This is a genomic window from Alteromonas sp. KUL17, from assembly GCF_006538305.1.
Lineage (GTDB): Bacteria > Pseudomonadota > Gammaproteobacteria > Enterobacterales > Alteromonadaceae > Alteromonas > Alteromonas macleodii.
The window spans coordinates 1-57,671 of sequence record NZ_BJKJ01000004.1 but is presented as its reverse complement, the minus strand read 5'-3'; the positions used below and the strand labels follow the sequence as shown (position 1 = coordinate 57,671).

Below are 57,671 nucleotides of genomic sequence, written 5' to 3'. Positions count from 1 at the left end.
CACATATTCATGCGCAAGAAGCCACAGACGAACAAGCCAGTGAAACCGAAGCGCAAAATATGGAAGTCATTGAAGTATCAGGCTTTCGTGGATCACTTAATAAATCACTGATGGAAAAGCGAACATCAGTTAACAGTAAAGAATCAATTGTTGCGCAAGACATTGGTAAATTCCCGGACTTAAATATTGCTGAGTCAATTCAACGCGTACCCGGCGTAGCCATTTCTCGTGAAGGTGGCGAAGGGCGCCAAATTACTTTGCGTGGTTTGAGCCCTTCATTTACCCGCACAACACTTAATGGCATGGAAGTGCCAGCAAGTACAGATGGTACAGATTCAGGTGGCGGTGTAAACGGTGGGCGTGGCTTTGACTTTAACATTTTCGCTTCTGAATTGTTCAACCGCGTAGATATTCAAAAATCCCCTACTGCCTCTATGGAAGAAGGCGGCATTGCAGGTACGGTTGATCTGTACTCGGCAAAGCCTTTTGATTACGACGGTTTTAAATTCGTTTCATCTCTTCAAGGCGGCTATAACAGCATTACAGAAGAGACCGATCCTCGCGCCGCTTTCATGATCAGCAACCGTTTCGCTGACGACAAAGTCGGTGTGCTTTTCTCGGCAGCGTTCTCAGAGCGTACAGTAAGACAGGAAGGTTTTGGTACCGTTCGTTGGACTACACCGGTTCGCGACGGTGGTGGCATTTATGGCGACACGTCAAACACAGTTGTAAATGGTACACCTGATACCGGGCCATGTCAGATAAAAAATGACGATGATGTTTTAGTTGATGTTGATCCTATCAACTGTTTGTGGACACCTCGACTACCTAGACCTGACTACTTCGGTAATGATCAAGAGCGTGTGGGTTTCACCGGTTCAATTCAATGGGCTGCGACAGACAACTTCACGCTTACGTTAGATGGTTTAGTGTCCAAGCTTGATAACACCCGTACCATGTATAACTTCTTCCATATGTTCAGAAGTACGTTCGAAGATATCACGCCGACCTCTATTACCGTTCACCCTAATGGTAAACAGGTATTAGCGGGCACTTACGACGGCATCAAGTCGCGTATTGAAAGTCGTTTACAAGAATCAACCACAGACTTTAGCCAATTTGTGATTTCTGGTGAATGGTTTATTGGTGAAAGCTTTAAGCTCGATATTGTGGCAGGTACTGCAGAGTCTGACGCTCGTTCAGAGCAATATCGTTACAACATGACGCTACTTGAAGAAACGAGCTATGGTTTTGATTTCAGTGACAATATCAACGCTCCGCAACTTACTTACGGCTATGATGTAAACGATGCAAGCAACTATAATTTAAGCGACGGTCGCTTACGCGCCACCGATGTCTTACGTGAAAACGACACAGTTAAGTTTGATGCCACTTATCTTGGTGATGAAGTGACAATCAAGGCAGGCTTCGCCTACAACGACCGTGTTGTAACCTACAGCGAAGAGCAAATTAATGGCTTCCCAGACCAAGATTCCGCGGTCGGCTTTGTTGAAATGATGCCTGTAGATGACTTTGGTAGTGGCTTTGATGGCCCTCTTGATCCGTTCCTTGTGGCTGACTTTGACGCTATTAACAGCCAATTGCTAGACGTTGTTTGGACACCACGCTCTGCACAAAGCTGGCAAGTAGGTGAGGAAACCTCTGCTGCTTACATCGAGATGGATACAAGCTATGAGATTGGTGACATGTTGCTTCGGGCCAACTACGGTGTGCGTTACGTGAAAACAACCACGACCTCCGAAGGCTTTATTCAAGGTGAAACCGTACAAATTGAAAATGACTACAACAACTTTCTACCAGCAGTTAATTTAGCACTTGAAGCAACTGATGACGTAGTTGTTCGTCTTGGCTTAACACAGTCTATGACGCGCCCAAGCCTGAACTCATTAAACCCTGGTAACCCAAGCTTTGATTATATTAACGGCTCGGTGAGCGTGGGGAACCCATTCCTTGATCCGTTTACGTCGAATAATGTTGACTTTGGCGTGGAATGGTACTTCGATGACGAAGCGCTACTAGCAGCAACAGTGTTCTACAAAGACATTGATAACTGGATTGTTCGCGCATCAGAAGAGCGTTTAGTCGACAGTGCTTACTATGACTTTATCGACAACGATGCACAGTTTGACCCTGTAATTGCGCTAGACCCTCGCACTATTCCATACGAGCATAGCAGTCCAATTAACGCTGAAGACAGAAGTGTGAGCGGTTATGAGTTAATTTATCAGCAGCCGCTAAGTTTCTTACCAGGACTGTTCGAAAACATGGGTATCGTGTCGAACTACACTCACGTTAACGCTGACGACATCGAAGGTATGAGTGAAATATCGTACAACTTTACGGTGTATTACGAAACAGACCAATACGGTGCGCGTGTGTCAGTTAACAAACGCGACGATTACCTGACAGACTTTACTGGCAGCAATGGTAACGTTGCGCATGGTACGACAGGACCTACGCAGGTAGATTTCTCGTCATTTTATAACGTAAACGACGAGCTAACGTTGACCTTTGAAGTCATTAACCTTACCGATGAGTACGAGCGCTTGTTTACCACGGGTGATGGCTCTTTGAACTTGGTACGTGAGTACAACCACACGGGCCGTCAGTTCTTCCTTGGCGCTCGTTATACTATGTAAAAAACAGGCCGGCCAATTATGTTGGCCGGCCTGAGATAATAATTAAATGTTGTGTTCCGTGAAGACGGGTGTGTTTGGCCATCGTAATGATGGCCTTTTTTATGTGCAAAAAGTGTAGGCCGGGAGGAGTTCAGCACGCCTCTACCTCACTTTTCGAGCAATTTGCATCGCAACAATAGAAATATTGAAAAGGAGAAAAGGTGTGAAAAATTCAAGTAAACCCACCACAGGGAAAATATTCAACGCGCTGCGCTACAGTCTTGCAAGCGTTTTTGTTGTATCGAGTACTTTTGTAGTGGCAGACCAGCAAGGCACGAGTACACTTCACATTAGTTACGCGGCGCAATCTAGCGCTTATGCACTTTCCAGTTCGGGAGCCCATAGTGCTCCAATCCAAAGCGCTACTATTAAAGGCAGTGAAGAGGCTGTAAAAGCTCCACCCTACAAAAAGCCAGTTACCCTGCATCTGGTCGGCGACTCAACCATGTCAGACAAGCCTATGTTGTCATATCCAGAACGTGGGTGGGGGCAATTGCTTTCTGAATTCATGCTGCCCAATCTTAATATTAAAAACCACGCGGCTAATGGCAGAAGCACAAAGCGATTTGTAGATGAGGGACGCTGGCAGCTTCTGTTATCCGATCTGTCGGAAGGTGATTTTGTGGCTATTCAGTTTGGTCATAACGATCAAAAACAGTCGGATCCTGCTCGCTATGCCGACCCAGAAACTGCTTATCCAGCTTACTTGAATCAGTTTGTTCAGGATGTTGAAGCGAAAGGGGCATCAGTGATTATCGCGAGTAGTATTTGCAGGCGTCACTTCACTGAGGAAGGTGTGTTAAAACGGACGTTGCTGGCGTATGCCGATGCTGCGAAGAAAGTGGCAGCACAAAATAACGTGCCATTTATCCCAATGAACGCTTTAACTTGCGATTTTCTTGCTCAGGTAGGCGAGCCTAACAGCAACCATTACTTCATCAAGGTGCCCGCTGACCTATATACGCGCTACCCTGAAGGCAAAACGGACGACACTCACTTGAACGTAGTCGGCGCGGCTAAAATGGCGCAAATATTCGTGCGAGAGCTAAAAGCGACAGCGCACCCACTGGCAAAATACGTATATCGAGACACGTTGTAAACTCACATGAAAATGGAGTGGCGCGTTACTGCGGGCGTGCCGCGTTCTTTAGTGGGGTATCGCCTCTATCTTAATTAGCGTACTTGCTTATGGTTATAATGGCAGGAAATAGAAGAGAAAAGAAAGAGGAATGTCACATACCGACTATAGCGACGGTATGTGATTAGTGAAGGCATCACCTGATATAATGGCACCGGGGTAGGTAATCACAGTCGCTGCCACTTTTGCCCCATAGCTCGCGCTCTCAACAGGTTTTCTACCTGCAAGTCGAGCGGCCATATAGCCGCCATTGAATGCATCGCCAGCAGCCGTTGTATCAACCACCTGTTCCACACGCTCTACAGGCACAATACATTGTTCTTGTTGACGGAGTATATGAACGCCAACCGCTCCGTTTTTCATAACGATTTCTTCAATCTGTTTGTCGGCTAAATAGCTAAATATTTCATCAGCATTGGTGTGGCCAAACAGCATTAAATGGTCGTCTGCACCTGGGAACGCTAAATCTGCTGCAGCATAAGCCTTACTCGTCCAGTACTTGGCATCTTCTTGAGATGACCAAAGGCGAGCTCGATAATTAGGATCAAAGGCAATCTTACTGCCTTTGGCCTTGAGGGACGAAATTAGTTCGAAAAGTGTAGCGCGCTGTTCATCATCTAAAATGGCAATAGAGATACCGCTCAAATAAAACCAATCACACGCAAATTCAGCGCCCTTCATAATGTTGAGCGTCTGTGTTGCTGCAGATTGGTTACGCCAATATGCAAAGGTTCTTTCGCCTTCGTTGTCGTTACGGATCATATACAGGCCAAGGTTACGCAACGACGAGCGAAACACTAAATCAGTGTTAATTTCGTGCTCACCCATTATAAACAGCAGCTCATCGCTTAAAAAGTCTGCGCCTATAGCCGTTAAGTAACTAATGGAAGATGAAGGCAAGCAGCGTTTTAAATAAACCGCAGTGTTGTACGTGTCGCCAGCAAAGCTTTTCGCCATCAGATTATTATCTGTGTTTTCATCGCGCGTACTAACTGATGACTCACGCTGAGTGCTTCGAAGCTCTACCATGCACTCGCCAAAAATAACCATTCTTTGGTTGGTATCAACTACGCTCATGCCGCAGCCTCATCAAACAATGTTAGGCTTTGTTGGCATGCCAAAGTAATCGCTTGCCAATTTTGTGCTTCAATAGCTGCCTTCGGCATCATCCATGTACCGCCTACTGCTCGTACATTGCCAAGCGCGAGATATTCATTCGCGTTTTCGCCATTAATGCCTCCGGTAGGGCAAAAGCAAACATCGCTAAATACGCTTGAAATAGCTTTAAGAAAAGGTGTTCCGCCGCTAAGACTCGCAGGAAAGAACTTCATTTCGCGAATGCCTTTTTGGTGCGCCAAAAGAATATCGGCAGGCGTAGCGACACCTGGCAAAAAGGGTGCATTAGAAGCAATCAGTGTATCGAGCAACGTCTCTGAGCTTGTGGGCGTTATCAAAAATTGCGCGCCTGCGTCTAGCGCCTCGAACACGTTGTTGCGATTTAACAATGTGCCCATACCCACAACGAGTTCAGGAAACTGTTTTCTAATGGCTGACAGGGCTTCAAATGCTGCGTCGCTGCGTTTCACTACTTCTATGTTGCACAGGCCGCTATTTGCAATTGCTTCTGCTAGGTGAAGCCCCTCGTCAACAGATTTAGGCTGAATAATAGGGAGTAATGGGGCGCCTTTAAGCATGGAAAAGGTACTTTTCATCACGCGGTTCCTTTTAGTGAATCTAGCGAACTTTCTGTTAACGTAGTGGGAGCAGAACCTTGCTGACCTTCGTTGTTGTTTTCGTGAGATAAAATGTTAAGCAGCTGATTAACTTTTTCGAGCACTTTTTCTTTGAAAGTAGTGTTTACCGACAGTTCGGCGAACATGGTTTCAAGAGAGAGCAATTTTTTTGCAAGTTCTATTGCCTGAAAGTCTACCGATTTTGCTGTAGCCCTTAACATACTATCTAGCGGGTCGGTGATAGTTTCGTTTAAACGTGCCTTGTTATTTACAAATAGGCACCAGGCCGCAACGGCACTGCAGAGCAAATCAATATTTCGTTTTGCTTTTAGGTTATCGCGTACTGTGTCGAGAATTCGAAATGGGATTTTCTGTGACCCATCCCAAGCAATTTGCGACAACAGGTGGCGAATATGCTTATTCTCATAGCGCTTAACAATGTCTTGTGCGTAAGCGTTCAGATCGAAGTCTTGTGTTCCGCTATCGGCATTCTCGTTATCACTGGATAGAGACGGAACAATTTCTTCTTTCAACATGGTTTGAATCAGTTGCTTTATGGCTGGGGTACGCATTGCGTCGAATACGGTTTCCTTGCCAAGCAATAACCCTATGTAGGCCAGTGTTGAATGTGTGCCGTTTAGAATGCGAAGCTTCGCTTTCTCAAAGAAGCTCACATCATGAGTAAAAGTAACGCCAACTTTATCCCAAGCAGGTCGTGGGCCAGAAAAATTATCTTCAACCACCCATTGCGTAAAAGCCTCTCGCTGAATAGGCCAGTTATCAGTTAAACCCAGCTCAGCGGCAACGTTGGCTTTAAAGCTGTCTTCAGTTGCTGGCGTAATACTGTCAACCATAGTGCAGGGGAAGGCAATGTTCTCGCTGATCCATTGGCCGAGTGATTCATCCGTTTTATTGGCGAACTCGGTCACCGCTTTTTGCAGCTTTTTACCGTTGTCTGACACGTTGTCACAGCTGATAATGGTAATATCTGCATAGCCTGCCTGCTTACGTTGTGCTAGCGCTTGTACAATTAGGCCAACTGCACTTACCGGTGTTTCTGGCGTGACTAAATCAGCTTTAATATCCGGATGATCAGTATCTAGATGACCTTGCGCATTAAGGCAATAGCCCTTTTCTGTCACGGTAAGCGTCACAATTTTAGTTTGCTTGTTTACCAGTGCAGCGACAATGTCTTCACGATCATGTGCTAATGTAGAAAGGGTTTTAATTGCGCCGATAATGTGGGTTTCAGGCTCGTTATCAACAATACACAACGCATAGAGATTGTCTTGTGTACTCAACGCTTCTTTAAGAGATGCGCTGCGCATTGACACACCGTGAATGCGCCAGTCACCGCCATAAGCCAGCGCCTTTTCGGTATAATACGCTTGGTGCGCACGGTGAAAGGCACCTGGACCAATATGCACAATGCCACAACCGGTTGCTTCCAGATCGTAATTTGGTTTACTTACGCTGTCACTTAAAAGAGGTAGCGTTGAAATTGATAACGGCTTTGTCATGATTACCCCAGTTTGTACGCTTGTTTAGCAAAATCATAAGTGAGTTTTCTGGCAATGCTGGCCGCTTCTGTTTCACTGATGCGGTGCTCCACAACTAGCTGTGCAAGGAAGCGACAATCAATACGTCTGGCAACATCGTGACGTGCAGGAATAGACAAGAACGCGCGCGTATCGTCATTAAAACCAACAGTATTGAAGAAACCTGCGGTTTCTGTCACTTGATGTCTAAAGCGCAACATGCCTTCAGGGCTATCGTGGAACCACCAAGAAGGACCAAGTTTCAGGCAAGGGTAGTGGCCTGCAAGTGGTGCTAATTCACGGCTGTACGTGGTTTCATCTAATGTAAATAGAATAATGTCGAGGTTAGGCTCGTTACCGTATTTACCGAGTAACGGGCGAAGCGCTTTAACAAAATCTGTTTGCATTGGAATGTCGTGGCCTTTATCGCGACCAAACTGTGTAAAGAGCTGACTGTTGTGGTTTCTAAACGAACCAGGGTGAATTTGCATCACCATGCCGTCTTCTACACTCATTCCCGCTAATTCGGTAAGCATTTGGGCTCTAAATAGCTCTTGCTCTTCAGCGTTACTGTTTCCGCTTCTTACTTTATCGAATAAAGCAATACACTCAGCTTCACTTAAATCAGCTGTGTTCGCCGTTGGGTGTCCGTGATCTGTTGCTGTCGCACCGTGCTCTCTAAAGACGGCACGTCGTGCACGAATTGCGTTCAGGTAGCCCTGCCAGGTTGCAGTGTCTTCACCGGTGAGTTCACCAAGTTTCTCAATGTTTGAAACAATATCTTCGCGTGAAGCATCGACTACATCATCAGGTCTAAAGGTGGTGATAACCCGCTTTGCCCACGGTGTATCTTTAATCGCTGCGTGATGGGGAAGGTCATCAAGCGCGCCTTCGGTGGTAGCAATCACTTCAATATTGAAGCGGTCCATCAGCGCACGGGGTTTAAAGTCATCCCCTTGAAGCTGCGCAGTGATGTGGTCGTAATAATGCGTTGCGTTGTCGCTACACAACATCTCTCGCAAACCAAATACATCGTGAAATACAGTGTCTAACCACAAACGCGATGGTGTGGCAGCAAATAGATGATAGTTATCTGCCAGAAGTTTCCAGATTTTACGTGGATCCTTTTCCGTTTCGCCGCCGTCCCAACGTGGCACACCAATATCGGTTAATTTAATACCTTGGCTATACAGCATTCTGAACACATAGTGATCAGGGGTGATAAACAACTCGGTTGCATTGGTGAAATTATTGTTTTGTGCAAACCAACGTGGGTCAGTATGGCCATGTGGACTTATGATAGGGAGATCTCGAATTTCCTTATACAGCGCCTTTGCAACACTTCGGGTTGCTTCATCGGCAGGAAAAAGTCTATCTTCATGTAATAATATCGATTCCATAACGCTCTCTTTTAGAGGGTGACGCCACGTTTCCAAATAGCAATCTCATGGCTGCCATTCTTCTCGTTGCAGGTTTGTTGACCAGATGCCACTGCCAAACAATGTTGGAGTAGCGCTTCGGCACACTTATCGATAGAGACGCCTTCCAGAACTTGTCCAGCGTTAAAATCTATCCAATGTGGCTTCTTATTAGCGATATCTGAATTTGACGATATCTTGACTGTGGGTACAGGAAAACCAAGGGGCGTGCCTCGGCCTGTGGTGAATAAAACGATATGTGCCCCCGATGCTGCCAACGCCGTTGAACTAACGGCATCGTTACCAGGTGCTTGTAATAAACTTAAGCCTTTGTCTTGCTTTGGCTCGCCATACTGCAAGATAGACTGAATAATAGAGGTTCCACCTTTTTGAACCGCGCCGAGTGACTTTTCTTCTAGCGTGGTTAATCCGCCAGCTTTATTGCCTGGAGACGGGTTTTCGTAAATAGGTTGGTTGTGGGCGATAAAGTAGTTCTTAAACTCATCAATCAGCGAGTTAAACGCCTCAAATACGTCTTTGTTTTTAGCGCGATTCATTAAGAGCTGTTCGGCACCAAACATTTCTGGCGTTTCGGTTAAAATGACCGAGCCACCTAGATTACACATTAAATCGGTAACACGCCCTACTGTTGGGTTGGCAGTAATACCGCTAAAAGCGTCGCTACCACCACACTTCATGCCTAAGGTTAATTCGCTAGCGTCGATAGGCTCACGTTTGTCATTAGCCATTACTTTTAACAAGTCATAAACCGCATTGACGCCTTCTTCTAACTCATCTACCACTTCTTGTGCGTTGTAGAAGCGAACCCGATTTGCCGGTTTATCAACGTGAGGCAGTAAACTCTTAAGCTGATTGTTTTCGCAACCCAAGCCTACAATTAACACCGCACCAGCGTTCGGGTGAGATGCGAGAGAGGCTAAGATAGTGCGCGTGTCATCTAAATCATCGCCCAGCTGAGAACAGCCAAAAGGGTGGGTAAATGCGCGGAACCCGTCGCACTCGCTAGCGAAACGGCGATTACATTCGTTGGCAATACGGTCTGCTGTTCGATTTACGCAGCCTACGGTATTGATGATCCATACTTCATTGCGAATACCCACTTTTCCATTTTCTCTTCTGTAGCCCATGAACTGTAACCCAGAAGTAAGATGGTTTTGTTTTGAAGCGGTATTTGACGGCGCGTAAACGTATTGTTCAGTGCCTTTTAACTTGGTCTTTGCGTTATGGCTGTGAACATGTTCACCAGAATTAATTTGGCTTGTTGCAGCACCAATGCTGAAACCATATTTTACGATGTCGCAACCGTCTGACAGGGTAACTAAGGCAACTTTATGGCCAGCAGGAATGTCTTGGCTAACTGTAATGTCATATTCCGCGATGTAAGTGCCAGCCACGATAGGGCAGGTTGCAACCGCAACGTTATCGTTATTATGCACTTTAACTAGTTGTGTTTTAACGTCCATTACAAGTCCTGCTTTATCTTTACGGCTTATTTAACTGCTAAGCGTTGTTAAATAAGCACTGTGTATTTAAAAAGAGCGATAGATTAGAAAACGTTGCTTTTTACGCTCTGTTTACAAATTGTTTATTTTTAACATTCTTTTCTATTGTCGTGCCACCGGTGGCATAATAGGTCGAAAAAGAAGTGTTAGCAACACTTCATTGTAAAAAATCACACTTTTTTGATTGAATCGCGAATAATTAGGTGAGGTTTGACCAGATACGTTTCGGTTTCACTAACTTCACTGCCTTCGATATGCGCGATGATTTTACGCGCTGCGATAGCTGCCATATCACCAACGGGACGTTGAACAGTGGTAAGGGCAGGGATTACGCGGGCAGCAAGTAAGTTGTCATCGAATCCCGCGACGGATAGTTCGTCAGGTACGGTTATTCCCATTTCATGAGCCACTTTCAATACGCCTGCTGCCATTTCATCGTTGTTTGCAAAAATAGCTTTAACTCGAGGTGACTGAATAAGCAATTGACGCGCGCATTCTATACCGCTTTCGAAGCTGTTTTTACCCTCAATTACCCTGTTTTTAGGTACATCGACACCCAGGCCGTTAAGCGTTTCAACAAAGCCTTCCAAACGCTCTTTTGAGGAATAATACTGTTGCGGACCGCTGATGATACCAATGTCTTTATGACCTAGTGAAACCATATAGCGCGCTAAATCACTTAAAGCAGCTCTGTCGTCACTCACTACGATATTTTGATGGTCATCTAAATCTACTGACGCCATTCGCACATAGTTAATGCTCTTTTGTTGCAGCGCGTCGGCTAATAACTTCGATTCGGATACCGGTGGCAATATGATGACACCGTCTATGTTTGAACGACGTACAAAGTTAATACAGTCTTCTACAAAACCTTCGGCATTATAACTACAAGGGTGTACAACTAACTCATAACCCTTTTGAGAACATATGCTTAACACGCCTCTTTGCACTTGGTCGATATACAAGGCATCGGGGTTGTCGTAAATTAGGCCTATCAAGTATGAGCGGCTAGTACTTAAACCACGCGCTTGCTTGTCAGGGGCAAACCCCGTTTCTTGAATGACCGCTTCAATGCGCTCACGTGTTGCTTTTCCCACATTGGTCGCACCGTTAATGACGCGTGACACGGTACGCTTTGAAACACCTGCTAGGGCTGCAACATCATTGATAGTCGGGCGCTTGTTCATAATTCTCTGTTTTTCCGCGCTATTATGTCGTTACTTCCAATATTACCACACAAATACGGGCAATATGTTTTTGTTACTCAAAAGTGAAAGTTCGTGTGATCAAACTACGCCTGACCACACCTTTCAGTTTTAATGATTCTACCTTACTAAAATCCTAGTGCACGTGGTAGCGCTTCGCTGAACCATGCGACATACGTAACTAGCATAAGAACGACAAACATAGCCACATATAAAGGTATTAGCGGTCGAATGATGTTCTCAAGTTTGGTTTTGGCAATGGCACAGGTAATGAAAAGTACGGCGCCGACGGGCGGTGAGCATAATCCAATAGACAGGTTGAGTACGAGCATGATGCCGAATTGCAGTTCGCTCATTCCAAGTTCTAAGGCCACCGGCAAAAATATGGGCGTAAAAATAAGGACGGCAGGTGTCATATCCAAGAATGCACCAACTACGATAAGCAATAGGTTGATTAAGAGAAGAATAAGTAATGGGTTATCGCTTATCGACAACAGTGCGTTACTTAAGGTTTGCGGAATGTTCTCAAAAGACAATAGCCAAGACATCGCCGTTGAGGCCGCGATAAGCAGCATTACAATTGCCGTCGTTTCTGCCGCCTTCAAGAAAATATCAGGTAGGGCTTTCACATCCACTTCTTTATAAAACACCACAGCTAACAGCAATGAGTAAACCACCGCAATGGCACCTGCTTCAGTAGCGGTAAAAACGCCGCCCACAATGCCGCCAATCACTAAGAATATGAGGAATAGGGAAGGGAGTGCTGCGATAGTTTTTTCGACAACTACTTTAATAGGAAGTCGCGGCGATAGGGGGTATCCCTTCATTTTTGCGTAGATAAAGCACACCAGCATGAGCGCTAGACCCACCATAATGCCTGGAATATAGCCAGCCATAAAAAGGGCGGCGATGGATACGCCACCGCTAGCGATTGCGTATACAATTAAGATATTACTTGGTGGAATTAACATTCCCGTAGTTGATGCAGCGGCAGTGACCGCTGCGCTAAAATTCGGCTCGTAGCCAGCTTTCTTCATTTCGGGCAACATGAAGCTGCCAATAGCAGACGTAGTCGCTACTGCAGACCCTGAAATTGCACCAAACAGCATGCAGGAAACAACATTTACTAAGGCTAAACCACCGGGAAGGGCACCAATAAGCGCCATTGCACATTCAATTAATCGCTTGGCTATCCCGCCGCGTCCCATGATAAGGCCAGATAAAACAAAAAATGGGATTGCCAAGAGCGCAAAGCTATTCAGACCACCTGCCATACGCTGGGCAATAGTAATGGTAGCCGGAGCAATGTCCATGCTCATTACCATAGCAAGCAGCGTGGCTACACCAATGCTGATTGAAATGGGAACATTTAAAAGAAGGAGTACGAAAAAGGCGACGACTAAGATAATACCGGTCAGTTCCATTACGCTGACTCCTTATTGTTGTTTCGCCAAAGTGCAGTAATGTTAACCAGTGCATAGGCAATGATAAGGCCTCCAGATAAGGGAAGCACGCTATAGATAAAGCCCATTTTCACACCTAGCGCTGCTGAGATTTGCTCTAGCTCTAATGTAAGAGACGCTAGTTCAGCGCCGCCGTAAACCATCACCAAAACACAGAAGATAATGACAATGACTTCAACGCAGGTAAGTAGAAGGCGTTTCACTTTACGAGACTGACGCTCAACAATTAAGTTGAACCCCAAATGCGCGTTTTGGCGATAGGCGTAGGCCGCACCTAAGATGCCAATCCAAATAAGTATGAACCTAGACAACTCTTCGGTGACCGAAGCGGGGTCTTTAAGTACGTAACGTGAGACCACTTGCCAAATTACGGTAAGTAAAATACTTACCATGGCAATAATAAGGGTGCCGGCTAAGGCTTTATCGATGAGGCGTATTATTGTCATTGTTACATCGCTTTTATTTGCGTAATTAAGTCGCCAATTGGCGTGTCTTCAAAGCTCTTATGAAAAGGCTTTACCGCTTCAACGAAAGGCGCTTTATCAGGCGTAATAACTGTGACGCCTTCGGCTTTTACCTTTTCTAAAGAGGCTTGCGTAGATGTTTTCCAAAGTTCGCGTTGGTATTCAACAGAGTCTTCCATTGCTTTGGTTAGCCACGTTTGCTGCTGTTCATTCAAACTTTCCCATACCGGCAGCGATGCCAGCATGACGTCTGGAACACTGGTATGCTCGTCAAGGCTGTAGTAACGGGCAATTTCATAGTGACGTGAAAGGTAGTAGCTGGGCGGGTTATTCTCTGCGCCGTCTACAACGCCTTGCTGAAGCGCAGTGTACAGTTCTCCCCAAGCAACGGGGGTTGCAGCTCCTCCCAGTGCGCGAACTGTTGCTACTGCAGTAGGGCTGTTCAACACGCGAATTTTGAGCCCGTTCAGATCGCTTGGTGTTTCTATTGGTTTATCGTTGGTGTAAAAACTACGGCTTCCCGCATCGTAATAGCCGAGACCTTTAAGTCGGAAGTCTTCAACACCAGATAGCAACTCATCGCCTAAATCGCTGTTTAATACACGCCAGAAGTGTTCGTTATCGCGGAAGATGTAGGGAATGCTAAAAATCTTCATTTCGGGAGCAAACCCTTCCAGAGGACTTGCCGACACCTTAGTCATGGCGAGTGAGCCAATCTGCAGCAGTTCTACCATCTCCCTCTCGGTTCCCAGCTGGCTGCTCGGGTAAATAACCACACTCATTGTACCGTCAGAATAGTAATCTAGGCGCTCGCCAAGATATTCCATTGCTTTATGTACTGAGTGTTGAGTGTCCAACGTATGCCCCAAGCGCAATACGGTGACTTCGCCTTTCAGTTCATTTTGCGAACACGCCGAGGCTAGCAACAGGGCCGTGGCTGACAGTGTGAGTTTTATATACCGCAACATAATCATTACACCTATTTAGAGCAGGGCTGCTTAACGCAACTGTGAAGGCGGAAACTTATCCATATCATCGTAATCCAGGTTTTCACCTGCCATTCCCCAGATAAATGCATAGCTTCCAGTACCTACACCACAATGAATGGACCAAGGTGGCGATACCACGGCTTCTTCATTCGCTACAAAAATATGGCGAGTTTCGTGAGGTTCGCCCATGAAGTGACATACGCGGCTTTCGCTATCCATATCAAAGTAAAAGTACACTTCATTGCGTCGGTCATGTTGATGAGCTGGCATGGTATTCCAGACAGAGCCTGTATGCAGACGCGTTAGGCCCATTTGAAGCTGACAAGTATCGACAACAGTATTGATAAGTAACTGTTTGATATCACGCTTGTTGGAGGTTTCCTGACTGCCTAAGTGAAGGATGTTTGCATCTGTGCTGCCTATTTTTTTGCAGGGATAGGCGTGGTGAGCCGGCGCCGAGTTTAAGTAATATTTGGCAGGATTGGACGCGTTGTCCGACTCAAAAATGACTTCTTCATTGCCTTGTCCGATGTACAAGGCCTCTTCATTATCTAGGTGATAAGTGGTGCCTGAAACAGTAATGGTTCCAGGCCCGCCGATATTAATTACACCGACTTCGCGACGGGCGGTAAAGAACGGCATCTTTAACTGATCTTCAATGGTTTCTAGCGTTAGCGCTGACGTTGTCGGTACGGCACTTCCAAGCATAAAGCGTTCGTAGTGGGTGTATATCCATACGACTTCACCTTGTGTCATTAGGGTGTCGACTAAAAACGCGTCACGCAATTCTTGCGTGTTGTAAGCATTGGCCTCTTTACGACCGATAGCATATCGGGTGTCTATTTTCTTGCTCATGTCTTTTCTATCGCTCATGGCTGTATCCCCCATTCGTTAATTAACGTGCTAGAAAGCCGCCGTCGACAGCAAGGATATGGCCGTTTACGTAATTGCTTGCTGCGCTCGCAAGAAATACTGCCGCACCTGCTAAATCATCACTTTCCCCCCAGCGATTAGCTGGAATGCGGGCACAAATTTCAGCACTGCGCGTTTCATCATCTTGCAGTGCTTGGGTGTTATCGGTTTTGATGTAACCTGGCGCAATTGCGTTCACCTGCACATTATATTGGCCCCATTCGTTTGCTAGCGCTTTCGTAAGACCCGCGATGGCGTGTTTACTCGCTGTGTAGGCAGGAACGGTGATGCCACCTGTATAACTTAACATTGATGCAATATTGATGATTTTGCCTTGTCCCCGTTCTACCATCGTCTTGCCAATAGTTTGGCTAAGTAGGAAAGCTGAATCGATGTTGACAGCAAGCACGTTTTTCCACTCGTCAAAAGGAAAGTCGGTTGCTGGTGCTCTGAAAATAGTGCCGCCGTTATTCAGCAAGATGTCGATGTGTCCTTTAATGCTTAACGCATCTTCAGCAAGTTTAACTACCGCGTCGGCATTAGCGAGGTCGGCATCTAATGCCATGGCTTGACCTCCTTCACTTTGAATTTTACGTAGTGTCTCGTCACATCCACCTGGTCGAGAACTGGCGCAGATGACGAAGGCGCCAGAAGTGGCGAGTGCTAAAGCAAGCGCTTGGCCTATACCTCGACTTGCTCCGGTCACTAATGCGGTTTTACCTTCTAGGCTAAAGTTGACCATGTAATTCACCTTTCACTAAATGGTTCATGGGTATGACGAATTTTATCGACATACTAAATTGAAAAATCTCGTTAACAAAATTTAAAATAATTGCCACCGGTGGCATTTGTCAATATATTGTTTATAAATATCGTTAATTAGTTAAATGCGTTAACAACCGATGGAGAGCATAAAAGTGATGAAATTTAGTAAGATAGGTCTAATTTTGGTGCCATTATTGGCAAGTTGCTCACAAGGGGATATAAATTCGGCTTTGTCTGTTAAGGTCAAAAATTCGGCAGACGGAGGTAGCGGCGATCAAATTTTCGAAGTATCTCTGCCCCCGCAATATTCGGGGTGGAAGTTAAAGCAATATCCGTCAGAATGGATAGAGAATAGCGAAGGGCAAGCGGTGTTACTAGGTGCAGCATCCATTGCGCCAGGAAGTAGTGCGTCATTGGAACTTATGCCACCTGAGCAAGCTACGAATGTTAACCTCCAAGACCGGGCGCACGCTGAACTTTCCGTAAGAACAGGAGGAGAGTGGCAAGACGCAGTATATAGCGCTGAGGGTTTTTCTTTTGAAGAAGTTACCTCATTCACATCGCCTCCGCAATTGACCGATCATTCTTACTTTTTGCGTTACGAAGGACCAGGCTGGGAGTCTGATCAAATGGGCTATCGCCTTTATCTTGATTGGCGTAACGCTATTGATGTCTTTGTTAAAGCGAACGACAGTGTAGTATTACCTGAGGTGGGGCAAGACGGCTACGATAGCTATCATAATTTATCTTCGTGGGGCGGAGACGCGCTTAAAGTTGGTAAATCGTTGGGCGTGGGTGCGCTAGGTCGATTAACAGAACAAGAAACCCAAGATTCCTCAACGCAGACAGTCATGCATTTTCAGCATGTAGAGAATACGCAATACCAATTGGTATCGAATTCTCAGTTGCGGGCTGAGTTCGAGGTTGGCTACGAAGGGTGGTCATCGTCTGATGCGAAAGCGGACAGCATCGACGTTACCACGCACTATCGAATTGATGCGTTTGACCCCACCACCCACATCAGCGTTTCTGTATCAGAGCCATCGGATAATATTGTCGCAGGTCTAGTGGCGCATGATGGAATGCAGGTGATTAAAGCCGAGCGTGGTGAGTGGGGCGTTGTAGCGACTTGGGGAACGCAAAGTATCTTGGCAGATAATGACAACTTAGGATTGGCCGTTGTTTATCGGTTAGATCAGGTCGAAAAGGTATTCGAGGGTGAACATGACCACCTTGTATTGTTCAAACCTTTAACCACTTTAGACTATAAAATTCTCGCGGTTTGGCCTAAGCGCAGCAGTGATGTACAAACTGCAAAGCAGTTTGAAGATTATCTGGTTAATAAATTAAAGATGTATATTCATCCTCTTACCGTCTTAAACTAAGTATTACTTAGCGACCGGGCTAGCGGGCCGTAGCGAAACGCGTAGCCCGTTAGCTTATATTATGTCTTTCTCTAATTGCCTTCTCCAACTACCCTCTTTTTCCATTTTTAGCCCATCCAACTTTCAAGCAGTTATGTCCTGTTGTGTTCACGGGCACAAAGCTCTGACCAGTATTTATTGTGAAACAAATAATTCATAAACTGACTGAGTGGTTCAGGTTTTCTTGATTGAGTATTCAATAATCCCAATGATTACAGCGCCTTCGTAAATCTTCGCATTTGTTTTATTCGTTTTTTCAGACCCTTGTGTCAATAAAGCTTCATTTTGGTGTCAATTCACTGTCACCGGAATGTCACAAATGTCCTCCAGACTTTCGCCCGCTAAGACCGTTTACTGAGGTGAGTCTTCTGCTTACCTCCACTCAACATCGAAAACAAGTATAAGCAAGGAACTATAATGAAAAGCGAAACTCTTCGTGGAATTAAGTATTCAGCGATAGCACTGGCTGTAACACTAGGGATGACTGCCTGTTCACTGGAAGGTGACGATGGCGAAGACGGTGTACAAGGCCCTGTAGGTGAGCAAGGCCCGGTAGGAGATCAAGGCCCGGTGGGCGATCAAGGTCCTCAAGGTGATAGTGCAGGTACGCTAACACGTATCGCTACGGTTCCACTTGGTGCAGAAGTGACCGGTATATTCTTAACAGACGAAGGCGATTTATTTTTAACGTTCAGCACCCGTCTGGCACTAATGCGGCGACAACCAGTGTAAATGCAATGCCTATCAACACCGGTACAGTGGGCGTGCTTGCAGGTGCTAACTTCAACAATCTGCCAGTAACATTACCAAATTCACCTGTACCAAGCTCAGATGAAGAAAAAGAGCTGGTGGTTTCTGCCATTGGTCAATATCAAGTACTCGGACAAACGGGCGACACTTTCGGTACTGATTTACCAGAAGGCTTAGGTCACATCTACACGTTGGATGGCGAAGAGTTGGTTCTTGAAAATGACATGCCTGACTTTAACGGCTTCATCTCAACCGCCGAAGGCGAAGGTTACCTTTTCTCGAACTGGGAAGAGCTTCCTGGCGGTATGAGCCGCATGAAAGTTGAAAAAGACGAGTTTGGTATGTGGGAAGTAACTGAAGCCATGATGCTGGATTTCTCGCCAGTATGGGGAACGGCGGCAAACTGCTTTGGTTCAATGTCACCTTGGGGTACGCCGCTTACTTCAGAAGAGTGGGTGGTTGATTCGGCGGTGGATACGACAACATCACCAAGCTGGAATAACCCAGAGGCCGTTTCTACAGATGCGCGCTTAGGTCGTATGTGGCAAATGACAGCACCTGATGCACCAAACCCTTACAACTACGGCTACATTGCAGAAGTAACAGAGCCATTGGCTGATGAGCCGGTGATTGTTAAGCACTTCACGATGGGCCGTTATGAGCATGAAAATTCAACGGTCATGCCTGATGGCAAAACGGTTTACCTTTCTCAAGATGATACGGGTGGCGTACTGTTTAAGTTTGTCGCAGACACAGCTGAAGACTTATCGGCAGGTACACTTTACGGCGCTAAGCTCACTCAGGACGCAGGTCAGAATGATCCTGCGACAACTGGTTTTGCGGTTGAATGGGTGGAATTAGCTAGCGGTGATAACCTGACTATTCGCGCGTGGATTGATGAATACAATGGTATTGGTACCGACGATTACGTGGATGGACAAAGTTCTTACATTACTATGGCCGACGTTCAAGCATGGGCTGATGGCGATGCGACTTATCCAACGGTAGAGGAAGGTGGCTCTAGCGTAACAGCAGGACAGCCAATGGATAACCGCGTAGCGTTCTTAGAGAGTCGTGCAGCGGCTCGTCTTAAAGGGGCTACCGCAGAGTGGAGAAAACTGGAAGGTATTTCAATCAACCAGAAACGCGCAAAGGAAGCGGTTGAAGGTGTAGATACTATCGAAGGTGAAGTGGTAGAGAATGCATACCTTTACATCGGCATCGCTGATATCGACAACACAATGATTGACGGTGAAGGCGATATGCAGCTTTCAGCTCGCGTTAAAGACTGTGGTGGTGTTTATCGTGCCAAGCTTGAAGAAGACTATAACATCTCTCGTATTGAACCTGTGGTGATGGGCGGTACGTACCGTTCAAGCCTAACTGGCGCCGAGCGTTGTGACGTTGAACAGCTTTCTCAACCAGATAACGTAGTGGTGATGAACGACGGCCGTATTCTTATCGGTGAAGACGGTTTCCAAGAAAACAATACGCTTTGGATGTATGAGCCAGCAGATAAGTAAGTTTTCTTTTTAATTTAAAAATACTCCGGGCACTTATGTGCCCGGATTTTTCCGTTGTGACGATTATGAAAATGTTAAAAATAACTTCAGGTGTAGGCATTCTGCTTTCACTACTTATCAGTGCAGGATGCACTGATAACACGGGTACTGACGTGAACAATCAGTCAAACTATGAGCAAAACTCAACAAGCTTTACAGTTGACAAGCAACTGCCTCCTTCTACTCACGAAAAGACCGACAGCACCCACGCTTATCCTTATCAAGAAGGCGATGCTATTCCCGCTTTGGCATATATTGAACACGATGAAGTGTATAACCCTGAATCGGTTATTCCTCCCCAGTGTTACACCAAAACAGAAGGTGTTAACAACCCATGTTATGCATGCCACCAAAGTTACGACTCAATGGAAAAGCGTCCTAATCAAATGGGCGATGGCACGTTACAGGGCAACTACGAATTTTCTGACGTAGGGTTAACAAACAGCTGGAAAAACCTGTTTATTGACCGTACATCACTAATTGCGGGCATTGATGATGCCACGATTAAAAAATATATAGCGCAAGACAACTATACCGCTTCGCTTAACAATGACGCCATGCCAGACTACATGCGTATTGAAAATTTGAGCGCCGCTGACAAGGCATTCGATGGCGACGGTTTTGCTAAAGATGGCAGTGGATGGGTATCGTATAATTACAAGCCTTTCCCAAGTACTTTTTGGCCGACTAACGGGTCAACCGGCGATGCTATGATCAGGCTTCCTGAAAGTTTTCAAACGCTAAAAGGCAAGCATAATAAGGCTATCTATACATTGAACCTAAGCTTGGTTGAAATGGCACTTAAAGAGCTGGATACGTTAACTGTGGCGCCGGTCAACGAATTAGTGTTGAACCTTGACGTAAACCAAGACGGAAAACTTACCAATTCAGTGACTGAAATCGCTCGTTTGTCGCATTATGTTGGCGACGCAAGCGATGTTCCGCTAGCGCACATGCTTTACCCCGAAGGTACAGAATTCTTACATACCGTGCGCTACATTGGCGTGGATGAAAACGGGAATATTTATAACGCGCCGCGTATGAAGGAAGTGCGCTACATGAAAAAGCATATGTTCAGAAGCAGAGAAAGCTTAGCGTCTGCCTATTATGCGGAAGCAAAAGATAAGCATTTTGAAAAGCTGCCCCAAACCCGCTACCTAGGTGAAAAAGGGATAGACAACGGCTTTGGCTGGACAATTAATGGCTTCATTGAAAATGAGCAGGGCGAACTTCGTGCACAGCACGATCAAGAGCTTGCGTTTTGTAACGGCTGTCACAAAACCGTTGGGTCAACCTTCGATCAAACATTTTCATTTGCCCGAAAAGTACCTGGAGAAGCGGGGTGGGGCTATATAAACCTGCGTGAAATAGAAGATGTGCCGAATATCAACGAGGAAAAAGGCGAGTTTCTCACTTACATGGAGCGCGTAGGCGGTGGCGATGAGTTCCGTCAAAACGGAGAAATGCTGGCCAAATGGTTTGATGAAAAAGGCATGGTCAAGGTGGAAGAATTGCAGCGTGCCAAGTCAGTGTACGACATCATTGCTCCTTCACCAGAGCGCGCGTATGCGTTGAACAAAGCGTATTTGACCATAGTGAAAGAGCAAAGCTATTTGTTCGGTCGCGACGCAACGCTGACTAAGGCGACTAATGTGTTAAGCACTATTGATGCCGAACAGCCACCGCTTAAGCCTGAACATCGTTTCAAGTGGGATATGCGACTTAACTGGCAACAAGAAAAGCCAAGCGCCATTGCAGAAGCTCGGTAGCGCTTGTTTATTTAGAAGATAACGCTCGCGGCTAGATGTTAGCCGCGGGTAAAATTTCAAACTGAATCGGTTTGTAACGGAAGTTATTTGACTCGCCCGCTGAACACGCGGTTAACCCTACGATTAGATCCATCTTTGCTTCAAATATTGTGTAATCACCGGCATTAGACTTAGGAGGAAGAACAGATATTTTACCCTTGGCGTCTACCTCCACATTCATAAAGGTATTGAATGTGGTACAAACGTGATGCTCTGGGATGTCAAACTCTGAAAAAGCCGCGACTAAATTGCCGTGGCACCCAGGTACAGGCTCTTCATTGGGATAAAAATGCTTAAACGTGTCAACACTGCAAGGAGTCAAAAGAAAGTCATGGTCTTCTACAGTGTCTTCAATAATTTCGAGCATCACGTTACTTTGATTAGAGTATAGCAAGCTGCCTTTTTTGAATTGGATGCTTTCATTGTAATCTAAACTTCGTCCTGAAGAGACAAACTCATTTTTATCGTGTTCATTGAACGCATAGAGGTCGGCCACTTGTTCACCTTCTGGATCAATAACTTTAAGTCTTTCCCCTTTTTTCATAGTAAATGCAGTGCCGCTTCTTGGCTGTATAGTTTGTAACATTATGTGACTTGTCCCTTTTATTTAGGTTTAGTGCTTAATCCGCTTGAACGGGCATTCCCAGTTTTCGGAATGTTTTACACCACTATATTGATATACCTCTGAGCTATCACCATGGTTTGCTAGTAGCTCATTTTTACTTCCGCAGTACGCGGTATCTCGTTTACGAATGTGGTCTTTGAATGCTTCAAAACGCTTCTGCTTTCTCAACATGTCAAATTGCTCGTGTAAATTAAACACGATGGCAGGGTAGGGAAATCGACGGCTTTTTCTTGATGCATTTGGATGCAGTCCAACTACAAAGAAACCCTTTCCGCCTAAACTCAAGCTAAACTGAGCGTTATGAGGGTCACTTGATACTTTACTATCCCAAGGTTTTAAACAGGCGTCAATCTCGTGTAAACGCTGCAATTTTTCCCATAAAACCCGATCAAATTCAGTTTCGCTTATCGTATCTGGAAGCTCAAAAGTTGCGACCAAAGAGGAGTACATGTCCCGTTCAAGATCAAACGACTCTACAAATTGGTGAATTGACGCCAACATATCTGTCTCATTGAGAGGACAGCGAATATCGTCGTATTGATTCACATGAATTTGGCTTTTATTGAGGGCTGTTTTGGCTCCGACGCAGGGGAAATCGGCTTCCCCTACAAACGACAAAAAGCGCTCGGTTAGATTCGGTTTCAATAAAGACATTCCATATCTCCCTGAAAGCGTTTTATGCGGTCGTGCTTAAAAGGTCAGAGCCTTTCTCCGGCGAATGAAAAGACGTAAATTCAACATTGTTTTGGGCGTTGGTTACCGTTAATTGCTCAACCGGCGCGTCCGCCTTGTCTTCCTCTACCTGCTGGGGGAGGTGCTTGATCTTAATGCCGTTTTGCTTGAAGTCAGCATTAATAAAACCTTGGTCTGCATACGCGTTCAATACATTGACGCATGGGTAAAATCCCCACTTCGAGTGAAAACGCTGCGCATTATGAACAAAGTCTAAAAGGTGATTTATCGGGCATTGATAATTAGGCCGGTATGGTGCAAATGTTCGCGTGGGCAATTGCTCTAACGAAAACCCTAATGCCCTACAGTTAGTGAAGAAATCTTCGTCGTTTAGTCCGAAACCCGCGTAGCCTTCATCGAAGCCGCCGGTTTTCTGAAAGTCTGCCTTACGAATAAAAAACACTGTAGAACAAATACTATCGTCACTAAACTTTCCATGATTAATTTCCTGATCTCTTGAAGGTATTTCGTTATTGTCGTCTTCGGGTAACGTGTCGTCATTACTTGCTAAATAACCGATTTCTTTTTCATCTTTTGAAATTTGTCGGTAGGGCTTACAACAGCGCTCGTTGGGTAAAAACACCACTGATGTGAACACTACGGTGTTGTCACGAAGCGCAAGCAAGCCATCTCTAAAAAGCGATGGGGCAATAACTGCGTCTACGTTTAGGTAAACTAAATTCGCGTGCTTGGCGGCTGACATACCCTTGTTGCGCGCTTTCGCTATCGGAAGAGCATCTTGAGTCACAAACTTGTGAACAATGTCGAATTTGTCACTGCGTACGAGTGACAAATCAGAAGGAGGTGCCATCCAAACAATGACTAGCTCATCTGGCGTTGGAGAGCATTGCTCTAACTGAGTAATCAAATTGGCCAGTTTCTCAGTTCTGCTCTTAACAATAGTTACTGCACTTATTGGTGAACGCATACTCTTCCTCCCTTTCTCATTTGTTGAACCTGTAATAACGACGACATGAAACGTTGAACGTTATACTTTCGTAGAAGCAAAGAGTGTTCCTGTTTTGTAAATTATTGATTTTCGATAAAAAGTGTAATTTCAAGTTCTGTTTTTGAGTATTTGCAGCAATGGTTGAGCGCCAAGGCAAGCAAGAGGTGCAAAGTGAGAGAAAAATTTACAAACGAATGTATGGAGGCCAACAGCAGTTTTTTATGTTAATTTTTGGTGGTCTGTTCTAATTTGCAGATTAACATGACGCTTCTTTTCATAAGTCTTGTTTTACTGTGCATCTAGCGCGTAATTGCTTTGCCGTTCCCACATATTTTGATATGCTTGGTTAGTAGGTTAAACATTACAATTCAATAGTTTAAATATTCCTACAAATATTGCTTAACACGTTTTCTTTCGAGTAGAACTAATCTCATATTATTGGTTTTTACTCACTCAGAGTGTAGGTAAATCTTCAGCCTTACTTGTAACGTATTAATTTCTGAATTTCGTATTTTTTCTGGTGGACAAAGGCTGTGGAATCACAATCGTCTGTATTTATTCGACACTATGACAAACAATCATTAAAGGTGGTTGATGTTATATCTGGTATCTCACCAAATGCTATGCGCAGAGTATTTGGCGGCTGGATATTTTTCGCAGCTGTTGTCGGCGTTATTGTAAGTGTAGCACCAGATTTGAGCGCTCAATTTATCGGTTTAACACTTTTCGTTCTTGTTGCCTTTACACTCGTAATGTTTGGACAGAGCAGAATAGCGGAAGGCTGGCCAGCTATAATTTGTGACAACAACTACATCGGCGTGGTGAGAGACCCTGTTAAGAGAGAGTATATTTGTGTGAACTCTGCTCTGGTCAAAGAAGCTAACCCCACATTAATAAAACCCAACAAAAAAGCGGTTGAGATTGTGTTAGATAGCGAACAACTATCGGCAGAAGATCAAGAGGTGCTAAACCAAGCGGTTTGGCCTCGGGATAACAAGCTAATAGGACTAGCCCATTTTAAAAAGCGTGAAGAGGCGTGTGATAGCCTCATGTGGTGTGTCAAACATCGTAGCTCTCATTAGATTTACAGTCTTGAGTATTACTCCTTGTCCGTGATTAGCGCTAGTTCGGTATAAAGCGGGTAGTGGTCTGAGCCTATGCTTTCAAGTTTCTCTATATTGACCAATGCAAAATGTTCCGAGTGAAATACGTGGTCTAACGGCCATTTCACTAAAGGATATTTCGCGTGAAATGTATTGAAAAAACCGCGCCCCTCTCGTGGGTCTAAAAGTCCGCTTATTTTCTTGAACTTTCTGGTAGTAGGTGACCAAGCTACATCGTTAAGATCGCCAGCGACGACAATAGGGCCCTCTGTTTCAGCTATTTCTTCCCCCACAACAGTAAGTTCTACGTCTCTGGGCTTTGCATACGTGTTTTCTGTTGGGCTTGGTGGTTTTGGATGAAGAAAATATAGCGTGACATCTTGTCCGTGGTGATTGATTTTCACTTTCATGGACGGCACATCTTCTTCTATTAAAAATCGCAATGAGACCTCTTCAAAGGGAAGCTTACTATAAAGGTGCATACCGTAGAGGTTTTCGAGTGGGCAAAATTTACGATACGGGTATTCAGATTCAATTTCACTGATGCCTTTCTGCCACTTCTCATTAGATTCCAACGTTACGAGAAAATCAGGTTGCTTATTACGTACATGTTCAATGAGCTTGCGAAAATCGTCATTAGGCATATACACATTGCTTGATAAAACACTTAGCTTTTGGCTCGCACTCTCAACCTCGACGTGCCTAACTTCTCTTTTATACAGAGGGGTATAAGGAATGATCCAGATAACCTGATAAATAAGGCTAACTGTTAATCCAGCGACAATAATTACTGCTAGGCTATCTATCTGTGCGTAATAGGTTGATTCAAAAATATGCCCAGCAATTAACAAAGAAATGATAGCTGCTATTTGTAGTCGCGGAAATTCCCACACTCTTACTAACCAATGAGAAGAAGGAAGCAAAGGGGCCCAGCTTACGGCTATAAATAAGACTGAAACAGCAGTAAGTGCAGTATCCATGTCTAGTTGGTCCTTGAGTTTAATTAACGAAAAACACTCCACCTGTTGCTTCTGTCTGCAAAACTAAATTGATGACTATAGCTAGGGCCTGTTGACCTTTGGTGTACGAATTTTGGTCTAAATGGAAGCCTTTTAATCGCGAAACAGTCCTGCAAGCCTAGCGGGCTAAGTTAAAGGACTGTGACAAAGAGTAAAAGGCTTCCATAACGACCCCTTCGGGCAGCGCCTTTGTGCCATCTATACTGCGTTGAATGTTCTCGATTTAGAACCACTAAACCGTCAAACATTCGCCTTGTCTAGATGGCACACAGACCGCTGCAAAAATGTACAAAAAAGGTCAACAGGCCCGAGTGAAGCGATACAAATCGTTATAACTACGGCAGCTTTGTGAAATAAGTTTAACCTAAGTATCACTGTAACTTAGCGGCGGCCAACGACAAAAAGTTATCCCCTAGTACAATTGATAGGTGCTTTTCTTAAGTGAAGTTGACGAGTTTTGGGCATTAACAAAATTAAGTAAAAAGTTCTCAAACAAAGGCAAAGTTTGCAAAACAAAACTTACTTAACTAGCCCTGGATATTAATATTTATCATATAAAACAATGCCTTATTTTGTTGGCAAGGAATTGGCATGACTATCTACGAGTTTCGACAAAGGAGAAATGTTATGAAACGTTCACTTATTTCTATGATTGTTGCTACAACTTTGACTGCAGCTGCATATGCAGGTGACATGGACACAGACAGCACAACTAATAAATGGGAGAAAGGTGCCAAAGACGCATGGATTGATGGCAAAGCAGAAGCAACGCTGTTGTTCAATGGTAACCTTGATTCATTCGACATTAACACTGACGTTAAAAACGGTAATGTCGTTCTTACTGGTAAGGTTGAGAACTCTGTTGATAAAAAGCTAGCGGAAGAGCTAGTAGCGAATATTGACGGTGTAACGTCTGTAGACAACAAGCTAACGGTTGTCTCTGACAAAGATATGGAAGGCGACATGTCAGATGACATGGAAGATACTGTTGACGAAGGCACAAGCGAGTTAACTGACGCCAAAATCGCCACAGTAATCAAAACTCGTCTTCTTATGGATACCGATATTTCAGGTTTCGACATCGATGTTGACGTAGAAAACGGTGTAGTAACACTGACTGGCGACGTTGATTCTGATGCTGAGCGTGATCTAGCTGTGGAAATTGCCAAGAATGCATCTGACGTAAAAGATGTTGAAAGCAACCTTCGTGTAGTTACTGAAACTGCGATGAACTAATATCATTGTTGCTTTACACAAAAAAGGGGCCTCGGCCCCTTTTTTTCTGGTCACGTTTTACAGAGCTTTTCAAATCGCAACAAACAAAGGAAGCACAGCTGCTAATATTTGTCAGGAGGACTCATTCACCATTCTCCACCTTTTTTCCATTTAGTATCATCTTACGTGCTCTAGCATCCGAGTGGCGTATCATATCGTTAATAAGCGACGTCTCAGGCATATTCTTCCAGTATTTTTTTGGCATTGAACTTAACAATGCCTTTGTTTTTACGCGGGCAGGATTAAATATATTTGCATAATACGTAAGCCAGTATTTTTCAATTCTGTCATCATTTGGAATGATACTAGGATCAGGATTATCTTCCAAAACAAGTGTTTTAGTATTCCAATGCGCAGCTCGATAAGGGGTAAGTATTGACCAACACATATTTTTAAAACGCGTCTGAAAAAAATCGAGCTTCATTTCCAAGCTGAAGTGTTCTGGTTCATACCACGCAATAAAATGCTCTTGTCCGTCAAGTACGACTTCTCGAAATCTCAAAAAAGCACTTATCTTATATGCATCGCGTTTTACTGCTTTAGCCAGCACGTTGAGACGCAACACATCTTCATCAGTTTTTAAGTGAATAAGGTTTCTGTTTTCGAAAACTACTCGCCATAAAACGCGGTAACATAAAGCGAAACGATCGGTGGCTTGGTGGCATAACGCATACTTCAACAGCGTTAAAACTGATCTGGGAATTCTGTAATTCGTTTGGCTTTCACCAATAGCGTTGGCCGAATCGGTCACGGCAAACCAGTCGTCTTGGTTAGATTGCGAAGTTTGCCATGTAACGTTCTCGGGAGGTATGTGTTGGGCTAGACATTCTCTCGATGCTTTTCGCCATTCGTCGTATCCGGGCACTGATGAAATTGTTACTTTTTTCATTGCGGTACCAATTAGATTAGGCGCTGAACAATTCAAACTGTTTTGGTTGTTTAAATTGCTGTTCAAAGTTACTGCTATCGAGCAAATGTATAGCGGGGGAATAATCACTAACAGTAATGAACGGTTTTAATTTTTGTAAGGGTAAACGCATTTTTGTGAGATCGAACCAGCTAAGCTTTGTGTAACGTCGAATAGCCAAAATTTTTTGTACTGTGCGTGCTCCCAGTCCAGGAACTCGCAATAAAAGTAGCTTGTCAGCTTTATTTAAATCGATGGGAAATATGTGGCGATTGCGTAGCGCCCACGCAAGCTTGGGGTCGTGCTCCATATCTAGCATGTCGTTGTGTACGATTTCATCTAAACCAAATCCATAAAAGCGCAGGAGCCAATCGGCCTGATAAAGTCGGTGTTCACGGATAAGTGGCGCCGGTTTAAGAGGCAAGACTTCAGACGCATCTGGGATGGGCGAAAATGCAGAATAGTAAACGCGCCGCAATTTTTGTTGACCATACAGTTTGACACTCGTGCCAAGGATAACTTTATCATTTGAGTCATCGGCTCCTATGATCATCTGAGTGGACTGTCCGCCAGGAGCAAAGCGAGGTGGGCGTTTGCCCGAGTAGGTTTTATCTACTTTGTGTTCATTTATTTTGTCTTTCAATGTATTCATTGAACCGTGAATTTCACCAAGGTCTTTTTCCGGGGCGTATTTGTTCAACGAATTTTGCGTCGGCATTTCGATGTTTATACTTAGCCTATCGGCATATAAGCCAGCTTCAGCCTGTAGTTCAGGAGATGCATTCGGAATGGTCTTAAGATGAATGTATCCTTTAAATCCGTGATCAATGCGAAGAGACTTCGCGATGCGTACCATGCTCTCCATAGTCAGGTCAGGAGAGCCGACAATACCGGAACTTAAAAATAATCCCTCAATGTAGTTACGCTTATAAAAATTAAGCGTTAAATCAACTGTTTCTTTAACGGTAAAACGCGCTCGTTGAACGTTGCTAGACACCCTATTGATGCAGTAATGGCAATCGTATATGCAATAGTTGGTCATTAGGATCTTAAGTAATGATACGCATCGACCATCAGGGGTAAAGCTGTGACATATCCCTGACCCTCCTGTGAGCGAACCTATTCCTGTTTTGTCAGTTTTACCTGCTTTTCGTTTACCGGCGGAGCCACTTGCGCAAGAAGCGTCATACTTAGCGGCATCTGAAAGAATTTCGAGTTTTTGAATAAGTTTGTCATGCATCGCAAATGGTCACTTTCTCTAGGCAAATGTACGTGGTAGACGGTCTGAAAAAAAACAAGATTCCATACCAGTACTTTGCTTGTTGTGGTATATCTCAATACTGTATAAGTGTACAGCATTAAGGAGAGTGAGTTTATTAAATTTGAAAGGAAAATTTTATCTTACTGTGTGTAGAAAGTACCTTATACAACTTTAGTATAAGTTTTGGGTTGGTCTAAGCTTCTGAAAAATAAAGATTAACTATATGGTGCGGAAGGTGCATATGGTTAAGTAGATATGAGTGAATCACTTGATGTATTAAATAGACGAAAGTTTGTATTGTCAGGCAGAAAACATCTGCTGCAACGTGAAAGCTAGAAACTTAAATAGTCGAATGACTCAATACATTGGTGATAAATAGTTTTAATTAAGTGGATTGTAGCGAGCTTATCGATACAAGTGCAAAATCGTTCAAGGAGTGGGGCATGAACTTTTTAAAGTGGGTTTATTCAGGCTTAGTGGTATCAGCAATCATTGTTATAGTCGGTGTAATTGGGCAAGGAAAGCTATCCGTAAGCCAAGCATCAGCTGATGACGAACAGCGCCCCGTTCATATGGATATTCAAAAAGTACAGCGCAACTTCTCATTGGTAGAATTTGATTTGTCGAAAAAGGCACATCTATTGAGAAAAACGCGTCTAGAGCACTACATTGCACAGGCTAAGCAAGCCGATTTAAGAGGTTGGAAATTTAAGCGTGATGAGTTTGTTGAGCGCGCCGAAAATATTCTAAATCACCATCTTACTCAATACGCGAATGATGTTAGTCAAGATGCGGAAACTTATACCGTTCAAGCAATCTAATACAAAGGCTAAACATGAAAACGCGCCCAACATTCTTACAATGTAGGGCGCGTTTTTCGTTTGAGTGTTTTCCAAATTTATTCCGACAGCGCAGAAATATAAGCTCTTACCACTTTTTCAACAAAGGCCTGACAATCTTTGGCCGTGGTTGGGTCATATTCACCATGGTTGGTAATGTTGTTCGACAATACGCGAATACCTAAAAAGGGAACGTGGTAGGCATGTGCAATCTGCGCTGCAGAAGCGGTTTCCATTTCTTCCACACTCGTTCCCATATTCTTATGGAGCCATGCTATTCGATCTAACTCGTTATTCCAAAAGTTACCGCTGCCAATCGTTCCTTTAACGACGTTCCCGCGTTTGTACTGCTTGGATAGCGATAGAGCTAGGTTGATGAGCTGTTTGTCTCCTAAATAAAAACGCAACTTTTCTGCGTCCTTAGCGCTACTCCCTTCTCCCGCGCTTCCTTCTGACGCCATAAGATCCATCGGCAGCCAATTAAACGGTTGAGAACCTTCTCCTTGAGCCAGCTTGGGCGTTTTAAAATTGGATGCATTAATACTGCGTTCGCCAAGAACAATATCACCAACTTTTAAGGAAGGATCGTGGCCACCTGATGTTCCCTGATTGATGATAAGGCGAGGGTGGTATCTCTCTATGCCAATAGCGGTGGCGGCCGCAGTATTTTCTAAACCCTTACCGGTTTTAGCTACCACAATGGGGTACCCGTTTAGTGTCCCTTTATAGAATACTGCATTACCTGAATACTCTGTTGTAGTGTTATCCAAAAGCGCAGCAAAGTATTCAGCTTCAATGGGCATGGGGCCTTGAATCATTATTGGCTGTAATGGCGCGTTCTGTGAAGCTACTTCTACACGCTTCATGGTGTGTACGTGCTGTGTATTTGCCCATACGCTATGAGTGAAAAGTGCCAAGAGCGTTATAATTGCTGAAAAACGTGTGTAGCGATTGAAAATGAGCTGCATTTCTATCCTTATTTTTGTCGTTGTTGTCCCGAGTAGTGTTAACGAATTCTCGTTGTTTTGTTGGATATGTTTTTTGTAATTTTGATACTGACTTAGATGAGTGTTCTTATTATAAGCGTCAGCTTACCACTGCTTTAGTAAATTACAGGCAAAAAAAAGCGAAGCATTTGCTTCGCTTTAATAGTGTATTCGTCACTATTCGACTTCTACGATTTTGAGGGTATTGGTCGCGCCCACTTTTTCCATTTCATCGCCGTAAGTCAGGATGATACTGTCGCCGCTTTTCACTAACCCTTTCTCTTTAAGTGATGCAATGACATCGTACTTCAATTTGCCAGGTTCACTGTTTGAAGAGTCAAAGAAAACCGGCTTAACGCCGCGGCAAAGCGCCATTGTGTTAAGCGTTGATTCGTGACGAGACATCGCAATAATTGGCAGAGATGTAGTAATGCGAGACATTAACGTTGGTGTAGTTCCACTTTCAGTTAAACCTACAATCGCTTTAACACTTGGCAAGTGGTTCGCGGCGTAAACCGCAGACAGAGCAATTGACTCGCTAGTAGAAGAAAACTGCTGATCCATGCGGTGCTTGGAAATTTTAACGCTTGGATGTGTTTCCGCGCCTTCACAAACACGAGCCATAGCTGCAACTGTTTCAATAGGGAAATTACCCGCCGCTGTTTCAGCTGAAAGCATTACCGCGTCAGTGCCGTCTAGTACAGCGTTTGCAACGTCCATTACTTCTGCACGTGTAGGCATAGGGCTGTCAATCATCGACTCCATCATTTGCGTCGCGGTGATCACAACCTTGTTGAGCTGGCGAGAACGGGCAATCAGTTTCTTTTGAACACCAACAAGTTCCGCATCGCCAATTTCTACACCCAAGTCACCACGAGCAACCATTACCGCATCTGAAGCGCTGATGATATCCGTCATGGCTTCGTCAGACGCCACCGTTTCAGCACGCTCGACCTTTGCACAAATTTTTGCGTAGCAGCCAGCTGCTTCGGCAAGTTCTCGCGCGTAGTTCAAGTCTGCGCCGCTGCGAGGAAACGATACTGCAAGGTAATCAACACCAATTTTAGCGGCGGTTTTAATGTCTTCTTTGTCTTTTTCGGTAAGTGCATCTGCAGAAAGACCACCGCCTTGACGGTTAATGCCTTTATTGTTTGAAAGCTTGCCGCCTACTGTTACTTCAGTAATCACTTTGCGGCCTTCAACGCCAGTTACTCGAAGCTGAATACGACCGTCATCAAGAAGCAGAATATCGCCTGCTGATACATCATCAGGAAGCGCTTTGTAATCAATACCTACTTGATTAATATCACCTTCGTCGCGGCCTAATTCAGCGTCTAGAATAAATCTTGCGCCAACCTCTAAACGAACTGCACCTTCGGCAAAACGAGCAACACGGATTTTAGGACCTTGAAGATCACCTAAAATCGCTACGTATTTACCTAGGTTCTTTGCCGCCTGACGAACGCGCTTTGCACGTTCAATGTGGTCTTCGGCTTGTCCGTGTGAAAAGTTCATGCGCACAGTGTTTGCGCCTGCGGCAATAAGTGCCTGAATCTTTTCAAGTGAGTCGGTTGCAGGTCCTAGGGTGGCAAGAATTTTCGTTCTTCTGGTCATGTGAGTCCGTCGCTGTTTCTAAGTTAGAAAAGACAAAGAGTGATAGGCTACGCGTTTATACGGTATGCCTGTAATCGCTTTACGTAATTTTATTACAGAATAATAGTTGAATTTGACAAAAATGTGAATGAAATAAACAAAAACGCCTAACTGGCTCGACCAGTTAGGCGTTTTCGCTGATTTATTGAACCAATTTTGTTACGGTAAGTGGTTCTTATATGAGCACGTGGGAAGAAAATTACTCACCACGCTTTTCATAACGTGAACCACGCAGCGTATCTTTTACTCGCTTCAGATTCTCTCTGAACTTGTTGCCGCGGCGCAATGTAAAGCCGGTTGCCAGTACATCAATTAGCGTGAGCTGCGCGATGCGAGAGGCCATAGGCATATACATATCAGTATCTTCCGGCACTTCCAGCGATAATACATAACTGCATTCTTGTGCCAGCGGGCTATCTGCTGAGGTAATTCCTACTACAGTAGCGTCGTTCATGCGGGCAATTTGCGCTATTTCTACTAAGCTTTTAGTTCGGCCCGTGTGGCTAATCAATACAACAACATCGCCATCTGAGCAGTTCATGCAGCTCATGCGCTGCATCAGAATATCTTCAAAGTAGACCACTGGAACATTGAAGCGGAAAAACTTATTTAGTGCATCGTGAGCCACTGAAGCTGAAGCGCCTAAGCCGAAAAATGAAATTTTCTGTGCCTGTGTAAGTAAATCAACAACGCGATTTACCACGTTCACATCCACAGATTGGCGCGCCACTTCCAGGGACGCCATGGTCGATTCGAATATCTTATTGGTATATTCGTCTGGGCTGTCGTTTTCATCAACATGGCGGTTTACATAAGGCGTGCCGTTAGCCAGGCTCTGCGCTAAATGCAGCTTAAAGTCTGGGAAGCCTTTAGTATCAAGTCTTCGGCAGAAACGGTTTACGGTAGGCTCACTAACATCCGACATCTTAGCGAGGGTTGCTATACTCGAATGAATGGCCGTTTGTGGGTTAGCTAGAATTACTTCAGCTACCTTTTTCTCAGATTTACTGAATGCCGCTTGGTTTTGTGTGATTTTTTCTAAAATGTTCATACAGATATAGCAATTAGTTAGCACAATTTATTGTAAGGTACACCCGTAATAGTACCCAATGTGACGTCTGTGACAAGAAAAATGTAATTTTTTGACAATTTTTGTTATTTCAATCGGGTTAAATGAGGGTAAACTGAGGGAAACAGTAAAGATTCAGATCCTATAGTTGGTACAAGTTGTAATTTTACTACATTTGGTGTTAACTATACGGTAAAAATAGTCGTTAGTGTTGTAAATAACTGTACAATACGCAGCGGACACATACATTTAAAAGGTCGACGAATATGGTATTGGATAATTCCTACGAACCCTGTGATTTTGTACTTTTCGGTACACTGGGAGATCTTTCACGACGCAAGTTGTTGCCTTCTTTATATCAGCTTGAAAAAGCAAACTTGATGCACCCAGACACCACTATTGTGGGTGTTGCGCGTCAAGAAATGGAGCTGGATGCCTATATTGAAGAAGTTCATGCCAACCTAATCAAGTTTGGCGAGAAGAACTTGTGTGAAGCCACTTGGGAAAAAATGAAAGCGCGTTTGCACTATGCATGCGTAGACATGAAGGACGTTGAAAGCTATTGCGTATTAGACGACCACGTTGACCCAAGCCGCACCATGGTTTGTTATTTAGCGACGCCACCGGCGATATACGGTGATATCTGTCGTGGCCTGCATAGCTGCAAAATTATCGACTCAAGCGTTCGCGTTGTTCTAGAAAAGCCAATTGGTCACGATTTGGCATCGTCAAAAGTGATCAATGAGCAAGTTGCAGAATACTTCGACGAAAAGCAAATTTACCGCATTGACCATTACCTTGGTAAAGAGACAGTACTAAACCTAGTATCACTGCGTTTTGCCAATTCTATTTTTGCTACTAACTGGGACCACAACTGCATTGACCATGTTCAAATCTCAGTTGCAGAGTCAGTGGGTATTGAAGGGCGTTGGGGTTACTTTGACGACGCGGGTCAAATGCGAGATATGGTGCAAAACCACTTGCTACAAATTTTAAGTTTGGTAGCGATGGAGCCTCCGACAACGCTCGACGCTGACAGCATTCGTGACGAAAAATTGAAAGTGCTTAAAGCGCTTCGTCCGATTAACTCGTTTAACATTAATGACAGCACAGTACGCGGTCAGTATACCTCTGGTTTCGTGAAGGGCGAAGAAGTGCCTGGGTACCTTGAAGAAGAAGGTGCTAATACGCAAAGTAAAACCGAAACCTTTGTTGCTATTAAAGCGGAAATTGACAACTGGCGTTGGGCTGGTGTGCCGTTCTACCTACGCACAGGTAAGCGCATGCCAACTAAGGTGAGTGAAGTTGTTATTTACTTCAAGCGTCAGCCACACAACTTGTTCGGTGACAGCTTCAAGAATCTCCCACCCAATAAGCTCGTTATTCGTCTACAGCCAGACGAAGGTGTAGAAATCACCGTAATGAATAAAGTACCTGGCTTAACCAGCTCAGGCTCTATGGATCTACAAAAATCCAAGTTAAACCTAAGTTTCTCTGAAGCGTTTGCCGATGAGCGTATTCCTGACGCATACGAAAAACTCCTTCTTGAAGTTATGTTGGGTAATCAGGCGCTATTCGTTCGTCGTGACGAAATTGAGCAAGCTTGGACGTGGGTAGACTCAATTCTTGAAGCGTGGAAGCAATCGAGCGAGCCGCCAGAACCGTATCAAGCAGGTACGTGGGGGCCGGTAGACTCTATAGGTCTTCTTGCTCGCGAAAATCGCAGCTGGTACGAGAGCAAAACAGGGAAGAAAAAGTAATATGGCGTTAACAACTCTATCATTTGAAACACCTGATGCGCTGACTGATGCATTTGCGCAAGACTTAGTCAGCATTTTAAAAACAGGTATTAAAACTCGCGGTCGAGCTTCGCTTGTCGTTAGTGGTGGTCGTACACCGCTGGCGCTTTTTAAACAACTAAGTGAAACCGAACTTGAGTGGGATAAGGTTGATATCACCCTTGCCGACGAGCGCTGGGTTGAAGAGGGCCACGAGGCCAGCAACACCAGCCTAGTCAAAAATAATCTAATTCAAAATAAAGCCGCAGCAGCTCGTTTTATCGAATTGAAAAGCGATGCTAATGATGCAAACGAAGGCGTAAATGCCGCAGAGTCAAATCTGGCTAGCATGTCACAACCTTTTGATGCATTGATTCTTGGCATGGGGGAAGATGGTCACACTGCATCGCTTTTCCCTTGCTCTGAACAAGTACGTGACGGCTTAGATATGAGCAGCGGCAGAACCTGCATCGCTGTTCAACCTACAACAGCACCTCATCAACGTATTTCATTAACGCTACCAGCGTTACTCAATAGCCGTAATATCTTTTTGCATTTAACAGGCGAGAAGAAAAAACAAGTCTTACTTGATGCTATTGAAAATGCCACCGAAGCGCAAAAGCCCATCACCGCCGTAGTTAACCGCGCGCCGGTTACTTTGATGTGGGCGCCATAGGAGACAAACATGAATCCAAAAATTGCTGAAGTTACGCAACGAATTATCGAGCGTAGTAAAGAAACGCGTAAGGCGTATCTAGAAAAAATTGAGAGTGCACGACGTCAAGGACCACACCGTGGTGTGTTGTCATGCGGTAACCTTGCTCACGGCTTTGCAGCATGTGGAACAAGCGAAAAATCAGATCTTCGTTCAATGACCAAAGCCAACGTGGCAATTGTGTCTGCGTATAACGATATGCTTTCAGCGCACCAGCCTTACGAGACGTATCCTGCGCTCATTAAGGATGTAGTGAAAGAAGTAGGCAGCGTAGCCCAGTTCGCAGGTGGCGTGCCTGCTATGTGTGATGGTGTTACACAAGGCCAGTCTGGCATGGACTTAAGCCTAATGAGCCGTGATAACATTGCTCAGGGGGCTGCCATTGCGCTTTCTCACAACATGTTCGATAGCGCACTGATGCTAGGTATCTGCGACAAAATCGTTCCTGGGCTATTAATGGGCGCACTAACGTTCGGTCATTTGCCAACCGTCTTTGTGCCAGCTGGTCCAATGCCATCGGGTCTTCCAAACAAAGAAAAAGCCCGTGTTCGTCAAGAATTTGCCGAAGGTAAAGTAGGGCGTGACGCGTTGCTTGAAGCTGAATCTCAATCTTACCACTCTGCGGGTACTTGTACGTTCTATGGAACGGCAAACTCGAATCAGTTAGTGGTTGAAATGATGGGCTTGCACCTTCCTGGTTCGTCGTTTGTTAATCCGGGCACACCTTTGCGCGACGCGTTAACTAAAGCGGCTGCGGTTCAAGCAACACGCTTAACTGATCTGGGCGACAACTACACGCCAATTGGTCACATTGTAGATGCAAAAGCCATTGTGAACGGCCTTGTTGGTCTTCTTGCTACGGGTGGTTCTACTAACCACACCATGCACCTTATTGCGGTAGCACGTGCTGCAGGTTACATCGTAAATTGGGACGACTTCTCAGACATCTCTAATGCTGTGCCTCTTCTTACTCGCATTTACCCGAATGGCTCAGCTGACATTAACCACTTTGTTGCAGCAGGTGGTATGTCATTGCTAATTAAACAGCTGCTTGATGCGGGTCTACTACATAACGATGTTAAGACCATTTGTGGTGAAGGCTTAGACTTCTACACTAAAGAGCCTGTGCTTAAAGACGGCGAGTTAGAATGGCGAGACGGCCCAACTGAATCTCTTGATAAAGAAGTGCTAGCAACTGTTGACGCACCGTTTAAGCCAGATGGTGGTTTGAGTGTACTTGACGGCAATCTTGGTCGTGGCGTTATCAAAACCTCAGCGCTTCGCACGCCTCACTGTAATATCAAAGCTCCAGCGGTTGTGTTTGAAGACCAGTTTGAACTGGATGACGCGTTTAAGTCTGGCAAGCTAGACAAAGACTGCATTGTAGTTGTTCGCTTCCAAGGTCCTTCTGCGATTGGTATGCCAGAACTTCACCGCTTAACGCCACCTCTTGGTGTGCTTCAAGATCGCGGCTTTAAAGTGGCGCTAGTTACTGACGGTCGTATGTCTGGTGCATCAGGTAAAGTTCCTGCAGCTATCCACGTGACTCCAGAAGCTTATAAAGGCGGTCTACTTGCTAAAGTGCAAGAGGGCGACATTATCGAGCTAAACACACAAACTGGTGCACTAACACTGCATGTGGATGATGAAACACTGGCTGCACGTGAAGCAGCGCCAGCGAACTTAGCTAAGCATCACGTTGGAATGGGACGTGAAATGTTTGCGGGTATGCGCGCTATTCTGACGGGTGCAGAAGAGGGTGCATGTTCACTGTTTTACACGCAGGAGCAAGCATAATGAGCCAGAAGTTTGTGGCTGATGTTGGCGGTACGAATATTCGTGTTGCAAGGGTAACCGAATCAGGTGTAGCCGACATCAAAAAATACATGTGTAATGATTTCGCCAGCATCGACCTCGCTATCGCGCAGTACTTTAGCGACATGCCGGAATACAGCTTTTCGCAAGGTTGTATTGCAATTGCATGTCCAGTATTGGGCGATCAAGTCGAGATGACGAATCACAGTTGGGCATTTTCTCAAAATGCACTTCGCTCTCAGCTTAAACTAGACGCGTTGTTCGTTATCAATGACTTCACTGCCGTAGCGCACTCTTTGCCTGTATTGGGCGAAGAGCAAGTGGTACAAATTGGCGAAGGCACTGCGAAAGAAAATGGCAATATCGCTGTTTTTGGACCTGGTACAGGATTGGGTGTTGAGCATATTACAATGACCTCAACGGGCTGGCAGACGCTGGACGGTGAAGGTGGTCATGTAGACTTTGCACCGGTAGATGAAACCGATGTTGTCGTATGGCGTCACCTTCAATCTACCCTAGGACGTGCTTCTGCTGAAGAAGTAATGTCTGGACGCGGTCTGCATAATATTTACACCGCGCTAGCAAACCACGCATCAGCACCAGTTGTATTTACCGAGCCGGCTCAAATCACTGACGCTGCGCTGAACGGTACCTGTAAGATTGCTGAAGCGACGCTTACCCAATTCTGCCGAATTATGGGAAGCTTTGCGGGTAATTTAGCACTTAACATGGCAACCACGGGCGGCATTTTCATTGGTGGTGGCATTGCTAACCGTTTCCCTGAATTTATTCAAAATAGCGATTTTAGAGCGCGTTTTGAAGCGAAAGGGCAAATGAAGCACTACGTGAAAGACATTCCCACCTATTTAATTGCAGAACCTGATCATGGTTTATTGGGTGCGGCTGCATATCTGAATCAAAATACAGCGAGCTAAATTATGACAACGAAATGGAAATACTCTCCAGAGGAAATTTTTGCGGCCGGTCCAGTTGTACCTGTTTTGGTAATCAATGACGTAGAAAAAGCGGTTCCTCTGGCAAAAGCGCTGATGGAAGGTGGTATTAAAGTACTAGAAGTAACGCTACGTACCCCTGCTGCTATTGACGTGATTAAGCGAATTGCACAAGAAGTGCCTGACTCGCTAATTGGTGCTGGAACCGTGACTAACGCCCAGCAGCTTAAAGCGGTAGTTGAAGCGGGCGCTAAGTTCGCAATTAGCCCAGGTATGACGGCTGATTTGCTAAAAGCGGGTATGGATTCAGAAATTCCACTTATCCCTGGTATCTCTTCAACTTCTGATTTGATGAAGGGTAAAGATGCGGGTTATACCCACATGAAATTCTTCCCAGCAGAGGCTTCAGGTGGCGTTAAAGCCATTAAGTCAATCAGTGGTCCTTTCCCTGATGTGACGTTTTGCCCAACGGGTGGCATTGGTCCAAACAACTACAATGACTATTTAGCGCTTAACAACGTTAAATGTGTAGGTGGTTCGTGGCTTGCCCCTGACGACGCAATTGAATCAGGTGACTGGGCGCGTATTACGCAGCTAGCAAAAGAAGCTGTTGCGGGTGCTAAACAGTAATTTGCAGAACCTTTAAATGAAAAAACCTGCTCATTGGCAGGTTTTTTTATATCTCTTGATCGTGAACTGCGACTGTCTACCTTCCAAAGTGTCAGCGAAATTGCGCTTGCACTTCAAATAATTTACTTCGGAACAATAGTTTGTTTCAGTGTGTGGCTAGCACCGGGGGACAGTGTCTTTCCCTGAGTTAGCGATGTTTCTACGCACAACATATGCTTATAGCCAAATGGGTCCATGTCTGAAATAGACGCTGCGCCTAACCACGGGTTCCACACTACCAAAGAGTCATTGCCGTCGGATACCACTTCCGTAAACGTGTTGCCTTCGACTTCAATTTCTGCTGTTTTAATCGGCGCAACATGAATGCGATCCGTTTCGCCTGTGATGGTGTAAGGACTCGGTGTCGTCTTAAGCCCCCAGTCATCAAGTTTGTCTTTATATTGACCTTCAATTCCAGTTATTTGGGTATGTTGAATGTGGTCAACGTGGAAATATGTATGTAGCGCACAGTTAAATTCGAATGGTACAACACCCGTATTTTCTGTAGTTAGCGCGACGTCCATCGTCTCACCAACGGTAATTACCATGGTCACGTTACAATCGTTCTCAAACCCTTCAGCTCGGGTAAAGCTTGGCGAAAGCGTAATCGTTGTTCCGCTTTCTGTATCTTCTGAATGAATCAGCTTCCACACTTGTGTTCTCAAAAAGCCGTGAGCGGGGAGGGCACCTTTTTCTCGACCGTGATCATCGCTAAACCAAGGCCAGCACACCGGAATACCACCGCGAATAGGTCGCTCTCCGTTCAAGTAAGCATGGGGGCTTACCCAAAGACGCTCTCTGCCATCGCTTTTAGGCACATATGACAAGATATGACCGCCAAATAGGCTAATACGCGCAGAGGCAAACGCATTATCTACGTCTAAAAAGGTAAGTCCATTAGACTCACTAACGGTAACTGAACTCACAGGTGGCATAAGCCCTCCTTGGACTAATAAGAAAACAACAAAGGGTAAGCGACGGGAAAGCGTATGTCGCTGGAATATCGCTATTATGCGTGTTTACGACCACGAAAAACAAAAAAGGTGCAAACGCCGTGTTTACACCTTTAGATTAACTCAACTTTAGCGTGAATAGTTTAACTATTTTAGCTTAATACCGTTAATTACTTAGAAATGTGAGCCACAAGGTCTAGAACCTTGTTTGAGTAGCCCCATTCGTTGTCGTACCAAGAAACGAGTTTAACGAATGTATCAGTAAGTGCGATACCTGCAGTGGCGTCAAATACCGATGTGCGAGCGTCGCCAAGGAAGTCGTTAGACACAACCGCATCTTCTGTGTAACCCATGATACCTTTAAGCTCGCCTTCTGAAGCTGCTTTCATTGCTGCACAAATTTCATCGTAGCTAGCAGGCTTCGCAAGGTTTACAGTAAGGTCTACTACTGAAACGTTTGGCGTAGGTACACGGAAAGCCATACCTGTTAACTTGCCGTTAAGCTCAGGGATAACTTTACCTACTGCTTTTGCTGCACCGGTTGATGATGGAATGATGTTTTGACCAGCACCACGACCACCACGCCAGTCTTTCATTGAAGGACCGTCTACCGTTTTCTGTGTTGCAGTTGTTGCGTGAACCGTTGTCATCAAACCGTCTACAATGCCAAATTTATCGTTAAGCACTTTGGCAAGTGGAGCAAGACAGTTAGTTGTACAAGACGCGTTTGAAACAATAGTTTCGCCAGCGTAGCTTTCTTGGTTAACACCCATAACGAACATAGGCGTGTCATCTTTAGAAGGTGCAGACATAACAACTTTCTTCGCGCCAGCTTCGATATGCTTCGCGGCAGTTTCTTTAGTCAGGAACAAACCTGTTGATTCAACAACTACGTCAACGTCTACTTCATCCCACTTAAGTGCAGCTGGATCTCTTTCAGATGTAATGCGGATAGTTTTGCCGTTTACAACTAGGCTATTGTTATCTACTGTAACTTCACCGTCGAATAAACCGTGAGTCGAGTCGTATTTCAATAGATAAGCAATGTAGTCCGTGTCTAGTAAGTCGTTTATTGCAACAACTTCAATGTCGTTGCGCTCTGCTGCTGCGCGCATTACTAGGCGTCCAATACGGCCAAAACCATTGATACCGATGCGAATTGTCATAACGTACCCCGATTATTTAAATAAAATGAAAATAAATTACGTAAAGTATGGATCAAAATGCCATAATTAGCAAAATAAAAAGCCAAAGTGTTGCAAAATTACGAATAAGTGCTATTGCAATCGTATTCAGATATCGCCAAGCCCTTGTTTCTAGAATAATGTTAAAAATTTGTTTGTAGACGCACTATGCTTAATTTGCTTTGCGTCTTTTACCGAATAACAGGAATGACACACCATGACACAACAACTTCTGCAACAACTGGTTGAAATGCGGGGAATTGAAACCCAATACGTCGACGCATGGGGAAAGCCAGCAACCATCGCAGAATCAAATAAAGCAAAACTGCTTAACACACTTGGCTATGACACCAGCAGTGATGAAAAAATTCAGTCACAAATTACACAAGATATAAAGTCGGTATGGTTGTCGCCGTTAAATCCTGTTCAAGTAGTTCGCAATACCCAAGAAATTAATCTAGCAGTTCGTTTACCTATTGAGTTAGTGAACGATGATCACACGCTAACGGTTACCTGTGAAAATGGTGACGTGCTCACTCATCAATTTACGCCAGTTGACCAAGAAATGACGACGATGGCGCATATCGACGATGTAGAGTTTCATGAATACGTAGTAACACTGCCTTTGGATTTGCCCCTTGGTTATCACGATGTAGCCTTAAGCGCTGATGACGATGAGTTTGCGCGTTCTCGCTTAATTGTGGCTCCAGAAGCGTGCTACACGCCAAACGAAATTAAAGAAGGCAAAAAAATATGGGGCTTAAGCGTTCAACTTTACTGCGTTCGCAGTGAAAAGAACTGGGGGATTGGTGATTTTTCTGATTTAGCTCTGCTTATTGAAAAAGCCGCTGGTGTGGGCGCAGACTTTATCGGACTTAATCCTATTCATGCGCTTTACCCTGCAAATCCCAACGCGTGCTCGCCTTATGGGCCAAGCTCACGTCGCTGGCTTAATTATTTGTATATCGATGTGACTGCCATTGACGGCTATGACGATGCATCAGTACAAGCGATAGTGAGCAGTGATGAGTTTAAAGCCACGCTTGAACATGCACGTAACGTAGAACATGTAGACTACGAGGCAGTCGCCCATGTGAAACTGGCTGCGCTTAAAGCAGTATTCGATGTTTACGATGCCAAATACCTTCGTAAAAGCACAAAGCAAAATAAAGCGTTTAAAGCCTTCGTAGAAGCGGGCGGTGAAAGCTTAGATATGTTAGCGGTGTACGACGCCCTGCAATCGCACCTAAAAGCTGAAGGTAAAGACAGCTGGGGATGGCCGGTATTCCCACAAGAATACAAAGACTATTACAACCCAGCCGTGGCTAAGTTTAAGAGTGCAAACAAACAAGACGTCAAATTTTACTTGTTCCTACAGTGGATTGCCGCCCAACAGCTTGAGCTTGCAAGCAACAAAGCTACTGATGCAGGCATGACCATTGGTCTTTATCGCGACTTGGCGGTAGGCGTTAGTGAAGGCAGTGCGGAAATTTGGGGTAACAAAGACCTATACTGCACAGGCGCAAGTGTAGGTGCTCCACCGGATATCTTGGGCCCACTAGGCCAGAACTGGGGGTTGCCGCCTATGGACCCTCGTAAGCTGTATGAACAGGGTTACCAGCCCATTATTGACCTGTTTGCGTCTAACATGGCGTCGTCAGGCTCATTGCGTATCGATCACGTCATGGCGTTGCTGCGTTTATGGTGGGTTGTGAAAGGCGATAACGCTAAAGATGGCGGCTATGTTTATTATCCTGTAGACGATTTACTCGGTATTCTAGCGCTAGAAAGTCACCGCAATCAGAGCCTGGTTATCGGTGAAGACTTGGGTACTGTACCCGAAGAAATTCGCAGCAAGCTTGCTGATAATGGCGTGTACTCATACCGCGTATTTTTCTTCGAACAAGCGGAAGACGGTGGTTTCTTCTCACCTAGCCATTACCCTGTTCAGTCTATGTCAACGTTGACTACTCACGATATGCCAACGCTGATTGGTTACTGGCACTGTTTAGATTTAGAGCTAGGCAAAGAAATAGGGCTTTATCCAACAGAAGAAATCCTTCAAACGCTTTATGCGGATCGTCATGAAAATAAACAGGCAATACTTGATACGTTGCACGGGCACGGTTCAATTGGCGACAATGTAGGCCGCGATGTTAATCATACGGGTATGAATCGCGAACTGAATAACGGTATGCAGGTGCATATGGCAGGTGGCTCGAGCGCATTGTTGAGCCTGCAATTGGAAGACTGGTTAGAAATGGATAAGCCGGTCAATATTCCTGGTACTTTTGACGAGTATCCAAACTGGCGAAGAAAACTCACAGAGAATATCGAGTCGATGTTCGATAGACATGATATAAATGAGTTGGCGTCTAAACTTACTCATGCCAGAAAGCAAGCAAGTCAGGGTTAATTGCCATTATCAAAGAAATGATAATAGGCGGTTGCCTGGGTAACTTAAACGAGTAAGATAAAGTACCAAGACGGTACTTGAAAGAGCTTAAATGTATACAACGCATTTAAGCTCACAATTCAACCCGCTGCCATGCGGGTTTTTACTAGGAGTAGCGAATGCAATTAGCGCAGCAGTTTGAACAGGTATTATGTTCTCAGCCGTTTTCCCATTTAGGTGTAGTTAAAAATCAGCAGAAGTCGGTACTTCGCGTTTGGCGTCCTAATGTCAGCAAGATAACGATTGAATGGGAGAATGCAGCGCTAGCAAATGTAACCGTTACCTCCAAAAATGGTCTTTTTGAAACACCACTGCCTAAAGAATATCAGGGTGAGGTTTATCGCGTTATCGCCGAAGGCTTGAATGACGATAAGGGCTATATCGATCCTTATCAATTCTCCGAGCAGGCGTATCATGCGGTACACTACATCGATAGCAAGCCTTCAAACTTGTATGAGCAAGCGGGCGCGCAACTTTTAACACTCACTTCATCACAAGGCGATGCGATAAAAGGTGTCAGGTTCTGCGTTTTCGCGCCCAATGCAAGCACGGTGTCGCTCATTGGCGATTTCAATCAGTGGGATGGGCGCACGCATCCTATGGAAAAGACCTCCATGGGATACTGGGTACTGTTTGTGCCAGAACTCGCAGAGGGAGAGCGCTACAAGTATCACATTAAAGATGCACACGGCCACGACCTACCGCACAAGGCTGACCCACTTGGCTTCAGTGCAGAGCAGTATCCTTCTCATGCTTCGAAAATTTACAACCACAATAACTATGAGTGGAATGATAGTGCATGGATGGAAAAGCGAAAGGGGAACAAATACAACAGCCCAATGAGCATTTATGAGGTGCACCTTGGCTCTTGGAAGCGCCCGGGTATTGAAACTGATGCGCGCTATCTTACTTATAAAGCGCTGGCCGATGACTTAATAAGCTACGTCAGCGATATGGGTTACACTCACGTTGAATTGCTGCCTATTTCCGAGTTTCCTTTCGATGGGTCATGGGGCTATCAGCCCGTGGGAATGTTCGCACCAACGAGTAGATTTGGAAACCCAGATGAATTTAAATACTTTGTTGATAAGGCTCACCAAGCAGGTATAGGCGTAATTATCGACTGGGTACCTGCACATTTCCCGGAAGACGGCCATGGCTTGGCGCGATTTGATGGTTCTTGTGTTTATGAATATGAAGATCCGAGGAAAGGTTGGCATCCGGATTGGAATTCTTGCATTTACGATTTCGGCAAAGACACAGTTCGTCAATTTTTAGTTGCAAACGCACTGTTTTGGCTAGACAAATTTCACGTTGATGGACTCAGGGTTGATGCAGTGGCATCCATGCTTTATCTCGACTATTCACGCAATGACGGAGAGTGGATCCCGAATGTGGATGGTGGCAACGAAAACTACGAAGCCATCAGCTTACTGAAATGGATGAATGAAGAAGTGTACAAGCACTTCCCAGACGCCATGACAATTGCCGAAGAATCAACGTCGTTTCCCAAGGTTTCTCGCCCAGTATTTGATGGTGGTTTGGGCTTTGGCTTTAAGTGGAACATGGGGTGGATGCACGACTCATTACACTACATCGCTAAAGACCCCGCCTATCGCAACTATCACCATGGCGATATTACCTTTAGCATGGTTTACGCGTTTGACGAAAACTTTGTGCTGCCTATCTCGCACGATGAAGTGGTACACGGCAAAGGCAGTATGCTGCATAAAATGCCTGGCGATGAATGGCAGCAAGCTGCTAACCTGCGTTGTTACGCGGGCTTTATGTACGGTCACCCCGGCAAGAAGCTTAACTTTATGGGGAACGAGCTTGCGCAGGCACGAGAATGGAACCATGACAGTAGTTTAGACTGGCACTTGCTCGATTACGAAAAACACAAAGGCATTCAAGCGCTTTATAAGGCGCTCAACAACCTCTATACGTCTACGCCAGCGCTTTACGAGCAAGACCACGAACCAGGGGGCTTTGCTTGGCTGGACCACAATAATGGAGACCAAAGCGTGGTTTCATTTGTTCGTATGTCAAAAGATGCGAAGCAAAAAGTATATGTGGTATCTAATTTTACGCCTGTGCCACGTCAGAACTTCAGAATAGGCGTAGATGATGCATGCACGCTAACGCTAGCACTAAACACTGATGATGGTGCATATTGGGGTAGTGGCTACGACGTTGCTTCTACTGTAAATACGCAACCCATACCTTGGAATGAGCGTACTCACTCTGCAGAAATCACGTTACCGCCGCTAGCCACGGTATTTTATGTTACCAATGTGGATTAATCCGACTAGAGCGAAACGCCCTAGTGAAGAGATAAATTGAGAACCAAGTGAACGAAATTCGAGACACCGCACTAATTGTAGAAAGTGGAATAGGAAAGGCATATCCACTTGGCGCAACAGTTACACAAGATGGTTGTAATTTTGCCGTATACGCGCCCGATGCGAAGGCGGTCGTGTTGTGTTTTTTCAATAGTGACACAGAAGAGGCGGTGAGTGAGCATCCATTGCCTGAGAAAACTGGTGATGTTTGGCACGGTCGTTACAACGGCGTTAGCGCAGGACAATACTATGGTTATCGCGTAGAACGCGGTGAGGGAGGGTTACATGCGGTACCCACCGACAAACTGCTAATCGACCCTTACGCCAAGAAAATTAGTCGCGCAATAAAATGGGACGCTAGGCAATACAAACACGACTCTCAGTTTATGATCCCAAAGTGCATAGTAATTGATCAAAATGACTATGCGCCCAGTCATGTTAGCGCGCCTGTTATACCGAAACACAAGCGAGTAGTTTACGAAGCACATATTAAAGGGCTCACAAAACTCCATCCCGATGTACCTAAAGAACACCGTGGCAAATTTATCGGTGCTGCCCATCCGAGTGTCATCAAGCATCTCAAAGCATTAGGCATAACCACGGTGCAATTTATGCCGTTGTGTTCATTCATGCCTGAACCATTTATTACAGAGAAAGGCTTAACCAATTATTGGGGATATAACCCGGTTAATTTCTTTGCACCTGAACCACGCTACGGTGTGTCAGATGCGCTTGCTGAACTGAAGTCTATGGTAGATGCTTATCATACTGCCGGACTTGAGGTTATTGTTGATGTGGTATTTAACCATACAGCAGAGGCAGGCAATGGCGGTCCTATTCTTTCTTATAAGGGGTTTTGCCCTTACCAAGGGTACTTACTAGAACAAACAAAAAACGGAGAGTTGGTTTATTCTAACCACTCTGGCTGTGGTAACACGGTAAATACCGCGCAGCCATTTATGATGGGACTTATTTTAGATGCCATGCGCCACTGGGTATCCGTAATTGGCGTTGACGGCTTTCGTTTCGATTTAGCAGTATGCTTGGGAAGAGAGCCACAAGAATATAGTAAAAAATCTGGGCTGCTGAGAGCCATTAGTAGCGACCCTGTTCTAAAAGAGAGGGTATTGCTTGCCGAACCCTGGGATATTGGGCCTGGCGGCTACCAAGTGGGTAACTTTCCGTCCCCGTGGTTAGAGGTGAATGATAAATACCGCGATACGGTGCGCGCCTTCTGGCGTGGAGACGATGGCGTTACCGCGGACTTTGCTACCCGTTTAATGGGCTCACGAGATATATTTCACAAAGGCCATCGACATATCAGTACGTCGGTAAACAACGTGACATATCACGATGGGTTCACGCTGCACGATATGGTGACCTACGCCGAACGTCACAATCTCGATAACTTAGAAGAAAATCGAGATGGCCATGGACACAACCTGTCTGCCAATTATGGTATTGAAGGGGAAACGAATGACGAGCAGATACTCGCTATGCGTGAGCGTCAAAAGCGCAATCTCTTTGCAACGCTGATCTTCTCGCAAGGTACACCGCATATTCTTGGTGGCGATGAATTAAGCCGCACCCAAAATGGCAATAATAATGCCTATTGTCAGGATAATCCTATTAGCTGGATGAATTGGGAATTAAACAAGCGCAAGCAAGATTTTCTTAGCTTCTGCCAATATGTGATCCGTTTGCGTCAGTCCTCTTCACTGTTAAGCGAACTAAAGCTGCACGATGATACTTTTACGCTCTCACGAAATGTAAAAGAAATAAATTGGTATAAGCCCGATGGTTCTGACAAAGCGTCTGAAGACTGGAATGCGCATCATAACAAAGCGTTTGGTGTGGAAATAAAAGGTTGTGTAACGGGCGACCAGAAGCCAGAGCACTGGTTCTTGTGTGTTAATGCAAGTGAAAGCGACGTGCGTTTTCACCTACCTTCTGTCATACCCAGGGGAGGGTGGACCATGCACTTGGATACGCGCTACAGCTCTCTTGAAGAACAGCCTTCAATTTGCATTCAGAAGGTGTTTTTACAGGCCAGCAAATCGCTAACGTTGTTCAGTTTTTCTCAGTTCTCTGGATAGAATAATGGCTTACAATACGACCTTATACTTGGTTAAGGATGCCTTTAAAGAATTTAAGAGTACCGCTAAACGGCTCTAAACTCAGAGCACGTTAGCTGAATAAGAAACAGAGTCTTTACCTTTGTGTGAATTTCATACAGCATGGGCGAGAGCGCGTAACACAGGTGCTGAATGCGTGCCAAAATCTCGGCTAAATTAGCTTACAAAACCCATTAATGTTTACCGCTGGTGACAATTACACCAGTGCGCACTAAATTGTTAGCTTAGACTGTTCTTTATTCTTTCAGGTGGTATCATGCGCAGCCATCTGAAATGTGAGGGTGTTCCTATGCAAAAGAAAGGTGGTAATTCGCACGAAGACAAGTCGTGTGATATTGGTTTTATCGGTTTAGGGGTGATGGGTAGTAACCTAACCATGAACCTAGTGGACCATGGCTATCGTGTAGCGTGTTTCGATTTAGACCAAAACAAAGTTGAGTCTATTCTTGCCAAAGACGCAAGCGAAAGAGCTGAAAATACTGAGCCTCGTGTTGAAGGCTGCAGTTCTTACACCGAGCTTTTAAGCAAGTTAAAAGCCCCGCATCTTATTATTATCTCTGTGCCTGCTGGCGATCCTGTTGACCACGTTTGCAATCATCTTATTGACGCCGGAATTCACGCTGACGATATCGTGGTTGATACTGGCAACAGTTTGTGGACAGACTCTGTAGCACGTGAAGAGCAGTACAAAGGTAAGTTTATCTTCTTCTCTACCGCCGTGTCAGGTGGTGAAGTAGGCGCTCGTTTCGGGCCATCTCTTATGCCTTCAGGCAACCCTTATGCATGGACACGCATTGAGCCTGTTCTTAAAGCTATTGCTGCAAAGGTTGACCCAGAAACAGGTAAACCATTAGAAAGCCATACGCCAGGTCAACCAGTGTTAGAAGGCGAACCATGTGCGACCTACATCGGTCCGGTTGGAGCCGGGCACTATGTAAAAATGGTGCACAACGGTATCGAATACGCCGACATGCAGCTTATCTGCGAAACTTACCATGTTATGCGCGAAGCGCTACATATGGCGCCAGCTGAAATAGCAGAGGTGTTTCGTCGCTGGAACGAAGGCAAGCTGAATAGCTACCTGATGGAAATTAGTGCTGAAGTTCTTGAGCAAATGGATCCAGAAACACAGCAGCCGTTGGTTGATGTGATCTTAGATAGAGCAGGTCAAAAAGGTACAGGCCTTTGGACTGCAGTAAGCGCATTACAGGTAGGTAGTCCGGCACAGACCATCACTTCTGCGGTATTCGCGCGCAGTATTTCTAGTTTGAAAGACGAGCGTGTAGCTGCGAGCAAGGTTCTTGCAGGCCCAGATGCGCCATCATTCAGCGATGATGAGAAAATGTCGATCATCAACAAGCTAGAGCAAGCGCTTTATTGCTCTAAAATCTGTGCGTACGCACAGGGCTTCCAGTTAATGGCTATGGCAGGCAAAGAACACGGCTGGACACTGGAGTTTGGTGAAATAGCGAAAATATGGCGTGCAGGCTGTATTATTCGCGCCGTATTTCTTCAGTCTATTTCTCAGGCGTACGAGAATAACGAAGACTTAGCCAACTTGCTTATGGACCCATTCTTTGCGGAACAAATTACGCAGTACCAATCTGATTGGCGCGAGTCTATCGCCCAAGCGACACTGGCGGGCGTGCCTTGCCCTGCCATGATGTCGGCGCTAAGCTATTACGATTCATATCGCACAGCTGTGTTACCAGCTAATTTGCTGCAAGGCCAGCGCGATTATTTTGGCGCACATACTTATCAGCGTGTAGATAAGCCAGCAGGTAAAAAGTATCACATCGAGTGGAGTGATCCTGCACGTCCGCAAACCGCTATCAAAAAATAGTATGAACTAAATAGTGTTACACGCGCTCATAATTGAGCGTAAACTATCGAAAGGTGTATTTGTTTTCAAATACACCTTTTTTGTTTTAAGAGGTAAGTTATGTCGACAGATGAAAAAGCAAACGCATCAGTAGCTAAAAAAGACTGGAAAACTGAGCTCACTGACGAGGAATATTATGTATGCCGCGAAGCGGGTACTGAGCGACCTTTCACTGGAGTATTGCTAGACGAGCAGCGAGATGGATTGTACGTGTGTAAGTGCTGCGAAGCGCCACTTTTCCCCTCAGATACTAAATTTGATGCTGGTTGTGGATGGCCTTCTTTCTATAAGCAGCTTGATGACGGTAATGTAGATTACAGAGAAGACTTGAGTCACGGTATGCGTAGGGTTGAGATTTTTTGTAAGCAGTGTGGCTCGCACTTAGGCCATGTATTTCCAGATGGTCCTGCGCCAACGGGTCAACGCTACTGCGTAAATTCGCTATCTATGACCTTTAAAGGCGAAGATGATACACAAATTAAAGGTTAAAAAGCCCTAAGTGAGCGCTTGATTAAGGTAAACATCTGATTAAATTTTGACCTCATGTGGAAAGTAGAGAGATCCAATCATAAAAAACCGCCCATAAACGGCGGTTTTTTTAATTATTTACCAATGAAATTGTGTAATTGAGTTTCAAAAAATTAGAGCTTATCCAGTTTCAATGAATCTGCGTTGAAGGTCGCGCTATTCAAATTACTGACTATTTCATCAACAATGTTATCTAGAATGCCTACTGGAAGGGCATAGCGTTGTCCAAGTTGAACACGCTGAGTGTCGTTAAGTCTCTCATCGAAGGCTTCAGCCACACCATACCAAACATAGGCAAGGCGATAGTTGTCCATATCCATTCCCATTGAAGCAAGCGAGTAGAAAATACTGACATCAATGTCGTCGCTATCTGTATATAAACTTAGCGCGCGATATAAGGTTTCAATGGTACGCTTTTGGTCTGTTTTAATCTGAACAGAGGCCAGTGCGACCAGTAGCTTTGGATCGCTTACACGGTTGCTGGCAGCGTAGCGCTCAAAGCGATGAAAAGCCTCTTTGTCGTTATATCGTGTCCAATGATAGTACGAAAGGTAAGGATCAAGGGAGTCTTTCGTTTCGCGGCTTAGGCGTTTAATTTCACGCTGAGCAGTAATAACGCCTTTTAGCCGTGTCGCTTCCTTGCCTTTGCGTTTAACGTGTTCGATATGCTGCACTTCTTCAACGCAGGTTAGATACTCTTCGAAGTTCAGAAGGAGCGGGTACTTGTAAGCGTCGTCTTTTGAATCTTGATTGTAGTAACGCAAGCGAATAATCTCAGCTCGCTCGCCGCGACAACGGGCATCCAAACTCAAATCTAAGCAAATCTCGCTGTGAGATTCACAAATTTCACTGATAGTAGGTTCAAAAAGATCGCCACAACCCGTCAGTGTTGTCGCTGCTGCCAGCCACACCGTCGTTACATAACCTTTTGTTGGAAACTTACTAAATAAATTCGTTGTTGTACGAGTTTTCATAGAGGTTTTGAAACTTATCAACAATTTGGTCTTCCTTGCTTGTTTATTTAAGATACTGCTCGTCACCGTCAGGCGAAAACTCACCTAGTGTACCCTAAAAATAATAAAAAGCTGACGCGTAATCAGGATTAGTTATGTGTGTTTGTGCCACAAAAAATTGGCCGCGCATACAACAATGACAACACCGTTAAATTAATATCGATGAAGGCAGAAGCATGAATCAACAGTTTGAGCAGGAATTACAAAGCAGCTGGCAAGAGCGTCAGGAATACGCAGAAATGATGTTGCCCCTTATAGGTAAATTGTATCGCAATAAGGCAGTTGAAATTTCGGTTTATGGACGCTCGCTACTGAACGCCAGTGCTATTGATGTTATTAAAGCGCACCGCAAAGTGCGTCTGCACGAAGGTATTAAGCTACGCCTACGCGAAAGCTATCCAATCTTAGAAGCTTTGAGCAACATGAAGCTTGCTCCTGCACAAATTGATATTGGTAAATTGGCTTTTGATTTTCACTACGGTTCTGCGGTCGACAACAACGACCTTACGGCCTACCTTAACGAAAAACTAAACGACGTTGCCGATAAAGAGGACGATCAGAAACCTCAGGACGTTGTACTATATGGTTTTGGCCGTATAGGTCGTTTACTTGCTCGCTTGCTTATTGAACGCCAAGGTAAAAACAATAAGCTTCGCTTACGTGCCATTGTGGTTCGTGGCGGGCGCGATGGCGACCTAGAAAAACGCGCAAGCTTACTGCGCCGCGATTCAGTGCATGGGCCATTCAACGGCAGCATCACAGTTGACCACGAGCGTAACGCGCTAAAAGCAAACGGTTCATACATTCAAGTCATTTATGCCAACAGCCCAGATGAAGTGGATTACACGCAATATGGTATCGATAACGCTATCATCGTAGACAACACGGGTATTTGGCGTGACCGCGATGGCCTTGGCCTACACCTTAAAGCTAAGGGTGCAGCGAAAGCTATCCTTACAGCCCCGGGTAAAGGTGACATCAAGAACATCGTACACGGTGTAAATGACGAAGAAGTAACACCAGAAGACACAATTGTATCTGCTGCAAGCTGTACAACTAACGCAATAACGCCGGTACTTAAAGCGCTAGACGAAGAATATGGCATTGAAAACGGTCACGTTGAAACCGTTCACTCTTACACTAACGACCAAAACCTTATCGATAACTACCACAAAGGCGATCGTCGTGGACGTAGTGCGCCACTTAATATGGTTATTACCGAAACGGGCGCTGCGAAAGCCGTTGCCAAAGCGTACCCGAAACTGGCAGGTAAACTTACCGGTAATGCTATCCGCGTACCTACACCTAACGTGTCGCTAGCGATTTTGAACCTAAATCTTAAAACGCCGGTGGATCGCATTGCAGTTAACGAGTTCTTGCGCGATACCGCGTTGTTCTCAAAGCTTCAACACCAAATTGACTACACGGCAAGTAAAGAGATTGTATCGACAGACCTAGTGGGCTCTCGCGCAGCGTCTGTGGTTGACTCTCAAGCAACTATTGCCGCAGATAATCGCCTGACGTTATATGTATGGTACGACAACGAATTCGGTTACAGCTGTCAGGTATTGCGCGTAGTTCGAGACATGGCAGGGCTAAGTTTCCCTACGTTGCCGCTTTAAGCGACACGCAATTTAATTAACTGTATAAAAAACCGACCTAAGTGGTCGGTTTTTTGATGGTGTAAACATTTTGTATACTCTTGATAGTACAAAACCTACTGTGTGCGTGGAATTTGTGTTTACGTCTATGCTAAATTAGCGCTCAAATAATGAGGAAAACGACAGTCTATGCATATTTCCAGTCAATTCGACAGCGGTAACATTGAAGTAGTTAGCGCACAATCACCTGACAATATTCGTCTAACCATCCCCAACGACAACCAATCTGAATTTGCACAGTGGTTCCACTTTCGTTTAGTGGGCGAAACCTTTGTTACGCACACAATGACCATTGGTAACTTGGCAAAATCAGCGTATCCAGAGGGTTGGAAGGGATATAACGTTTTAGCGTCTTACGACCGTCAAACCTGGTTTAGAATTCCTAGCGAATTTGACGGCGATAACCTTACGTTCTCACTAACATTAGAACAGCCTAGCGTTTACTTTGCGTATTTCATTCCGTACAGCTACGAACGTCATCTCGATCTTGTGCACGACGCGCAAATGTCGTTACTGTGCGAGCATAAATTCTTAGGCCTCACCCTTGATGGCCGTGATATGTCTATGCTGGTTATCGGTGAAGAAACACCAGAAAAGAAAAAAGTCTGGATCACCGCACGCCAACACCCTGGTGAAACCATGGCCGAGTGGTGTGCTGAAGGTATTATTTACCGTTTGCTCGACGAGCAAGATGGTTTGGCGCGACAGTTGCTTGATAACGCTGTGTTTTACATTGTGCCAAATATGAACCCAGACGGAAGCGCGCGGGGTCACCTGCGTACCAACGCTGTAGGAACCAATCTTAATCGCGAGTGGGCAACACCATCGAAAGAAAAAAGCCCAGAAGTACTTTACGTACTTCACGCAATGAGCGAAATTGGTGTAGATATGTATCTTGATTTGCACGGTGATGAGGCATTGCCGTACAACTTTGTTGCAGGAAGTGAAGGTAACCCTAGCTACAATGACACTATCAAAATGCTTGAAAACATCTTTAAAGATGCGTTGTTAAATGCAACGCCTGAGTTTCAAGACGAGTTTGGCTACGATAAAGATGAGCCGGGTAAGGCTAATTTAACTGTGGCTTCAAACGCGGTGGGCGAGAAGTTCAAATGTATGGCGTACACGGTAGAAATGCCATTTAAAGACAACGCTGATGTACCAGACGACATATACGGTTGGTCGGTACAGCGCAGCCGTCAATTAGGTGAAGATTTGCTTATTGGTGTGAATGCAGTTGTCAAAAAGCTAAAAGCATCAGAGCAATAATATAAAAATAAGGAAGCAAAAGCTTCCGCAAAAAAGGCCTCGACAAAAAGAGGCCTTTTAATTATTAAAATAAAACAACAATTAAACATAATAAAAAAGGGGAATAACGTTGGAAGGGTTATATGGTTTTCTAACTATGCTCGATGGTTTCTTAGGGGGCGCGTTCTGGTTTCCTTATGTACTGTTAGGCGTAGGTCTTTTCTTTACTGTTTATCTTAAGTTTCCGCAAATTCGTTTCTTTAAACACGCCTGGCAGGTTGTTACCGGTAAGTTTGATAAAGAGAGCGATCCAGGTGACACCACGCACTTTCGTGCACTTACAACCGCACTGTCTGGTACCGTAGGTACAGGTAACATCTCAGGTGTTGCATTCGCTATTTTCCTTGGTGGCCCCGCTGCACTATTTTGGATGTGGGTAACCGCCTTTTTAGGTATGACTACAAAATTCGTTGAAGTTACTCTGTCGCACAAATATCGCGTAAAGACAGAAGACGGCACCATGGCCGGCGGCCCCATGTATTATATGGACCGCCGCTTGAACATGAAGTGGCTTGCCGTAGCCTTTGCTATTGCCACGGTGGTAAGTTCATTTGGTACTGGCAACCTACCGCAAAGTAATGGTATAGCACAAAGTATTGAAGCCACTTTTGGTTTCGAGCCTTGGATGGTGGGTAGTGTACTGGGTATTCTTCTGGCTTTGGTCATTCTTGGTGGTATCCAACGCATTGCCGCGTTTACAGCGCGTGTTGTTCCCGTTATGGCTGTTATCTACCTTATCGGTGCGCTTGCCGTTATCTTTGCTAATTTAGACAACATTGGCCCATCGTTTTCTGCTGTTATCGGTGATGCTTTTACAGGTTCAGCCGCTGCTGGTGGTTTCTTGGGGGCTTCGTTAGCTTATGCGTTTAACCGTGGCGTTAACCGCGGCCTGTTTTCAAACGAAGCGGGTCAAGGTTCTGCACCTATCGCTCACGCAGCAGCAAAAACGAAAGAGCCTGCGTCAGAAGGTATGGTGTCACTGCTTGAGCCTTTCATCGACACTATTCTAATCTGTACCGTTACTGGTTTGGTTATTTTGTCGTCTGGCGTGTGGAAAGAAAAACACGAAAACGTCTTCGATCGTTCAGACATGTACTTTGTTGCAGGTCAATACGACGACTCTAATCAGGATGACGTAAACAAACTATATGGTTACTTGAATGAAATTGAAGGTAACAATGTACAGCCTTACACTGGCTCAATTACCGTTGTTAACGGCACGGCGGTAAGCGATGGTTTTACACTGCTTAACGCTAGGTCTGTAGCAGAAGACGTGAAGTATGCAGTAGGTAGTGAAGACTTGTTTACTGGCACGCTTAAGATTGTTGACGGAAAGCCGGTTAAAGAGAACCTTGAAGTAAGCGGTAAGTCACTGGTTCACTCGGCAGCGCTCACTACCATTGCCTTTACTCGCGGTTTCTTTGGTGATTTTGGTCAATATATCGTGTCAATTGGGCTTATGCTGTTTGCGTTCTCAACCGCCATCGCTTGGTCATATTATGGTGATCGCGCTATGACATATTTGTTCGGTCCTCGCTCCGTAATGCCGTATCGCGTCATCTACGTCGCCGGTTTCGTTTGGGCTGCATTCTCTGACACCACATTAGTTTGGGCACTTTCAGCTGTGGCTATCGTGGTAATGACCTTGCCAAACTTGTTCGGCATCATGTTGCTTTGTAAAGAGATGAAAGAAACGGTTAACGACTACTGGTCTCGACATAAAAAATAAGGTGAGTATTGCCTAAAGCATTGCCCCTTCTTGAGTTTCACTGAAGGGAAACGCAACTTGGCTATCAGGTAAAAATGCGTAGCGGTGAACTTTGTATAAAAGTTAACACCCTGCGCATTTTTGTTTTATGGCGATAAGGTTAATTCACAGAATCGACTTCATTGTTGTGATGAACTTAAGTATGATACCCATCCGCGTATAAATGCGTCTTCGCTCAATAGCGAGTTGCGCATTTCCATTTCGCACCCAATAAACAGGAGCAACATATGGCATTAGTTGACTGTCCTTCGTGTAACAAAAAAACGTCTGACAAAGCGAAGACGTGTCCTCACTGTGACTTTAAAATCGGTGATGCGACCTCTGAAGATATAGAGCGCAAACAAAGCTTACAAAGATTTAAAAAGTTAGCCAGTATCCAGAACCAATCCCTTCTTGCTATGCTGATATTCGTTGCGAGTTTTGGCTTCATGTATTGGGGCGGAACACGCCCAGGTGATTTGCAACATAATTTAGCTATTTTGGGCGCAGTGGTTGGCTTTGTTTGGTACTTAGTAAACCGCGCGCGTATTGTTTACATTAAGCGTTTTTCCTAAATGAATATAGAAGCACTTTTAGCCAGCATGACGCCGGAGATTTACGAGCGTCTGCGTCAGGCTGTTGAAACAGGTAAGTGGCCAGATGGCACGCCTTTAAACGAAGAGCAAAAAGCAAGCAGCATGCAGGCTGTTATGCTGTATCAAGC

General features: G+C 45.0%; 45 protein-coding genes and 1 pseudogene (1 of these 46 running past the window's edge). 23 read left to right on the top strand and 23 right to left on the bottom strand.

The annotated features are described in order from the left end of the window. Positions 1–2,660, top strand: the 3' portion of a protein-coding gene (locus KUL49_RS05050; RefSeq protein ID WP_131136509.1) for a TonB-dependent receptor. It extends 55 nt beyond the left edge of the window; only the last 2,660 of its 2,715 coding nucleotides appear in the window; the start codon falls outside the window, past its left edge; the stop codon is at positions 2,658–2,660. Positions 2,661–2,862: 202 nt separating this feature from the next. Continuing rightward, positions 2,863–3,798 (top strand): rhamnogalacturonan acetylesterase, encoded by a 936-nt coding sequence (locus KUL49_RS05045; RefSeq protein WP_131136508.1) that lies wholly within the window; start codon positions 2,863–2,865, stop codon positions 3,796–3,798. Between the two features lie 144 nt (positions 3,799–3,942). On the opposite strand, the gene KUL49_RS05040 is transcribed toward KUL49_RS05045, so the two are convergent. The 11 genes from KUL49_RS05040 to kduD all read right to left on the bottom strand — a co-directional run bounded on the left by KUL49_RS05040 (position 3,943) and on the right by kduD (position 15,824). Then, entirely contained in the window at positions 3,943–4,914 is a 972-nt protein-coding gene (locus tag KUL49_RS05040) for a sugar kinase (RefSeq protein ID WP_131136507.1), read from the bottom strand. Next, on the bottom strand, positions 4,911–5,549 hold the full coding sequence (eda, locus tag KUL49_RS05035) for a bifunctional 4-hydroxy-2-oxoglutarate aldolase/2-dehydro-3-deoxy-phosphogluconate aldolase (protein ID WP_131136506.1): 639 nt from the start codon (positions 5,547–5,549) through the stop codon (positions 4,911–4,913). Before eda ends, KUL49_RS05040 begins: the two co-directional genes overlap by 4 nt. After that, a complete protein-coding gene (locus KUL49_RS05030; RefSeq protein ID WP_131136505.1) occupies positions 5,549–7,090 on the bottom strand; it encodes a mannitol dehydrogenase family protein in 1,542 nt (513 codons plus the stop codon). Before KUL49_RS05030 ends, eda begins: the two co-directional genes overlap by 1 nt. Before the next feature lie 2 nt (positions 7,091–7,092). Beyond that, positions 7,093–8,508: a glucuronate isomerase gene (gene uxaC / locus KUL49_RS05025; RefSeq protein ID WP_131136504.1), complete on the bottom strand. Its 1,416-nt coding sequence runs from the start codon at positions 8,506–8,508 to the stop codon at positions 7,093–7,095. Positions 8,509–8,519: 11 nt separating this feature from the next. Continuing rightward, the gene (locus KUL49_RS05020; protein ID WP_131136503.1) at positions 8,520–10,010 is read right to left on the bottom strand and encodes a UxaA family hydrolase; all 1,491 of its coding nucleotides are present in this window, start codon (positions 10,008–10,010) and stop codon (positions 8,520–8,522) included. A gap of 209 nt (positions 10,011–10,219) precedes the next feature. Next, positions 10,220–11,236 (bottom strand): LacI family DNA-binding transcriptional regulator, encoded by a 1,017-nt coding sequence (locus KUL49_RS05015; RefSeq protein WP_014949874.1) that lies wholly within the window; start codon positions 11,234–11,236, stop codon positions 10,220–10,222. Positions 11,237–11,382: 146 nt separating this feature from the next. Next, complete coding sequence (locus KUL49_RS05010) at positions 11,383–12,678, bottom strand: TRAP transporter large permease (RefSeq protein ID WP_075177448.1); 1,296 nt, start codon at positions 12,676–12,678, stop codon at positions 11,383–11,385. Then, on the bottom strand, positions 12,678–13,163 hold the full coding sequence (locus tag KUL49_RS05005; RefSeq protein ID WP_131136502.1) for a TRAP transporter small permease: 486 nt from the start codon (positions 13,161–13,163) through the stop codon (positions 12,678–12,680). The genes KUL49_RS05010 and KUL49_RS05005 overlap by 1 nt, the downstream gene beginning before the upstream one ends. Before the next feature lie 2 nt (positions 13,164–13,165). Next, a complete protein-coding gene (locus KUL49_RS05000) occupies positions 13,166–14,149 on the bottom strand; it encodes a TRAP transporter substrate-binding protein (RefSeq protein ID WP_131136501.1) in 984 nt (327 codons plus the stop codon). A 30-nt stretch (positions 14,150–14,179) separates the two neighbouring features. Beyond that, positions 14,180–15,025: a 5-dehydro-4-deoxy-D-glucuronate isomerase gene (kduI, locus tag KUL49_RS04995; protein ID WP_039225580.1), complete on the bottom strand. Its 846-nt coding sequence runs from the start codon at positions 15,023–15,025 to the stop codon at positions 14,180–14,182. 40 nt (positions 15,026–15,065) lie between these two features. After that, a complete protein-coding gene (kduD, locus tag KUL49_RS04990; RefSeq protein ID WP_131136500.1) occupies positions 15,066–15,824 on the bottom strand; it encodes a 2-dehydro-3-deoxy-D-gluconate 5-dehydrogenase KduD in 759 nt (252 codons plus the stop codon). Positions 15,825–16,002: 178 nt separating this feature from the next. Here kduD and KUL49_RS04985 point away from each other — a divergent pair, with 178 nt between their 5' ends. From KUL49_RS04985 to KUL49_RS04975, 3 genes and pseudogenes are all read left to right on the top strand, one after another. Next, positions 16,003–17,232 (top strand): DUF4861 family protein, encoded by a 1,230-nt coding sequence (locus KUL49_RS04985; protein WP_131136678.1) that lies wholly within the window; start codon positions 16,003–16,005, stop codon positions 17,230–17,232. 456 nt (positions 17,233–17,688) lie between these two features. Beyond that, a pseudogene (locus KUL49_RS04980) lies at positions 17,689–19,544 on the top strand (alkaline phosphatase PhoX). Positions 19,545–19,609: 65 nt separating this feature from the next. Continuing rightward, positions 19,610–21,352, top strand: coding sequence for a hypothetical protein (locus KUL49_RS04975; protein ID WP_131136499.1), 1,743 nt, complete (start codon positions 19,610–19,612; stop codon positions 21,350–21,352). A 31-nt stretch (positions 21,353–21,383) separates the two neighbouring features. Here KUL49_RS04975 and KUL49_RS04970 read toward each other — a convergent pair whose 3' ends face one another. The 3 genes from KUL49_RS04970 to KUL49_RS04960 are packed head-to-tail and all read right to left on the bottom strand — an operon-like array spanning position 21,384 to position 23,676. Further along, positions 21,384–21,977: a DUF1989 domain-containing protein gene (locus tag KUL49_RS04970; RefSeq protein WP_131136498.1), complete on the bottom strand. Its 594-nt coding sequence runs from the start codon at positions 21,975–21,977 to the stop codon at positions 21,384–21,386. 27 nt (positions 21,978–22,004) lie between these two features. Then, a complete protein-coding gene (gene gntA / locus KUL49_RS04965) occupies positions 22,005–22,670 on the bottom strand; it encodes a guanitoxin biosynthesis heme-dependent pre-guanitoxin N-hydroxylase GntA (protein ID WP_014949864.1) in 666 nt (221 codons plus the stop codon). Positions 22,671–22,692: 22 nt separating this feature from the next. After that, positions 22,693–23,676, bottom strand: a complete 984-nt coding sequence (locus tag KUL49_RS04960; protein WP_131136497.1) for a glycosyltransferase family 2 protein — start codon at positions 23,674–23,676, stop codon at positions 22,693–22,695. A gap of 554 nt (positions 23,677–24,230) precedes the next feature. On the opposite strand from KUL49_RS04960, the gene KUL49_RS04955 reads away from it, so the two are divergent. Further along, complete coding sequence (locus KUL49_RS04955; RefSeq protein WP_131136496.1) at positions 24,231–24,779, top strand: hypothetical protein; 549 nt, start codon at positions 24,231–24,233, stop codon at positions 24,777–24,779. Positions 24,780–24,796: 17 nt separating this feature from the next. Here the strand turns inward: KUL49_RS04955 and KUL49_RS04950 are convergent, their stop codons facing one another. Then, positions 24,797–25,780: an endonuclease/exonuclease/phosphatase family protein gene (locus KUL49_RS04950; RefSeq protein ID WP_014979601.1), complete on the bottom strand. Its 984-nt coding sequence runs from the start codon at positions 25,778–25,780 to the stop codon at positions 24,797–24,799. Between the two features lie 666 nt (positions 25,781–26,446). Here KUL49_RS04950 and KUL49_RS04945 point away from each other — a divergent pair. Next, on the top strand, positions 26,447–27,055 hold the full coding sequence (locus KUL49_RS04945) for a BON domain-containing protein (RefSeq protein ID WP_131136495.1): 609 nt from the start codon (positions 26,447–26,449) through the stop codon (positions 27,053–27,055). A gap of 121 nt (positions 27,056–27,176) precedes the next feature. Here KUL49_RS04945 and KUL49_RS04940 read toward each other — a convergent pair whose 3' ends face one another. After that, positions 27,177–27,983 (bottom strand): TIGR03915 family putative DNA repair protein, encoded by an 807-nt coding sequence (locus KUL49_RS04940; RefSeq protein WP_131136494.1) that lies wholly within the window; start codon positions 27,981–27,983, stop codon positions 27,177–27,179. 16 nt (positions 27,984–27,999) lie between these two features. Next, positions 28,000–29,241, bottom strand: coding sequence for a putative DNA modification/repair radical SAM protein (locus KUL49_RS04935; protein ID WP_014976821.1), 1,242 nt, complete (start codon positions 29,239–29,241; stop codon positions 28,000–28,002). Between the two features lie 464 nt (positions 29,242–29,705). Between KUL49_RS04935 and KUL49_RS04930 the strand changes: the two genes are divergently transcribed. Then, positions 29,706–30,083 (top strand): hypothetical protein, encoded by a 378-nt coding sequence (locus KUL49_RS04930; protein WP_131136493.1) that lies wholly within the window; start codon positions 29,706–29,708, stop codon positions 30,081–30,083. Between the two features lie 77 nt (positions 30,084–30,160). Here KUL49_RS04930 and KUL49_RS04925 read toward each other — a convergent pair whose 3' ends face one another. The 3 genes from KUL49_RS04925 to KUL49_RS04915 all read right to left on the bottom strand — a co-directional run bounded on the left by KUL49_RS04925 (position 30,161) and on the right by KUL49_RS04915 (position 33,791). Beyond that, entirely contained in the window at positions 30,161–31,069 is a 909-nt protein-coding gene (locus KUL49_RS04925) for a 5'-methylthioadenosine/S-adenosylhomocysteine nucleosidase (RefSeq protein ID WP_052234892.1), read from the bottom strand. Between the two features lie 195 nt (positions 31,070–31,264). Then, the gene (gene pyk / locus KUL49_RS04920; RefSeq protein ID WP_131136492.1) at positions 31,265–32,701 is read right to left on the bottom strand and encodes a pyruvate kinase; all 1,437 of its coding nucleotides are present in this window, start codon (positions 32,699–32,701) and stop codon (positions 31,265–31,267) included. Positions 32,702–32,939: 238 nt separating this feature from the next. Then, a complete protein-coding gene (locus KUL49_RS04915) occupies positions 32,940–33,791 on the bottom strand; it encodes a MurR/RpiR family transcriptional regulator (RefSeq protein ID WP_014949854.1) in 852 nt (283 codons plus the stop codon). Positions 33,792–34,075: 284 nt separating this feature from the next. Here KUL49_RS04915 and zwf point away from each other — a divergent pair, with 284 nt between their 5' ends. Genes zwf through KUL49_RS04890 form a run of 5 tightly spaced genes read left to right on the top strand, consistent with a single transcriptional unit; the run spans position 34,076 to position 39,700 of the window. After that, positions 34,076–35,569, top strand: coding sequence for a glucose-6-phosphate dehydrogenase (zwf, locus tag KUL49_RS04910; protein WP_014949853.1), 1,494 nt, complete (start codon positions 34,076–34,078; stop codon positions 35,567–35,569). Position 35,570: 1 nt separating this feature from the next. Further along, on the top strand, positions 35,571–36,263 hold the full coding sequence (gene pgl / locus KUL49_RS04905; protein WP_131136491.1) for a 6-phosphogluconolactonase: 693 nt from the start codon (positions 35,571–35,573) through the stop codon (positions 36,261–36,263). 9 nt (positions 36,264–36,272) lie between these two features. Then, a complete protein-coding gene (gene edd, locus KUL49_RS04900) occupies positions 36,273–38,099 on the top strand; it encodes a phosphogluconate dehydratase (RefSeq protein ID WP_131136490.1) in 1,827 nt (608 codons plus the stop codon). Beyond that, on the top strand, positions 38,099–39,052 hold the full coding sequence (locus KUL49_RS04895) for a glucokinase (protein ID WP_014949850.1): 954 nt from the start codon (positions 38,099–38,101) through the stop codon (positions 39,050–39,052). The genes edd and KUL49_RS04895 overlap by 1 nt, the downstream gene beginning before the upstream one ends. 3 nt (positions 39,053–39,055) lie before the next feature. After that, entirely contained in the window at positions 39,056–39,700 is a 645-nt protein-coding gene (locus tag KUL49_RS04890) for a bifunctional 4-hydroxy-2-oxoglutarate aldolase/2-dehydro-3-deoxy-phosphogluconate aldolase (RefSeq protein ID WP_014949849.1), read from the top strand. A gap of 122 nt (positions 39,701–39,822) precedes the next feature. On the opposite strand, the gene KUL49_RS04885 is transcribed toward KUL49_RS04890, so the two are convergent. Continuing rightward, positions 39,823–40,674 (bottom strand): D-hexose-6-phosphate mutarotase, encoded by an 852-nt coding sequence (locus tag KUL49_RS04885; protein ID WP_131136489.1) that lies wholly within the window; start codon positions 40,672–40,674, stop codon positions 39,823–39,825. A 188-nt stretch (positions 40,675–40,862) separates the two neighbouring features. Further along, positions 40,863–41,858 carry a type I glyceraldehyde-3-phosphate dehydrogenase gene (gap, locus tag KUL49_RS04880; protein WP_039234855.1) on the bottom strand — a complete coding sequence of 332 codons (996 nt, stop codon included), beginning with the start codon at positions 41,856–41,858 and terminating at the stop codon, positions 40,863–40,865. 235 nt (positions 41,859–42,093) lie between these two features. Between gap and malQ the strand changes: the two genes are divergently transcribed. From malQ to msrB, 5 genes are all read left to right on the top strand, one after another. Further along, the gene (malQ, locus tag KUL49_RS04875; protein WP_131136488.1) at positions 42,094–44,292 is read left to right on the top strand and encodes a 4-alpha-glucanotransferase; all 2,199 of its coding nucleotides are present in this window, start codon (positions 42,094–42,096) and stop codon (positions 44,290–44,292) included. Positions 44,293–44,450: 158 nt separating this feature from the next. Further along, on the top strand, positions 44,451–46,634 hold the full coding sequence (gene glgB, locus KUL49_RS04870) for a 1,4-alpha-glucan branching protein GlgB (RefSeq protein ID WP_131136487.1): 2,184 nt from the start codon (positions 44,451–44,453) through the stop codon (positions 46,632–46,634). Between the two features lie 47 nt (positions 46,635–46,681). Further along, positions 46,682–48,769: a glycogen debranching protein GlgX gene (glgX, locus tag KUL49_RS04865; protein WP_131136486.1), complete on the top strand. Its 2,088-nt coding sequence runs from the start codon at positions 46,682–46,684 to the stop codon at positions 48,767–48,769. A gap of 328 nt (positions 48,770–49,097) precedes the next feature. Then, the gene (gene gndA / locus KUL49_RS04860; RefSeq protein ID WP_014976813.1) at positions 49,098–50,651 is read left to right on the top strand and encodes an NADP-dependent phosphogluconate dehydrogenase; all 1,554 of its coding nucleotides are present in this window, start codon (positions 49,098–49,100) and stop codon (positions 50,649–50,651) included. Between the two features lie 99 nt (positions 50,652–50,750). Next, the gene (msrB, locus tag KUL49_RS04855) at positions 50,751–51,179 is read left to right on the top strand and encodes a peptide-methionine (R)-S-oxide reductase MsrB (protein WP_014949842.1); all 429 of its coding nucleotides are present in this window, start codon (positions 50,751–50,753) and stop codon (positions 51,177–51,179) included. Between the two features lie 152 nt (positions 51,180–51,331). On the opposite strand, the gene KUL49_RS04850 is transcribed toward msrB, so the two are convergent. Continuing rightward, positions 51,332–52,216, bottom strand: coding sequence for a DUF2989 domain-containing protein (locus tag KUL49_RS04850; RefSeq protein WP_131136485.1), 885 nt, complete (start codon positions 52,214–52,216; stop codon positions 51,332–51,334). A gap of 191 nt (positions 52,217–52,407) precedes the next feature. Between KUL49_RS04850 and KUL49_RS04845 the strand changes: the two genes are divergently transcribed. The 5 genes from KUL49_RS04845 to KUL49_RS04825 form a co-directional block, all read left to right on the top strand. Next, on the top strand, positions 52,408–53,853 hold the full coding sequence (locus KUL49_RS04845) for a glyceraldehyde-3-phosphate dehydrogenase (protein WP_014979588.1): 1,446 nt from the start codon (positions 52,408–52,410) through the stop codon (positions 53,851–53,853). A 168-nt stretch (positions 53,854–54,021) separates the two neighbouring features. Next, entirely contained in the window at positions 54,022–55,161 is a 1,140-nt protein-coding gene (locus tag KUL49_RS04840; RefSeq protein ID WP_131136484.1) for a M14-type cytosolic carboxypeptidase, read from the top strand. A 109-nt stretch (positions 55,162–55,270) separates the two neighbouring features. Beyond that, positions 55,271–56,929 (top strand): sodium:alanine symporter family protein, encoded by a 1,659-nt coding sequence (locus KUL49_RS04835; RefSeq protein ID WP_131136483.1) that lies wholly within the window; start codon positions 55,271–55,273, stop codon positions 56,927–56,929. A 266-nt stretch (positions 56,930–57,195) separates the two neighbouring features. After that, positions 57,196–57,522, top strand: coding sequence for a zinc ribbon domain-containing protein (locus KUL49_RS04830; RefSeq protein ID WP_014949837.1), 327 nt, complete (start codon positions 57,196–57,198; stop codon positions 57,520–57,522). Next, a partial coding sequence (locus KUL49_RS04825) for a YeaC family protein (RefSeq protein WP_131136482.1) occupies positions 57,523–57,671 on the top strand: 149 nt, incomplete at its 3' end.

Bases quoted from the DNA above. Each gene is read 5' to 3' on its own strand.
- KUL49_RS04895 (WP_014949850.1), top strand. From the start codon at position 38,099: ATGAGCCAGAAGTTTGTGGCTGATGTTGGCGGTACGAATATTCGTGTT.
- msrB (WP_014949842.1), top strand. From the start codon at position 50,751: ATGTCGACAGATGAAAAAGCAAACGCATCAGTAGCTAAAAAAGACTGG.
- kduI (WP_039225580.1), bottom strand. From the start codon at position 15,025: ATGAGCAAGAAAATAGACACCCGATATGCTATCGGTCGTAAAGAGGCC.
- uxaC (WP_131136504.1), bottom strand. From the start codon at position 8,508: ATGGAATCGATATTATTACATGAAGATAGACTTTTTCCTGCCGATGAA.
- malQ (WP_131136488.1), top strand. From the start codon at position 42,094: ATGACACAACAACTTCTGCAACAACTGGTTGAAATGCGGGGAATTGAA.
- kduD (WP_131136500.1), bottom strand. From the start codon at position 15,824: ATGGTCAACTTTAGCCTAGAAGGTAAAACCGCATTAGTGACCGGAGCA.
- gntA (WP_014949864.1), bottom strand. From the start codon at position 22,670: ATGTCTTTATTGAAACCGAATCTAACCGAGCGCTTTTTGTCGTTTGTA.
- KUL49_RS04970 (WP_131136498.1), bottom strand. From the start codon at position 21,977: ATGTTACAAACTATACAGCCAAGAAGCGGCACTGCATTTACTATGAAA.
- KUL49_RS05000 (WP_131136501.1), bottom strand. From the start codon at position 14,149: ATGTTGCGGTATATAAAACTCACACTGTCAGCCACGGCCCTGTTGCTA.
- KUL49_RS04960 (WP_131136497.1), bottom strand. From the start codon at position 23,676: ATGCGTTCACCAATAAGTGCAGTAACTATTGTTAAGAGCAGAACTGAG.
- KUL49_RS04985 (WP_131136678.1), top strand. From the start codon at position 16,003: ATGAAATTTAGTAAGATAGGTCTAATTTTGGTGCCATTATTGGCAAGT.
- KUL49_RS05040 (WP_131136507.1), bottom strand. From the start codon at position 4,914: ATGAGCGTAGTTGATACCAACCAAAGAATGGTTATTTTTGGCGAGTGC.
- KUL49_RS04950 (WP_014979601.1), bottom strand. From the start codon at position 25,780: ATGGATACTGCACTTACTGCTGTTTCAGTCTTATTTATAGCCGTAAGC.
- KUL49_RS04930 (WP_131136493.1), top strand. From the start codon at position 29,706: ATGAACTTTTTAAAGTGGGTTTATTCAGGCTTAGTGGTATCAGCAATC.
- KUL49_RS04890 (WP_014949849.1), top strand. From the start codon at position 39,056: ATGACAACGAAATGGAAATACTCTCCAGAGGAAATTTTTGCGGCCGGT.
- KUL49_RS04945 (WP_131136495.1), top strand. From the start codon at position 26,447: ATGAAACGTTCACTTATTTCTATGATTGTTGCTACAACTTTGACTGCA.
- KUL49_RS05020 (WP_131136503.1), bottom strand. From the start codon at position 10,010: ATGGACGTTAAAACACAACTAGTTAAAGTGCATAATAACGATAACGTT.
- KUL49_RS04845 (WP_014979588.1), top strand. From the start codon at position 52,408: ATGAATCAACAGTTTGAGCAGGAATTACAAAGCAGCTGGCAAGAGCGT.
- KUL49_RS05030 (WP_131136505.1), bottom strand. From the start codon at position 7,090: ATGACAAAGCCGTTATCAATTTCAACGCTACCTCTTTTAAGTGACAGC.
- eda (WP_131136506.1), bottom strand. From the start codon at position 5,549: ATGAAAAGTACCTTTTCCATGCTTAAAGGCGCCCCATTACTCCCTATT.
- gap (WP_039234855.1), bottom strand. From the start codon at position 41,858: ATGACAATTCGCATCGGTATCAATGGTTTTGGCCGTATTGGACGCCTA.
- KUL49_RS04885 (WP_131136489.1), bottom strand. From the start codon at position 40,674: ATGCCACCTGTGAGTTCAGTTACCGTTAGTGAGTCTAATGGACTTACC.
- KUL49_RS04830 (WP_014949837.1), top strand. From the start codon at position 57,196: ATGGCATTAGTTGACTGTCCTTCGTGTAACAAAAAAACGTCTGACAAA.
- edd (WP_131136490.1), top strand. From the start codon at position 36,273: ATGAATCCAAAAATTGCTGAAGTTACGCAACGAATTATCGAGCGTAGT.
- glgB (WP_131136487.1), top strand. From the start codon at position 44,451: ATGCAATTAGCGCAGCAGTTTGAACAGGTATTATGTTCTCAGCCGTTT.
- KUL49_RS04940 (WP_131136494.1), bottom strand. From the start codon at position 27,983: ATGAAAAAAGTAACAATTTCATCAGTGCCCGGATACGACGAATGGCGA.
- gndA (WP_014976813.1), top strand. From the start codon at position 49,098: ATGCAAAAGAAAGGTGGTAATTCGCACGAAGACAAGTCGTGTGATATT.
- zwf (WP_014949853.1), top strand. From the start codon at position 34,076: ATGGTATTGGATAATTCCTACGAACCCTGTGATTTTGTACTTTTCGGT.
- KUL49_RS04925 (WP_052234892.1), bottom strand. From the start codon at position 31,069: ATGCAGCTCATTTTCAATCGCTACACACGTTTTTCAGCAATTATAACG.
- KUL49_RS04935 (WP_014976821.1), bottom strand. From the start codon at position 29,241: ATGCATGACAAACTTATTCAAAAACTCGAAATTCTTTCAGATGCCGCT.
- KUL49_RS04915 (WP_014949854.1), bottom strand. From the start codon at position 33,791: ATGAACATTTTAGAAAAAATCACACAAAACCAAGCGGCATTCAGTAAA.
- KUL49_RS05015 (WP_014949874.1), bottom strand. From the start codon at position 11,236: ATGAACAAGCGCCCGACTATCAATGATGTTGCAGCCCTAGCAGGTGTT.
- pgl (WP_131136491.1), top strand. From the start codon at position 35,571: ATGGCGTTAACAACTCTATCATTTGAAACACCTGATGCGCTGACTGAT.
- KUL49_RS04840 (WP_131136484.1), top strand. From the start codon at position 54,022: ATGCATATTTCCAGTCAATTCGACAGCGGTAACATTGAAGTAGTTAGC.
- KUL49_RS05010 (WP_075177448.1), bottom strand. From the start codon at position 12,678: ATGGAACTGACCGGTATTATCTTAGTCGTCGCCTTTTTCGTACTCCTT.
- KUL49_RS04975 (WP_131136499.1), top strand. From the start codon at position 19,610: ATGAAAATGTTAAAAATAACTTCAGGTGTAGGCATTCTGCTTTCACTA.
- pyk (WP_131136492.1), bottom strand. From the start codon at position 32,701: ATGACCAGAAGAACGAAAATTCTTGCCACCCTAGGACCTGCAACCGAC.
- KUL49_RS05005 (WP_131136502.1), bottom strand. From the start codon at position 13,163: ATGACAATAATACGCCTCATCGATAAAGCCTTAGCCGGCACCCTTATT.